The following is a 55,903-nucleotide window of genomic DNA, read 5'->3' as shown; positions in this document are numbered from 1 at the left end:
TCACGACCGCGCCGGCAGCGACGCGATAATCGCGGTGATCCTGACGCTGGTATCCCGCCGCGCCGCGTACCACGCCGTCGGCGTCGATGAGGAGCTCGAGCGCCGGTGAGTGGTCGAGGATCCGGACGCCTGCCCTCTTGATCCACGCCCGCATCCGGCGCATGTACTCGGGTCCCTGCAGTCCGGTGCGGATCTGCTGTCCCGTGTCGGGGTCGACGGGGAACGGGTACCTTCCCTCCTCGCCGAGAAGGTTCATGTTGACGTATGTCTGGTGCAGGACACGGTCCATCCACTGATGGTCGGCGAGGTGACCGCCAAGCGTCTCGCGGCTGGCCTTCGCCTTGGCGCGCTCGGCCGGGTCGGGCTGCACGTACCAGACCCCGGTTCCCGAGGGTGCCGTCCCACCACTCGTCCCGCAGTACCCCTTGTCGACGAGGACGACGTCGGCGCCGGACTGGGCGGCGCGCAGAGCCGCCCACGCACCGGCGGGCCCACCGCCGATGACGAGAACGTCGGTACTCAGGTCGAGAAGTTCGGTCATGAAGGACACTCCTGTCGGCGCGGACATCTGCCCCTCCACGCTTCACCACGACCGCGGCCGCCGCCATCGTCAGAATCAGCGTGAACCGAACAGGCGGCTCCGCCGCCCGTGCGCCTTTCTGGTAGCTGGAACAACCAAAAAGGCGCACGGGCGCGGAGCGCCTAGGGCCCCGGGTCGAGGAGTTCAGCGAGGTGCATCGACGACCTCGACGGTTCGAGTTGCCGGACCTGCATGTGGCAGCTGAATCCGTCGGTCAGGACCGTGGCCTCGTCGGGGGTTGCGCGTAGGGCCGGGGCGAGGGCTTGTTCGGCCACCTGCATGCTGACGTCGTAGTGCTCGTCCTCGAATCCGAAGTTCCCTGCGACGCCGCAACATCCGGTCGCTTCCCGCACCCGAGCCACACCTACTGCCTGGAGGGACTTGCGCTGGGTGGCCGCACCGAACACCGCGTACTCGTGGCAATGGGTCTGCACGGTGACGTCTTCCGGAAGCGCGGCGCTCGGTTGCCACCCCGCCGCGACGCGGTCGAGCACCGCACCGGCGAAGCTCTGGACCCTGGCCGCGACGCGTCGTGCGGCGTCGGTGTGGACGAGTTCGGGAAGATCTTTGCGCAGTGCCGCAGCACAACTGGGTTCGAGGACGACGATGGGACGATCTGTGCCGTCGTCGAGCAGCTCTGCCGCCTTGGTCAGGGTCTTCTTGGCACGATCGAGTTGGCCGGTCGAAATCCAGGTCAGGCCGCAGCATGCGTCGCTGCGACACTGGGAGCTGAGCCCCGCCTGCTCGAGCACCCGCGTGGCCGCGCCGACTACCTGCGGCCGGAAACCCCGTGTGAAGGTGTCGGCGAGCAGCACGACATCCGCGGTCGTGTTTCCCGACGTGCTCCCGACCTCGCGTCGAATCTGCTTGCGCGACGCGAACTCCGGAAGTTCTCGGTGGGGGGTGATACCGCCCAGGCGGGCAGCGATCTTCGCGAGCCGTCCGGTGGTGAGTTTGTTGACGACGGGCGCCGACCGTTCCGCGGCCCGCAGCCACACCGGCAACCAGCCGAGCGAGTAGTGCGACAGTGGACGGATGCGGCCACGATAGTGGTGGTCGAGGAATTCGGCTTTGTAGGTGGCCATGTCGACGCCCACCGGGCAGTCGGTGGAGCACGCCTTACAGGACAGGCACAGGTCCAAGGATTCCTTGACGTCCTCGGAGGCCCAGCCGTCGGCGATCGTCGGCGAGTTGCGCACCATCTCCTGGAGGGCACGCGCCCGGCCGCGGGTGGAGTCCTTCTCGTCGCCGGTCGCCCGGAAGCTGGGGCACATCACGCCGCCCGTCGACGCGCGGCACCGCCCCACGCCGATACAGCCCTGCACCGCGTGGACGAATGGGGCGACGGGCACTTCACTGGTGGGTGTGAGGTCGAAGGTGGTCTGCCAGGGTCGTGGGTCGACGCCGTCGAGCGCGAGACTTCCGAGCAGTGGTTCCGGATCGACGATGCTGCCCGGATTGAGCAGTGCGGCCGGATCCCAGAGCTGTTTGAACCGGGCGAACGCCGACATCACGGTCGGCGAGTACATGAGCGGTAGCAGCGACGAGCGTGCGCGTCCGTCGCCGTGCTCGCCCGACATCGAACCGCCGAAGCGGACACACAGTTCCGCCGCCCGGTGGATGAACCGCGACATGACGTCCCGGCCTTCCTCGGTGCGCTGATCGAAGTTGATGCGGATATGCATGCAGCCGGCACCGAAGTGGCCGTACATCACTCCGGTGAGGTGGAACTCGGCGAGAAGCGCCTTGATGTCCACCAGGTAGTCGGCGAGTTGCTCGGGAGCGACCGCGGAATCTTCCCAGCCGGTCCACGATTCACCGCCCTCGACGAGCCGCGCGGACAGCCCGGCGCCGTCCTCACGCACTCGCCACAGCGACGCGCGTTCGGCAGGATCCGCGACCACGCGGGCGTCGACGAGCCGTCCCGCCGCCCGCAGCTTGGACACCAGTTCGGTGCCGCGCCTCTCGACCTCGGCGGAATCGTCCCCGTCGAGATCGACGTACAGCCACGCCGAGCCTTCGGGAAGTCCCACGACGGAGTCGGCGCCGCGCAGGTGTCGCATGGTGTCGACGATCGCCGAGTCGATGCCCTCGATCGCCGCCGGTGCGTACGCGAGGAGCATCGCATTGTCTCGCGCCGCGTCCACCAGGTCGCGGTAGCCGAGGCACAACAGCATCGCCGCCGGGGGCACCGGCACCAGCGCCACGGTGGCGGCCACGATCACCGCACACGTTCCCTCGCTGCCGACGAGGGCGCGTGCGACGTCGAATCCGTTCTCCGGCAACAGGTTCGCGAGATTAAATCCGGACACCTGTCGCGGGATCCGACCGAGTTCGAGCCGGAACTCGCCGAGGTGACTGCCGGCCAGATCCCGCAGTCCCGTCCCGATCCGTTCCGCTTCGCCCACGGCGGACGCGTCGTCGGGGTCGGTGGCGCGGACACCGTTCCGGGTCGCGGTCAACCGATGTCCCCCGGCGGTGACGAGGTCGAGTGCGATGACGTGGTCCGATGTGCGCCCGTATCGCACGGAGTGGTTGCCGCAGGCATCGTTCCCGATCGCACCACCGACGGTGGCGCGGGACTTACTCGACGGGTCCGGGGCGAAGGTGAAGGCCCCGTCCGTCGCCAGCTGGACCTCTTTCTGCAGGTCCGTGAGCACGATCCCGGGTTCGACGACGGCTGTGCGCGCGGCGGCATCCACCGAGTGGACGGCGGCCATGTGCCGGGAGAAGTCGAGGACCACTCCCCTGCCGATGGCGTTGCCGGCGAGCGAGGTACCGCCGCCGCGACTGGTGATGGGTATCGCGCGCTCGGTGCATGCCCGGACTATCGACACCACATCGTCCACGGTGCGGGGAAACGCCACGGCCAGCGGCGGCACACGATAGTTGGAGGCGTCGAAGGAGTACTCGGCCCGCCTGCGCGACCCGGTGTCGAGGTCGATGCCCCGCGCCGCCAGGTCAGCGCGGAGGCCGGCGGCAACACCGGTCAGCTCAGCCACGCGTGTCCTGTCCCTCCGTCTCGAAGTCCCGTCCAGGAAGCGTAGTCGGCAAGGCCATGGCTACATGGTCGAGTCGCGCCCTGAGATTGTCAACAATCACACGATAGTGGATCGCGCGTCTATAGCGTGGGTCGAGGCCGCGCACCACGCGACGGTTCACAAGAGGTGAGCGTTCTGAACATCAGCTCAGCACACGATGCCCGTGCCGTGCGCGTAGGCGGCGCTGCGTGGGTACTGATTTCGCTGTACTTCGTCGCGGAGGTGGTCACCGCAGCAGCGTGGCCGAGACGGTACGAGGCGACTACCGACTCGATCAGCAAGCTCGGTGCCACGGGATGTGACGGATCCGCGTCCCAACTGGCGGTCGCCCGAATCTGCTCACCCCTCCACGCGCTGATGAACGGCGCTTTCGTCATGACCGGTGTGCTGATCATCGTCGGTGCCTTCGGATTGCGGGGATTCCTCCCCGCTGGGCGGCTGCGGGTGACCGCCCTGGCTCTACTCGGGCTGGCCGCACTGAGCGCGGCACTGACCGGACTGGTGCCCATCAACGTGGACGCCGACCTGCACCAGATCGTTGCCACCCCGACATTCGTGGCCCGCAACGCAGCACTCGCCTTCCTCGCTGTGGCGCTGCTCGAGCGGTGGCGAGGATTCGCCGTATGGACGGGGTCGTGCTGCCTCGCGGGAATGCTCGGCACCATCGCCATCGTCGTCCCCGGCACGTCGTTCGGCACCGCCGAACGGCTTGCGTTGTACCCCTTCACCCTCTGGGTGGTCAGCGCCGGAGTCGCAGCATTGGTGGTGAGCCGGGGCGTCGACTCGGGGCGTGTCGAGCCTTGACCGCCCGTTTTCGACCGAGAAGGGTTGTATCTACCGTGCAACGGCTCCGCCCGTGCGCCTTTCTGGTAGCTCTGGCAACCAAAAAGGCGCACGGGCCCGGAGCGCCTGAGGAAGTGAGAACAGCATGTCTCTGTTCGTCGTGGAATACACCTACAACCCGGAGACGTCGTCGCGGCGTGACGATCACCGGGGCGATCATCGCGGCTGGATCGCGGAAATGATCCGGCGGAAGGTGGTGCGTTCGACCGGTCCCCTCGCCGACGGCACGGGCGCCTTCATCATCGCCGATGGGCCCGACGAAGAAACGGTCACTCGACTGTTCCAGCAGGATCCGTTCGTTCAGGCGAAACTCGTGTCGAACATGCGAGTCAGCGAATGGCATCCGGTGATGGGCGAATTCAGCGAGTGACCCGATCGGCGTGGTCGGCGGTATCGGACCGGGCGCGGTAGCGTCGGCCACCGACCACCGTCGACCGCTGGAAGGGACCGCATGACCGAGCCACTATCGGCGCCGCAGCTGAAACGCCGACTGGGTGTGTTCGACTCGGTGATGATCGGCCTCGGGTCGATGATCGGGGCCGGTATCTTCGCGGCGCTCGCTCCGGCTGCTGCCGCGGCGGGCGGCGCGTTGCTCTTCGGGTTGGCGGTCGCGGCGGTGATCGCCTACTGCAACGCCAATTCCTCGGCCCGTCTGGCAGCGCTCTACCCCAAGTCCGGGGGGACTTACGTGTACGGCCGTGAACGGCTCGGCCCCTTCTTCGGATATCTGGCCGGCTGGGGTTTCGTGGTCGGGAAGACTGCTTCCTGTGCGGCCATGGCCCTGACCGTCGGCGCCTACGCCTGGCCGGGGTACGAGCACGTCATCGCGGTCGTCGCCGTCGCGGTGATCACCGCGGTCAACTATCTGGGTGTTCAGAAATCGGCGTGGGCCACCCGCGGAATCGTGTTCTTCGTCCTCGCCGTCCTGGCCTTGGTCGTGTTGCTGTGCCTCACCGCCACCGACACGGGTTTCGACGGCCCGGTACTGACCCGGGGATACGGCATCACCGGTGTTCTGCAAGCGGCCGGCTTGTTGTTCTTCGCCTTCGCCGGGTACGCCCGTATTGCGACTTTGGGTGAAGAGGTTCGGGACCCGCGCCGGACCATCTCCCGGGCTATCCCCCTTGCGCTCGCCGTCACCCTGCTCGTGTACCTGCTGGTCGCGGTCGCGGTGTTGACCGTCCTCGGTCCGGACCGGCTGGCCGCAGCGACCGACCCGCTGGCCGAGGCGGTCGCTGCGGCCGGATTCGCTGGTGCCGAGCCCGTGGTGCGGGTGGCCGCCGTGATCGCCGCACTCGGTTCGCTGCTCTCGCTGATCCTCGGCGTATCCCGCACCACGTTCGCGATGGCCCGCGACGGAAACCTGCCCCGGTTCCTCGACGCCGTCCACCCGCGGTACTCGGTACCGAACCGCGCCGAGCTGGCCGTGGGAACCGTCGTGGCTGTCCTCGCCGCGACAGCGGATCTGCGGGGCGTCATCGGGTTCTCGTCGTTCGCCGTGCTGGTCTACTACCTGATCGCGAACGCCTCTGCGTGGACGTTGTCTGGCCAGCTATGGCCCCGGCTAGTCGCGGCGACGGGTGCGGCCGGATGTCTGATCCTCGCCGCGTTCCTTCCCCTTCCCTCGGTGGTGTGGGGCACCGTCGTCCTCGGTGTCGGCGTCGCCGTGTACTGGTTACGGGCCCATCCCCCTCGAGGTTGAATGGTCTTGGCGGGATGCCTCGCAAAGCGCGCACGAAGTGGTGACCGAGGCGCCGAAGCCGACGGCACTGAAGTGAGGACGACCTCGTGACAACTGCGGTAGTGGTCGGCAGCGGGCCCAACGGGCTCGCTGCCGCCATCCACCTGGCCAGACAGGGGGTGTCGGTGCGGGTCCTCGAGGCCAAGGACACGATCGGTGGCGGCACCCGCTCCTCCGAACTCACCCTCCCGGGCCTCATCCACGACGATTGCTCGGCGTTCCACCCCACCGGGGTGGCTTCGCCCTTTCTGCAGTCGCTCGGTCTGGGCGACTACGGACTTCGGTGGCTGTGGCCGGAGATCGACCTGGTCCACCCCCTCGACTCGGGATCGGCCGGGGTGCTGTGGCGCGACATCGACCGCACCGCCGCGAACATGGGTGAGGACGGCAAGGCCTGGCAGCGGATGTTCGGCCGGCTGTCGACGTCGTTCGACGAGCTGACCGGTGACGTGTTCCGTCCGATCGCGCACTGGCCCGCCCATCCTGTGCAGCTCACCAAGTTCGGCGTCAACGCGCTCGCCCCGGCGGCGCTGACGGCCCGCCGGTGGAAGCGACCGGAGACACGAGCACTGTTCGGCGGGGTGGCGGCGCACGCGTTCAGTTCGCTGCACACCCCGATGAGCAGTTCCGTGGGTCTGATGCTCACCGCCGCCGGCCATGCGTACGGGTGGCCGGTCGCGGAGGGCGGTTCCCGGTCGATCACCGACGCGATGGCGTCGCTGCTCGGCAAGCTCGGCGGCACCATCGAGACCGGGGTGTACGTTGATTCGCTCGATTCGCTGGGCTCACCGGACCTCGTGATGCTCAACGTGGCGCCGCGTGCGGTGCTGCGAATAGCGGGTGATCGATTGCCGGGAAGGGTCGCCCGCGCCTACCGCCGGTACAAATACGGGCCGGCGGCATTCAAGGTCGACTTCGCCGTCGACGGCCATGTTCCGTGGACCAACGAGCACTGCCGCGCGGCGGGGACGCTGCATCTCGGCGGAACGTTCGAAGAGGTCGCCGAGGCCGAAGGACAGATCACGCGGGGTGTCATGCCCGCGAGGCCGACGGTGCTCGTCGGGCAACAGTACCTCGCGGACCCGTCCCGCTCTGCTGGGGATATCAACCCGATCTGGGCGTATGCGCACGTCCCCCATGGGTATTCGGGCGATGCCACGCAGGCGATCATCGACCAGATCGAGCGGTTCGCACCCGGGTTCCGGGATCGCATCGTGGGGCAGCACGTGCGCTCGGTGGCGCAGATAGAACAGTACAACGCCAACTACATCGGCGGCGACATCGGAGTGGGCGCCAACACCGCACTGCAGATTGCGATGCGGCCCCGCATCGGCCTCGACCCATATTCCACCGGAATCCCGGGGGTGTACCTGTGCTCCTCCGCGACCGCGCCGGGGGGCGGTGTCCACGGCATGTGCGGTTTCAACGCAGCCCAGTCGGCGCTGAAGCATCTCGAGAACTGATGGTCATAACCGCGGGCGAGCTTCCTCACCGGTGAGAATTACGTCCACACGGCCGAGCTGCTGACAGCGCACCGCAACACCGTCAAGTACCGGGTGGCCAAGGTGCTGCACGACCGCGGCACGATCCGTGACGATCGGTTCGACGTGGCACTCGCCCTGCAGGTGTGTCACCTGCTCGGGCCGAAGGTGCTGCACGCCGACCCCTGATCCTCGCGAGGCCGGAAACGCCGCGCGCCGCAGCATCGATCCCGCTACCGTCGGGGAATGCTGGTTTCGCGGATCGTGGACACGTCGCGTGCTGTGGGGGCCACCCGGTCCCGCAAGGTGAAGATCGAGGCGCTGCGCACACTGCTCGCCGACCTCGAACCCGAAGAGGTCGAGCCCGTGGTGGCCTGGCTCTCAGGGGAACTGCGGCAGGGCCGTATCGGCATCGGCTGGCGGACGCTCGCCGACCTCCCAGCCGCGCCCGCGGATCACTCCACCGTGACCGTCGCCGAAGTCGACGGTCTGCTCACCGAGGTGGCCAGGACTTCCGGATCGGGCTCGACGGAACGACGACGCAGTCTGCTCACCGACCTCTTCACCCGAACGACGCCGGACGAACGCGACTTTCTCGTTCGGCTGCTGACAGGAGATCTGCGACAGGGCGCACTCGAAGGAATCATGACCGACGCCATCGCCGCCGCGGCCGCTCTGCCCGTGGAACCGGTTCGGCGCGCCTTCATGCTGTCGGGGCGGCTGCCGGCCACTGCTACCGCGGCGCTCGCGGGCGGCGTCGAGGCACTCAGCGCGTTCCGGCTCGAGGTGGGTCGGCCGATCCGGCCGATGCTGGCCTCTCCCGCCGAATCCCTCGCGGACGCCTGGACGGAACTCGGCGGCGACGTCAGCGTCGAGTACAAGCTCGACGGCGCCCGAATCCAGGTGCACCGCAATGGCGACGAAGTCCACATCTTCACCCGCACGCTGCGTGAGATCACCGGCAGTGTCCCCGAACTGGTCGAACTCGTCACCGACCTCCCCTGCGAGTCCGCGGTATTCGACGGTGAGACACTGGCGTTGACCGACTCCGGTCGTCCCCGCCCCTTCCAGGAAACGATGAGCCGGTTCGGCGCGGAAAGTGCCCGCGAGCTACTGCTGCACCCGTACTTCTTCGACTGCCTGCATCTCGACGGGATCGACCTGCTGGACGCCCCACTCGAGCAGCGCCTCGACGCCCTCGAAACCGTGGCCCCGCAGCATCGCATCCCGGGGCTGCGCCGACCCGACGCCGATGCAGCGGCAACACATTTCGACGACGCCCTCGCCGCCGGGCACGAAGGGGTCATGGTGAAGTCACTGTCGGCCCCCTACGCGGCGGGGCGTCGCGGTCGGGCGTGGCAGAAGGTGAAACCGGAGCACACCCTGGACCTGGTGGTCCTGGGCGCCGAGTGGGGTTACGGCCGGCGTACCGGCTACCTCTCCAATCTGCATCTCGGTGCCCGCGACCCCGACGGCGGTGATCCGATCATGGTCGGCAAAACATTCAAGGGCCTCACCGACGCGTTGTTGCAGTGGCAGACGGACGAATTTCCCCGACACGAACGCGCCCGCGACTCCCACACCGTGTTCCTGCACCCGAGGATCGTCGTCGAAATCGAACTAGATGGCGTGCAGGTCAGCTCCCGCTACCCCGGCGGCGTCGCGCTCCGATTCGGCCGGGTCTTGCGGTACCGGCCCGACAAGGACCCCGCCGACGCCGACACCATCGAGGCCGTGCGCGCCCTACTCCCGGGGTGAACGAGAGACCGAGGTTGGCTCCCACCCGTGAACGCAGTATCGACATGGGTGCTCCCCTCCGGGGGCACCCTAAGTGAGGTCGGGAGCCCCGGTTTCACAGCGCCGACCTCCCGTTCGTCAGGCGCTGATACTCGGTTGCGAGCGCATCAGCCAACGAAGCCGTCTCGTAATGGATCTCGTCGATGCAGGAAATCCTCGTTATCTCCATCGCAGTTCCGCACAAGAACGCGCCGTCGAACGATCCGAGCTCCGTGTATGAAATATTGCGCTCCGTGACGGATACGCCCAGCCGCGGAGACAGATCGTCGATGATCACCTTCCTGGTAATTCCGGCGAGCGCTAATTCCGTCGTGGGTGTGAACAAGGCGTCCCCTTTGATGAAGAACACGTTCGAACCGCTCGACTCACACACCGTGTCGGTTGCCGAGAGGAAGATGACGTCGTCATAGCCATCGGCTTTCTGACGGTAGCTCAAAAAGCTCAACGCGTAAGTCGACGATGTTTTCGCCTGATAGGGGTGGCACGATGCCGGCGCACGCCTCCACGTTGCCGTCGCAAGCCGATAATTCGCTGGTGCAGAATTCGCAGGAAAGGGTAGCGCAAAAACGACTACCCGACTGGAGCATCCTTGCGCCCTGAAGCTGACATCCGAATCGTCGTAGAAAACGAGGCACTTCAGGTATGCATCGTTCAGCTCGTTCACTCTCAGCAACTCGTAGCACGCATCGGCCAGATCTGCATTCGAATACGGCACAGTATGCCCGAACACGTCAGCAGACCGCCGCAGCCGGTCCAGGTGATCGTCGAGCTTGAAGATGTTCCCGCCGTAGCTACGGATACCTTCGAACACCGAGGACCCATAGGACAATGAATGAGTCGCGGGTGAGACAGTCATCTCGTCGTATCGGACGAAGCTACCGTCCGCCCAGGATATTTCGCTGATCATATGGTTTCCTACCCTGATATCGCATAGTCGTGCATCGCTTGCCTCTGGCGTGTGTTGACCGGAATCAGCCAGTTGTCCAGGTCGACAATATGGTTTGCGCCAACCCGGACCTTGCTCTCGATTGCGCCGCGGCCCAGGCAGATGTCCTCGAAACCCAGCCGATCGGCGAACTGGTACAACTGGTAGTAGTCGGTGATATACAGGTTGAGCCCCCGCGGGATTCGATCACGGTCCAGCCCCTGGACGAGCATCGTGAACACACCGCGCTCGTCGTCGGCATAGCTCAGCGATCCGTTTACGGGGGCATTGGTCGACTTCTCGTAGTCCAGCTTCAGATAGTATTTTGTTCCTTCCGACGAACGTGCCAACATTCGCAGAACGTCGGCAGTATATAGATTCCTGGAGTGCCCATATTTCGCCACATTCAGGGCTTGCAGAACGGCGAAATCGTGCAGCGCACGGTCGCCGTCCGCCAGCTCTGACAGGCGGTGTATCTGGGTTTCACACGCCGCCTCGGCCTTCGCGGTGAGCTTTCTGATTGCCTTGTATTGCCGATCTCCGACGGTTGCTCGCAAAGTCGAATCCACACGTCCGGACGACCGAAAGTACGCTGCCTGCATAAACGGAACCGCGATGACGCGGGAATCGGGTAAGCGTTGGGATCTGAGAAGAGAGGGAATCAACAACCAGTCGGCGGCGGAAGCCAGCTCCAGCAACTCCGCCAGTCGCCCTTCGTCGGGCTTGTCGGACACCGGCATATAGAAGTATCCCGGGCCGACATAGGCGCGCTCTTGGTGCAGCGCGTAGTTCCCGATCTCCCTTCTCTGGAGGACTGCATCCCAGTGAGCGATGTCCATCAGTGGGAGGTGCGGCTGCGAAACATTATGGCTGTCACAGAATGCAATTCGCTGGGGTTGCCATTCCATCGACTTCCTCCTTGTCGGTCGAGCGTCGATCGATGGCTGTTGCGGGCGGCTCGCCCGAAATCTCGAGTAGACGTCTTTCATCGTTGAAATGGAAGATTCGGTTAGCGAGTCTCGCCAGCTCGCGATTGTGGGTGATGATGAAGAAGAGGGTGTCCGGAAGTGCAGAGGTCAGAGCACGCAATACGGAGAGTTCCGCTTCGGCACTCAACTCCGACGTGGCTTCGTCGAGAATCGCAATCGCGGGCGGATTGATCACCACGTCGAGCAGTGCCAGTCGTTGCAGTTCCGTCTTGCTCAGATTCAACAGACCACTACAGGGGACTATTTCGTCGAACCCGGAAGGTAGTCGTTCGACGACATCCTCAGCGTCGAGGTATCGGACCACGCGAGCCAGTTCCTGAGGTGAGGGGCTGTGGAAGTGCTCGGACAATCGTCCTGGCTTGAATATCGGGCTCGATGTCAGCAGGAGGACGTCTTGGTCGTGCGAATCCGACACGTATCCTGTCGTACGGCCCAACGTAGAGACGACACCCGTGGTCGGGCGCAACGTACCCACGACAAGCTTTGCGAAGGTCGACTTACCCACCCCACTGGCTCCCGTGATCACCACGATGTCACGGCGATAGAACAACTTCGTGTGGTTCTCGAGCAGCACTGCGCCGGTGTGCCTGGCGACGAATGCGACATCGGTGAAGGACACGAGTGCGTCGTCTTTCATCGCCGGACACGTTCGGTTCGGCGCGGCGGGGAGCGGAGGTGTGAGCAGACGATCCGCGCTGTCCAGCACCTGCCTGAGTTCGACCAGGCAACTACCCAACCGTGCGAAGAGTGCAATCAGGCTGTAGGAAAGACTCAGCGCCAGGACATTGACCAGGCCGAGGCCGCCCTGGGCGTAGACGAATTCCGTTGAACCCACGATGGCCGACAGGAACAGCACCCCCATCAGATCGAGCTTGTAGGTAAACCATCGCCGCGCCGCCGCATTGTTCATCGAAGCCAGGGCGCGATCCATCAGGCTGCTGTTCAGCCAACTCGCGAGAACCGCGTTGTCTCTCGCCAACTCGAATCTGCTCGAACTCCGTGTCGTTGCCTCGACCCGCGCGAACAAAGCCGACGTCGTTCCGATCTCGCACTCGTTGAAGTACCGCAGTCGCTTGCCTGATCGACGGGAAGTGTGCCAGTAGACGAGGCACATCACAGCACAAGGAAGCAGCGCAAAGATGTTCTTGCTCAGGACGAAACCGGTGGTTGTGATCAGAAGCGCCGCCGCACCCAACGTATGCAGCAGTATGGCGGGCAACACTTCGTCGACACGTCGTTGATCCCACGTGAGCTTGCTCTGCGAGTCTTGGTTGACCTGATCGACTGCCGAGCCATCGAGCGTCGGGCTCATGATCGACGAGAAGTACCGCACGCACTGTCGGGATGCCGCACCGATACTGCGCCGCACGGTCAGCAAGGCGCCGGAGATCGACAAGAGTGCACCGGCCGCCACCACGCAGACCAGGATCATCGACGACGCACCCACATTCGCGGTCGACAGTCCACTCGCAGCCACGTAGTCACCGACGATCGTCAGAACTTCTCGGCACACGAACAGGACACACGCAACGAATGCGATTCTCGCGATGCCGAACCTGATCAAGCTACGCCTGGACGGCGTCCGGACTTCGGCCACATCCGTGCGGCGGGAAGGGCGGCGAGGGAGCGGACGTTCGTCGGGAGTGCGCCACCCCGCGCTTTCGGGTAGAAGATTCGACTGCGTTGTCAGATTACGTATGACTTCGACCACTGCGCCGTCGGCCACCACCCAGATTTCCTCCGCCGAGTCGATCTCGTCGGGTTTGTCTGTTGCATAGACAACGGTGGTGTCGCTCCACGGCCCCCGGAGGAGTGAGCTCAGCAACCCTCTCCCCAGGTCGTCGTCCAGACCTGATGTGGGTTGATCAATGAGAACGCACGCCGGCTCGGCCAGCAATGCCCGCGCCAGTTCCAGCCGCTTTCCTTGCCCGCGGGATACGTCCCAGGCCTCGGTTCGAGGTGGCGACTTGCTCTCGAGGTACTCGGCATAGAAGGTGTCGGGCAGTCTGGACTGCGCCAGTGCTCGCGCGGCTTCGTCGTCCGGGAAGTCGCGTCGATAGAAACACAGATTCTCGTACAGTCCGCCCGGGTATATCCATGGTTCGTCCGGGACGAAGATCGTCGTCGTATCGAGTCGGTTGTTCCGCCCCGCGACGGCTTTCAGAATCGATGTTTTGCCACTACCCGCTGCGCCGACGACAGCAATGTGCTTTGCCCTTGTCGTCGGCAGCTGGACGGCGCTCGCATCGGCGTCTGACAGGCCGGTGCCGGACAGATATTTCGCAACGTTGGTGTGCCCGACTACGCCTTGGGAGATGCTCTGGGCAATTTCGGGCACATTGTTGGCGACCGATCTCAGACCCCCGATCAACGCCATTGCCGACAGCAGGCCCGCTGGATCTACATGACCGAGATAAGCCAGCTGGGTAAATGCTGCGGCGAGCATCCCTACGACCGGTGTCAGAGTAGATATGAGGTTGATCGCCGCGACAAGGCTCGCCGCCTTCTGGAGTGAGCGCTCTTCGCCATCACGCTTGTCGGCGTAGCGCCGTATCAGCTCGCCGTTCCAGTTCTTCAGCCACGCAAGCCCTCGGTTGTTGATCGAGAACATTCCGACGTCGATGCGTTCCGCCGAAATTGCTGATAGTTCTGTGTGGGCCTTGGTGAGTTGTGTGGCGATCCAGAATATCGCCATCGAACTGATGACAATGATCGCCAGCGCCGACAATGCACTCAGCCCCAGCGCCACGAAGAAGAACGCAGAAGTGAAAGTTAACGTGGCGAGCGCCAGAATCATGAATACCAGGCCGGACCACGCAGCTTCGACGCGCGCCGCCTCACGGTCCAGTAGTGTGACAACGCCGGAAGGTCGGTCGGAATTGCCACCGTCGCGCTTCTTCCGTAGCAGTCTTTGCTCGATGTAAGTTCGGGCTCCGATGCCTGCCAGTTCGGCTGACAGGAAGGTGTGATTGAGGGCCAACCACGCCGAGTACGTCAGCAGTATACAGGTGATCCCCAGCGTCAGGTTCACCATCGGCGGTGTGCCGGGTTGGATGAGGTGCTGGATCAGTGATCGCAGCGTGACAGCTGCGCCGAATGCGCAACCAGCGTTGAACGCTATGGCGAGGAGCGCAAGCAGAACATCGCGACGGAGCGCTCTGAGCACGGATCTGTGGAGTCGCTCGTCTTGGGGCGCGTTCAGGTCGTCTCGTTGCGCAGCATCGCACCAGCGCTGCCATCGCGAAAAGTGTGAAGCGTTGGTATGCCGGTCGAACAGGGTTCCAGAACGAGGAACCTCGAACCAGACGACTCTCTTCAGCACACTCAGCATGTGGACAGCGTGGCGTCTGCGGTGTCGTCTACGGCGATGGAAGCGATTCTGTCGCACAGTCGTGTGATCATGGTCCATCCCTCACCGAGCGCTTCCCGTAATTCGTGGATCTCCGTTGGGTTTGCTCGATCGAGAAGGTCGATCCCCATGCTCACATGGTGGCCGTCGTCTTCACCATGCTCTTCGAAGTGTGGAATGCCGGGAAACGCGCGCGCCGCTTCTCGGTGCCAGATTTCGCCACTACCTTCCAGCACCACGTGCATTAGCAATGTTCGCACCATGTCGCTCCTGCAGAGCATCTGCTGCCTGAACCAGTCCATTGTCGATACGAACGTCGCGTCGGAGACCGGCGAGTGCGACGAGTTCCGTTGCTGTCTGAGGTTGTTGTTGTGTCCCAGTTCTTCGACTAGATGATCGAGTGCGACATGCTTGTGTTGCGGGTCAGTAGTCATCGCCACACGCAGGTGCAGCAGATCTTGGAACACATCCGACCAGGTTTGCTGGCAGTCGAGTAGTCTTTCGCGAACGCCCGGGTCGGTCATCGAAGGGGTGTCGATCAACCGCAGCAGACTGCTGTTCCTGAATTGCTCCAGGTACTTCTCGTTGTCCTCGAGGAGCGCGGCCGCGGGATCGGACTCAGCGGCTGCGAACATGGCATTCGGGTTGTCGGTATCCTCGTACAGGGCCTTGCCGTTGAACTGGATCGACAGCGCCCAGAACCCGTTGCGAGTTCCCTCGAAGCCGTGCCATGAGTCGCCGGGTACGAGGATCATGTCTCCCGCAGCGACGTCCTGCTCTGCGCTACCCATTGTTCGTCCGGAACCCTCGCAGACCAGGATCAGGCTCGCTTCCGGATGTTTGTGCACAGAGAGCACCTGACCACATTCCAACCTGACCCAGCTGATCGCCAGATTGCTGGAAGCGGGAATGAACTGGGCCAGTTCGGGGTGTTGGGAGAAGATCTTGACGACACCCAGGTTGTGGACGTGACCGTCGACCACCACCTCATTGATCGTGTCGAGTGCGCTTCTGGCTATGATCTGCATCGATTTCTTCCCTTCTTGATGAGAGGATGCGGTTTTCATGATCGCGTCGATTTTCAGGAACAGTTGACGTCGAGATAGTCGATGGCTCGCTTGAATGACTCGCTCTCGTTGCAGGCGAAAACAATCCAACCGATCTTGTCGTCGTTTGTCCGGGGTCTGTCGAGTCGCGATGGTGCAGGCTCGATATGGAGCCTGATGATGTCGACGCCTCGGAGCGCGCTCCGAAGACACTCGGGGTCGATGGGTTCGTAGAATTGGTGCGACGCGGCGTACGCATACCGCGCCTGTTCCCGGCCGACGCCGGAGTTGTCGACTTCACTCCAGAAACGAAGCGTTTCTCTGAATTGGCTGACGCCGGTCGTGAGTTCGACCAGAAGTCCGATGTAGTCACCGCCGACCCGGTTGTTGATCTCGATCAGGCGAAGCCCGCCAGCCGTGATCTTCACTTCGATATGACACGGCCCGTGCTGGTAATTTATTCGGGTGAGCAGTCTTTCGCAGTAGGCACTGACAATGTGGAACATGTCGTCATCCACGGCATCCGGTGAGATGACGTGCTGTTCTTCTGCAAGGGAATTCCTGTGCAGCTTCTTGTTCGTCACAGCGAGAACTCGATGATTGCCGTCGATGGTCAGGGTCTCGACACTGATTTCGCGTCCGGGCAAGTACTCTTCGGCGAGCATCACGAAACCGTCCGCTGTCAGCTCGGCGAGCGCCGCGGTCAGCTCACGTTCGTCGCGGACGATGAACACGCCTTCGCTGCCCGACCCAGCCGGATCCTTGAGAACGACCCCCCGGGGGTGATGGAGGAGGAAGGCTCGTACCTCGGCCGGCGTGCGACATATCGTGTTCGCGACGGCGAACTCCGTGCTGTCGAGAAATGTCCGCATCAATTGCTTGTCGATACACAGCTCGCATGCGCTGAGGTCGAGACCCGGGACAGACAGGCGGTGGCTTGCAAGGGCCGCGGAAAGCAACCCGCCCTCGGTAAAGGAGAAAATGTGGTCGACCCGTTCGGATCTCATTATTCGTGTGATCTCAGCGAACACGGTGTCCGGTCCGAAATCAGCCACGGGACTGATGTGTTCGGTAAGGCCGCGGAGGTTCGGACCGATCGCGCCGTGCAGCTGTAGTACGGTGAACTCGAAGCCCAGCCCCGCGAAATGCGGGAACGTTTCATCATGCCCGCCGATCAGGACGATGTGTCGCCGGCGCTGCCCGTCGTCGGTGGTCAATTGCCCTCGCTATCCAAACCCTGGCTTCTCTCATACCCAATGGTCAGCGCGCGTCGGCCCGGCGAATAGGCACCCTAGGGGGCCCGAAGCTTCACCCCAGCAGCAGGGGTGGCCGATGCGGCTCCCTAGGGTGCCTATCGTTTCTGCCTGTCGGAACACAAGATTGCGGAATACCGCTGAGCAGAACGGATGAAAGGTACATCCCTTGTTGATTTTCGAAACGTTGCTCGAAGCTGAGGCCGAACTCGTCCACAGCGCCCCGATCGGTGTCGGCGGCACGTGCTTCCAGGCCGCTGACGCGTCACCCGATACCCGTTCCGGTCGCAAGGTACCGGAAGCGCTTCGGCAATGGGCCGCGGGACACACCGATTTTCCGTTCACGGCCGTCGTCGACCACTATCAGGTGGTCGGACGAAACGGTGTGCGGCCACACGTGGCGACCATGTTGCGCGATATCCACGGCAAATCCCGATCCGACCCGGTGCTCGCCGAATGGCTACCGATGACGTTCGACGACAACGATGCGTCCTATTCGTCGTATGTCGGACTCGATTACTTCGATCAGGTCGTCCGATCGGCCGACTGCCAGCGTGTCGACGCATTCGTAGCCGCGACAGCCATCGACCTCGCTCTGCTGGAGACAAGAGCGTTAGCGGCGGCGCCCCGACCTCCCCAATCGGTCAGGACGCGTGCGGCCGTCCGAGTCGTGTCGCAACTCTTCCGTCTTGCACCCGATTTCAAGCTCAATCCCAGGGTGGCTGCGGAGGGTGTCGCAGCGCTTGCCGAGACAGGCACTAACTACGACTCGTTTGGTTCTGCTGCGACGCTGGCGCTGAGAAGTGTTCCCGAAGACATCGGAGCCGCAGTTCGGCTGACTTTGCTGCCGACGACTCGTCTGCACGACGAGCAGATGTTCATCCGATGTATCCAAATATTCGAGGGACTGTACCGGCAGATTGCAACGGCGATATCGACGGCGATCACGGATCTCCTCGACGGAAACGCCGCTGATGCGAAGGATCGCCTCGATCGGGCGTCAGGTCGCCTCGAGGCGACACCTGCTCTCTTCCGGGTTCTGACGACGATGCCGGTTGACGCCTTCTCCATCATTCGCGGCTTCACCCATGGGCGGAGCGCTGTTCAGTCGCGCGCATTCCGCGACGTCGAGTTCGCGTGCGCGCCGCGTAGCCAACGCAGCACTGACCACGTTTCGAAGGTCCACGACGAGCAGCCGACTCTGGAGGCCGTATTTCTGGCGATGCGGCATGCACTCCCAGATGCAGTGCCTCTCGAGGAATCGATGCGCCGTCTCGACCGCGCGTGGGGTGCGATGAAGCGTGGCCACTGGGGCATCACCTTGAAGGTCATCGGCACAGTACCTGGAACCGGTGGCACGGCAGGCGCGTCGTATTTGCAGAGTGCCGCAAAGGTGTCACTCTTTCCCGGACTCCCCGAGGTGGCATGAGCATGAGCGACATCAACAACCGGGTCAGAAAGCAGATCATGGGATACATCGTGTCCCAGGCTATTGCTGCCGTATGCGAACTGGGGGTGCCCGACAAGCTGTCGAATGGATCCCGCTCGCTGCCCGATCTTGCAACCAGTGTCGGCGCCGACGCGGATGCTCTCGGTCGATTCATGCGGGTTCTCGTGGCAGAGGGACTATTCACGGAAGAGGCCGCGGGACGATTTGTGTTGACGGAGGCCGGCGAGCTCTTACGGGTCGATACTCCCGGTTCACTGCGTCACCTGGTCGGACTGATGTCGAAGGAGGCCTACACCGTGTGGGGACACTCGCTCCACTCTGTCCGAACCGGAAAAGAGTCGTTCACCGAGGCGTTCGGAAGGCCATACTTCGAGTGGTTGTCCGATAACCCGTCGGCTTCCGATGAATTCGACCGGTGCCAAGCAGGACTGGTCGAGGTGCGCTTGTTGCCGTTGCTCAACCGCGACTGGGCGAAAACAACGACCGTCGTCGACATCGGCGGCGGGGCCGGCACATTGATCGAAACCTTACTCGGGAGTCACCCCCACCTGCGGGGCACAGTGTTCGATTTGCCGCACGTCGTCGCGGAATCGGCATCGAAGTTCTGCTCGGCCGACATCGGTGACCGAACGACTGTTGTAGGCGGCAACTTCTTCGAAGAGGTCCCGCAGAATGGTGATGTATATGTGTTGTCCCAGATTCTGCACGACTGGGACGACGAATCCGCTGGCAAGATCCTCGGCAACTGTCGGCGAGCGATCTCGGGAAACGGCCGCCTGCTGATCGTCGAGCAAGTCTTGCCCGAAGTGGCTACAGCCCACCCCATGGCCCTACTGGACCTCCACATGCTGGTTCTGCTGGGTGGTCGGGAACGGACGGCCACCGAATGGCGCCGATTGTTGAGTGGTCACGGTTTCACGCTGGAATCAATCACACCCGGCCCCCGCTCCTCCGTCATCGAAGCGGTGCCCGCGTGAGATCGATCCACATCACATGAACGGCTAGCGACACGCGTCAGCCGTGGTGACGAGGGCGACGGCGTCCCACGACGGGTCGGCTTCGGCTGCGTCGCCGCAGCTCGGGGAGCTTCGGACTGCAGGATGGCCAGCCATACACATCGAGATTCAGAGTTGTCGAATCAGCCGCCCGGCCCGTCGCTGACGTCAGCCGGTCGCCGAGTCAGCTCGCGAATCGGCTGTAAATGTGATGCCAGTTACTTTCGAGCGATTCTTCTCCACCGTCGACCAGGGTGTCGATAGCATCGAGATCACACCGTTTCACTCCCTCGCGAGACGCGAAACTGTGTGCGGATAGCCCCGGACATCCGGGCGTATCCGGCCACCGATGTCGAGACTAGGCATCAACGCAACCTCCCCGCCTCGGCTGCGGAGGCGCCGTAGTGACTGAAGCAGTCGCTGCCCTCACGGACTCCTCCTCGGCATCGAAAGTGAAGCCGTGATGCGTTCGCGGAGTCGTGTCACAACACTCTTTGCGGACGCTGTTGTGCGGACCGGTCCGATTCTCTTCTCCCGAAGGAGGCCATACCTTCCACAGCCGCATCGATCCGCTGTGTACAAACCCGTCGGCGATTGGCCCAACCCCGCCATCCGCACTAGTGCGTGTCCGCTCTTGCCGGCGAATCGTGTGACCGTTCGACTCCGAAAGCGACTTATCCCGCAGTGCCTGATCATCCGCACCACCTCATCAACCTTGCCTGGCAAGGCCGCGCCTCCTGCCGCGGTGCCGACACCGAGATCTTTTTCTCCCCTGACGGTGAACGCGGCTCGACCCGGGCCCAACGTGAGCGCGCCGCCAAACAGATCTGCCAGGAGTGCCCCGTACTCGCCGACTGCCGCGCCCACGCCTTCACCGCCGCCGAGACTTACGGTATCTGGGGTGGCATGTCCGAGAATGAGCGCGCCCGCCATACCCGGCGCACCCGCCGAACGGCTCGGCACCGCGGGAACACACCCGCTACGGCAGCACCACAGCCGAGGGAACGCCACCGCGACCACTCGTCCGCGGTGAATCGGTACGGCGGCCGCCCCGCTCCGCCGCCGGAATCTCCCCTCCATCAATGCTTGGACGCTTCACGTCAATATCGTTGACATTCCCTCATAACTCGTCCGCGTTCACGTCAGCCAACCTGGCCTGGGTGTCGAGGACCGCGACCGTGATGTCCGCACCCGTGATCATCCGGGTGAGCGACAACTCGACCAGCACAGCCCTCGAGAGCATTCCGGTCTCATGGAAATCGGTCCGCGCAGAATCCGCCGGTTCGCGTACTTCACGAGGTCGTGGATCTTGTGCCTTGCGGGTTATGATCCACGCCATAACTCGCGTACGCACAGCGTTAGTTGCGCCCGCTATGCGTACATGCCCCACCGTCGGTAGGAGCGCGCCGCATGGCGAAAACAGAGGAGCCGTCCCGCCTCACGGACGTCGTGTCTCGATACCCGCGCTTCGAACGGCCGTCGTGGCCAGCCGCCGGCCCCCGCCGCGTCATCGCAGACTTCGGCGGAATCTACGCCGCGAACGGCCTGATCGGTCTTATCTTCTCCGCCACCGGGCCGGTCGCCGTGATCTTGGCGGCAGGGTCGGCCGGCGGTCTGTCACCTTCTCACATGGCGTCGTGGATCTTCGGGGTCTTCTTTCTCAACGGCCTGCTGACGGTGCTGTGCAGCTGGTTGTATCGCCTGCCACTCGCTTTCTTCTGGACCATTCCCGGGACGATCATCGTCGGCGCATCGCTGCCCCACCTCGCCTGGGCCGAGGTGCTGGGCGCGTTCCTCGTCACTGGCCTTCTCGTCCTCGCCCTCGGCCTGACCGGCCGGGTGCGACAGCTGATGTCCATGCTGCCGATGCCGATCGTCATGGCGATGGTGGCCGGCGTGTTCCTGAAGTTCGGCATCGATCTGGTCGTGGCACTGAAAAGCGATGCTGTCGTGGCAGTTCCGATGGTGATCGTGTTTCTCCTCCTCGGGTCGCGTGCCCGTTGGGGTCGGTGGATGCCACCCATCCTGGGAGCCTTACTCGTCGGCGCGGCCGCCGTGGCGGCGACCGGACGGTTCCGTCTCGACGACGCGGCGCAGGGGTGGATCGCGGAACCTGTCTGGCAGACACCACAGTTCACGTGGGCTGCGATTACCGAACTGGTAGTTCCGCTCGCCGTCACGGTCGTCGTGGTGCAGAACGGTCAGGGCGCTGCCGTTCTGAAAGCGGCCGGCCACACACCGCCTATGAACGTCGCCACCGTGGTCTGCGGCATCTGGTCTGTGGCGGCGTCCGCCGTCGGCGCAATATCCTCGTGTCTGACCGGCCCTACCAATGCGCTTCTGGTGGCATCTGGTGAGCGGTCCCGGCAGTACACCGCGGCCATCGTCTGCGGGATTCTCGCCGTGATGGTCGGCGCATTCGCGCCCGTGTTCGTCCAGCTCATGCTGGCCACTCCGGTCGCATTCGTCGCGACGCTGGGCGGACTTGCCATGTTGAAGGCACTCCAGGGATCGTTCATCACCGCGTTCAGTGGACGCTTCACCTTGGGTGCCCTCGTGACATTTCTGGTGACCGTCTCGAACGTGCAGTATCTCAACATCGGCGCGGCGTTCTGGGGACTGCTGGCCGGACTCCTGGTGTCCCGGCTGATGGAATCCGGCGATTTCGCGAGAGCCTGACCGGTCACCGTGCTACGTGGTGGTGACGTCGGGTGGGTCGGGAAGATCGACGTCGAGAACGAAGTCGAGCCAGATGATCGCGTCGGCCAGGGTGTCCGCCCGCTGGGTGGGGTCGAATTGTTCGGCGACGGCGAGTAACTGTTCCCCCGCCGCGACTTCTTCAGCCAGGAAGGCCGTTACCGTCTGCAGCACCCACCGCTCCGAGGCAGCCAAATCGTCGACGTCGACATGCGTCCCGTCCGTGAAGTGGAGATCAAGGACGAACGTCTCCCCTGGCCCCGCGGCGCCCAGTCGGGCGGTGATCACGCCGACGATGGCGTCGACAACCCAGGCCAGCACTTCGCCGTAGTCCGGCTGACCGTCGGTCGCCTGCGGTTCGGCGCACACTCGGGAGATTTCCCGCGAGAACAGGGCGGCGTCACGGTCACCGACCAGTTTCATCAGTCGACCACCCAAAGCTGCAGCCGACGGGCTGTGGGGACGACCTGCCTTCGATCCCATACCCAAGAGTGCCCGATCCCGGGCATCAACACCCAGTCGAGTCAGCGTGCGCGCCGAGTGGCCGAAACTTGGTCGTGCCCAGTCGGCTCACCGGTTCAGACAGCAAGTCGGGTCAGCCGCCAGCCACGGCGTGCGGCAATGAAACCCGACACGGCCCCGAGGAGTGCACTGAGAATCAGGCCTGCCGCGAGAAACGGCATGGGATCCACCGAGTCCATGTGCGCGGCGCTTCCCCCGGCGCCGACGGGTTCGTAGCTGCCCACGTAGAAGTGCACTGGGTACGACAGCCACCAGGAGAACAGGCCGATACACACCAGGCCCGCACCGAGACCGAGGGCCGTTCCGATCAATGTCAGTGTCCGCACACGTTCAACGTCGCAAACGCGGGCTGTGCTGTTACTCGGCCGCCCTCAGGGGATGACCTTCCGGGCCCGGAGGTCGCGGAAGATGTCGAGGAACATCTGGTCGGTCTCGACGTAACGGTGGAAACCCAGCCGGCGCGCCTTGGACCCGTCGGCGATGACGTCATAGTCCCAGCCGAAGACGAAGTCGCCGAACGCCCACGATGAGACATCCTCGTACGGTGTGGGTTTCAGTCCGTGCTTCGCGACGAGGTCGTTCCACACCGGCTCCTTGTCCGCCATGACGACGTCCATCGACATCGGCAGCGGCGGTGCGACGTCCAGTTCGAAGAAGTCCGCGATCTTCGGCAGCATCTCGTCCCAGCGGAACAGATCGCCGTTGTTGATGTTGAACGCCTGGTTGGCGCACTCGGGCGTGGTCGCGGCCCAGACGGTGGCCTCCGCCAGCAGTCCGGCGTCGGTCATCTCGATCAGACTCGTGTACGCGCCGGGTTTACCCGGAAACCGCAGCGGCACTCCGAGTTCCTTCGACATCGTGGCGTAAACCGCAATCACCAGAGCGAGGTTCATCGGGTTCCCGAGCGCGAATCCGCACACGACCGACGGGCGGATCGCGGACCACGTCCAGCGCTTGCCGCGCTGACGGTCCTCGAGGAACTGCTGCTGATCCACGTTGAACTCGGGCGGCATGTGCGGCGGGTCGCTCTCGCGCGCCGGCGTCTTGAACGGCCCGAGGTGGGCCCCGTAGACCTTGTAACCCTGCATCAAGCTGATGTGCTCGAGACCCGCGGCCACCGGTTCGAGCGCGTTCACCGTGTTGACCAGCATGGCGACGTTGGGCGCGACGAGCTCCGCCCACGAGGGGCGGTCCTGGTAGGCGGCGTAGAAGAGATGGGTCACGTCGCGCAGTTCGGCCAGCTTGTCGGCGGCGTCGCGCTCATCGAGCAGATCGACCGCGATGTGCCGCACCCGGTCGGTGTCGAGTCCGCCTCGGCGCGACAGTCCGACGACGTCCCACTCCCCTGTCGCCTCGAGGTGGTCGATCAGATTGCCGCCGATCACCCCGCGCGCACCGACGACCACTGCCACTCTGCGCTTCGTCATCACTTACTCCTATCGGTATATCGCGAAGTTGCGATATACCGAGTCAAGCACACATATCGGAAAATCGCGATATAGCGGTACGATGTATACCGTGAGTGAACTTCCGGACCCGACCGACCTGGCCTTGGTCTTCAAAGCGCTGTCGAACCCGACCCGCGTGCGCATCCTGCAGTGGCTGAAGGAGCCGGACACCTTCCCCCCGCAGCTCGAACCAGCCGAAGAGGTTGGCGTGTGCCTGAAACACATTCAGGCGCGGGCCGAAGTCTCCCAGTCGACGGCCTCGCAGTACATGGCCGCCCTGCAGAGCGCCGGACTGGTCACCAGCCATCGGATCGGCCAGTGGACCCATTACCGCCGTGACGAGGAGACGATCGCCCGGCTGGCCGACCACATCCGCACCGAACTCTGAATGCGGCCTTCACGTCGATTCCGACCCTAGAAGGGAATGAGGTCAACTTCGGTCCTCGCTCGCCGAGACGGAGTCGGGCGCGAGGGTGGCCGCAGGTGCTGGGTAGTGTCCGGAGCATGCCCCGATACACGACGACCTTGCACAACCGCGCGGCCCCCGACGCGCCGGCGTCCATCAGCCGGCATGTGCCGTTCCACGTCGCGCACGAGGCGGCCGCCGCAGCGTGGGTTCGAGCGCTCGGTGAGGCGTGCGGCGACCTCCTCGATCCGGCCACGCAGATGGCCGCCGTCAACGTCGTCAGCAACTTCCGCCGCGAACTGTTTACGGAGGAGGCGTACGTCGACCTCACCGTGACCCGGATCGGCACCACGTCGGTCACCCTGCAGATCGGCATCGAGCAGGACGGCACACAGGCCGCCGAGGTGACCGCCACACTCGTTCAACTCGATTCGAGCCGTCGTGGTTCGGCTCCCTGGTCACCGGCTCAGGTTGCAGCTCTGGAGACGCTGAGCACCGCACCGGTCGTACCCTCGCGGTGACGTCGGTTTCACGTCCGCTGCGTTTCGAGAGCGCCTGAACTGGGCATTTCTGCACCATGAGTATCGAAGACGGCCCCGGCGAGACGCTGAGTCCCAGCGAAAGCCTCGACTCCGACGATGTGCGCAACAACGACGGAGACGATGTGGTCGATCCTCCCGACGGCTGGAGTGAGGCCGACAAATTCGGTACCACGGCGCGGGAGGAGCGCGAGGGCGAGTCGCTGGACGAGAAGCTGGCCGAGGAGGAGCCCGACATCGCATTCGAGGAGCAACTCGACATCCCGATCGCCGAGCTGCCCGACGATCAGCTGTCCGAGGACGTCGACCGCATCATCGACGGGGAGGACGACATCGTGATCCCGGTGCTGGGCACCAAGCATGCCGATGTGGTGGAGGGTGTCATCGTCGAGGATTCGCGCACAGACCGGGGACAGATCGACGGCGCCGCGGAGGATGGCGACTCGTTCTTCACCGTCGTCGACTGATTCAGCGAATCCGGCCGTATCGGAGGTACAGGAAGTCGTCGTGGGTCAGAACGTGCTGGAGTGACAGCGTGCGCGGCGCCCCCAGGGTGGGGCCGGCGGTCGCCTGCTGGGGTTGCGGTCCGGCCAGTCTCGGCGCCACGGTGAGGCACATTTCGTCGACGAGGTCGTGGGTGACGAGGTCGTCCAGCAGCGTGGGACCTCCTTCGCACAGAATCCGGCGGAGCCTGCGGTCCCGGAGTGCGGCGATCAGGGTGGGCATCTCGACGGTGTCTTCGCCCGCGACCACGATGTCTGCGGCCTCTTCGAGTGCTGAGCCGCGCTCGGTCGCAGTTCTCTGCGTGGTGATGACGAGCGGCCGCACGTCCCCGGTGAACATCGGCGTGTCGAGCGGAATGTTGCCGGTGCGGGTCACGACGGCGATCGGCGGTGGTGAATCCAAGCCCCACTGCTCGAGGCGATAGCGCGACTGCTCCTCGGTGAGCACCGGCGGCCCGTAGCGTTCTGCCCGGATGGTGCCGGCTCCGACGAGAACCACGTCGGCGTAGGTGCGCAGGGCGCGCAGAAGTTGGTGATCCACCGCGTCCGACAGCGGCCGGACCCGGCCGTCGAAAGCAGCGGCGCCGTCCAGGCTGGCCACCATGTTCACCCGGACGCCGTCGGGCGGGTCGCGGTAGAACTCCTCGGCCGACACCTCGTCCGTGCCCATGTTCAACTTGCGCATGGTCGGCATCATGCCTCATGTCCGGGTTCGAGGTCCCGCACGTCCGAGAAGGTGATCAATTCACCCAGATCATCCGGCGCCGAACCGCTTTCGGGTGCGAGGAGGAACGCGACATGATCGCCGAGTTCAAGGCGTTCGAGGATTCGGCCGCTGAACCAGGCTGCGGAGTCGTCGAGGATCGGCAGCCCGTGGGGGCCGGTGCGCCACTCGCACTGCGCGAACTTGTCGATCTCGTCACCGGTCTGTTCACCGAAGAGAGTCGCCAGCGGGAGGTGCTCCCGCGTCAGCAGATGGACCGCGAGGTGTTCGGCGTTCACCGCGACCCCGTAGGTGTGGTTCTTGTTCGACAACCCCACCAAGAATCGCGGTGGGTTGATGCTGACCTGCGACGCAAACCCGACCAGGCACCCCGACCGCTGCTCTTCCCAGCTGGTGGTGACCACGAACATCGGATAGTTCAGCAACGCGACGACATCCTCGAACGCCTGTCCGGCGTCGGGCTGCGTCGTATCGGAATTCCCGTTATGCGGCATTTACCCTGTCTAACAGACTAGGGCGAAGCTTCGCAGGGCGCCGTCCTTCGGAACGCCGGCCCAGGGCATAGAATAGGCCTCGCCGCACTCGCAGCCGTCACCTGAAAGGCCCCCAAGATTACACATTCTTCTGCTCCGCACGATGTTTACCTGGTTCCACCCGAGCAGGAGAGCGGCGACGCCGTCGCTCACGCTTCCGCCGCGGCACAGTCCAGGTTGGAACACCGACCCGATGTGGTGCGGGTCAAGGGTCGCTTCGCGCTGACCATCACCACCACGACGCCGCACGAGGCGATAGTGGAGGATCTGCTGTTCATCCGCGATGTGCTGGACGGCGCGGGCATCGACTATCTGCTGGTGCGGGGCAACGACGAACGTCCGGTGATCGCGATCGACTGGGCTCTACGCAAGCAGTTGCGCACCGCCCTCGTGGCCGCGTGCCGCAACCGCCCGTTCTACTCGAAACCCGTCGACGCGAAGCGTGATTCGGCCGTTCTCGTCGCCGACGGCGCCCTCTCCGCGAACTCGAAGGCGCGAATCTTCCGGCTGTTCCGGCCGCGGGTGCACGTGGCGAGCGGCCTGAGCTACGGGGCGTCGACGGGTGTGCAGATCGAACTGTGGAAGTTCGCCGACGACGAGATCGTGCTGCCCATCGAGAACTCGCTGACCCGGCGGGTCGTGCGGCCGGAAGAAGCCGTCCGCGGCACCGTCGAGCGGTTCGGCCGGATGTGGCCGACGATCGAGAACATGTTCGCCGACCACGCCTCCGACATCAACTTCGACATCGATCTGGTGTTCTCGTGGGTGGACGGATCGTCCAAAGAGTTTCAGGCGCAACGCGCCAAGCGGATGCAGAACTATGTGGTGGGCGAGGGCGACGACTCCGAGGCCCGATTCCGGCAGATCAACGAACTGAAGTATGCGCTGCGTTCGGTGCACATGTATGCGCCGTGGATTCGCCGCATCTTCGTCGCCACCGACTCCGATCGTCCGGCGTGGCTGGCCGACGACCCCCGCGTCACCTTCGTGCCCAGCGAGGAATTCTTCGCCGACCCGTCGGTGCTGCCCACCCACAACTCGCAGGCGGTGGAGTGCCAGCTGCACCACATCCCCGACCTGTCGGAGCACTTCCTGTACTCCAACGACGACATGTTCTTCGGCCGTCCCGTCGGTCCGGAGATGTTCTTCTCCCCCGGCGGCATCAGCATGTTCATCGAGGCGACCACCCGAATCGGGCTGGGCCACAACGACGAACAGCGTAGCGGTTTCGAGAATGCAGCACGCGTCAACCGACGGTTGCTGCAGAACCGCTTCGGGGTGACCACCACCCGGCACCTCGAACATGCCGCCACCCCGCTCCGCCGGAGCGTACTCGAGGAGATGGAGAAGGAGTTCCCCGACGAGTTCGCCGCCACCGCGGCCAGCACCTTCCGCGCCAGCTCCAACATCTCGGTGACCAACTCGCTGTATCACTACTACGCGTTGATGAGCGGGCGCGCGGTGGTGCAGACGTCGGCGCGCGTGAAGTACGTTGACACCACCGTCAAGGCGGGACTGCGCGACATGGACTCGCTGCTCGCCAAGCGGGCCATGGATTTCTTCTGCCTCAACGACGGCAGCGCACCGGAGATCGACCTCGAACTGCGCACCAAGAGGGTCACCGATTTCCTGGAAAGCTACTTCCCCATCCCGGCGCCGTGGGAGACCGGGGCCTGAGCGACCGCCCCCGGGGAGGCTCCGTCAGACCGCGGGAATCGAGTCTCCTGGCCGCTCGCCCTCGTCGTAGACGGTGGCGGGTGGGCCGATGATCTGCGGGTCGGGTGTGCCCACCACTTTCTCGTCCTTGCCGGTGTAGTCGAACTTGTGGAGCACCCACCGGATCGCCTCGATGCGGGCCCGCTTCTTATCGTTCGACTTCACCACGGTCCACGGCGCGTGCGGGGTGTCGGTGTAGAAGAGCATGGCCTCTTTGGCCTCGGTGTAGGCGTCCCATTTGTCGAGGCTGGCGAGGTCGGTGGGTGAGAGCTTCCACTGCTTGACGGGGTCGGTGCTGCGGGCGACGAACCGGGCGTGCTGCTCCTCCCTGCCCACCGAGAACCAGAATTTCACGACGCGGATGCCCGACTGCACCAGCATCCGCTCGAACTCGGGGGCAGACCGGGTGAATTCCAGATACTCGTTGGGGCTGCAGTACCCCATGACCCGTTCGACGCCGGCGCGGTTGTACCAGGACCGGTCCATCAGGACGATCTCCCCGCCCGCCGGGAGGTGCTGGACGTACCGCTGGAAGTACCACTGGGTGCGCTCGCGTTCGGTGGGCTTCTCGAGCGCCACCACCCGCGCACCACGGGGGTTGAGGTGTTCGGTGAACCGTTTGATCGCGCCGCCCTTGCCCGCCGCGTCCCGGCCCTCGAAGATGATGACCACCTTCTCGCCGTTCTCCTTCACCCAGGCCTGCAGCTTGAGCAGTTCGATCTGCAGCTTGCGTTTGCGGGCCTCGTATTGGCGGCGGGTCATCTTCTCGTCGTACGGGTATCCGTGCTTCCACGGCTGGTCCACCTCGGCGATGCCCCGTTTGCGGCCGGACTTGCGCAGCAGCTCACCGATCTCGTCGATTTCCGGCGTCACATCGATGTCGTTGTCGCCGGCGGCTTCGAATCGGTCGGAAGCGTGCAGCTCGTCCACATTGAAAGGCTACCGCCGCGACGGTCCGTCTGCGGGTGTCATGAGATCGTGAAATGTCCGTCCCCCGGCAGGAAGCGTCCAGCATGAGCATCGACCACATCGTTCCGCGCTCGACGCCGAGACTGTCACGGAGCTCCGGTCGGTCCTCGCCGCTCTGTCCGGCGCTGCCCCTCCGACGGTGACCGTCGACCGCGTCGAACTTCCCGCCCCCGTCCGCGACGCCGTCGTCCAACTGCTCGCGCTGCTCGGTGAGGGTCAGAGCCTGGCACTCGGTACGGTGGCGGATCTGCTCACCACCTCACAGGCGGCGGAGGTTCTCGGTGTCTCGGACACGTATGTGCGCCGGCTCGCCGATTCGGGGGCGTTGCCCATCGAGATGCGCGGCACCCACCGCCGGTTCCGGCTCTCCGATGTGTTGGCGCATCGGGAGCAGTTTCCGCGTCGAAGCTGACTACACCCGAACGGTCGGCCGCGAAACGACGTCTTCCCCGGCATCCGGGATGCGCACACCCTTGTCGGCGAGCCGGCGCGCGGTCTCGTCGGCGGTGACGTATTCGCCGACGGTGTCGTAGGAGCCCAGCGGGACCACGGAGTGGACGATGGTTTCGGGGTAGACGTGCACCAGGTTGAAGCCCTGCGCGCCGTCCTGCCCGCGCAGCGCTCCCGCCGGGACGTTGAGGTCCTGGGTGTAGCAGGTGGCGGAGGCGACGGAGACGGGGATGCCCGCGAAGGTGGCCGTCGTCGAGTAGTGCAGGTGCCCGGCGAGGATGGACCGCACGTCGCTGTCGCGGAGCACGTCGGCGAGTCGCGGCTGGTCACGCAGCTCCACCAGGACCGACAGGTCGAGGACGCACGGAACCGGCGGGTGATGCAGAGCCAGGATGGTGCCGTGCGGCGCGGGAACGGCCAGCTCCGCCGCCAGCCAGTCCAGCTGGTCCTGCTCGATCTCACCGTGGTGGTGCCCGAGGACGGTGGTGTCGAGGGTGATGATGCGCAGCCCGTCGACGTCGTAGGAGTGGTCGATCGGCGCGTACGACGGCTCCTCCCGCAGCAGTGCGGTCCGGAAATGGCCGCGGTCGTCGTGGTTGCCCATCGCCCAGATCACCTGCGCACCGAGCGACTCCGCGACGGGTTCGACGATGTCGCGCAGCTTCTCGTAGGCGCCCGGCTCCCCCTTGTCGGTGAGGTCGCCGGTGAACACCAGAGCGTCCGGCGCGGCGTGGGATGCCTCCACCTCGGCGAAGATCTGGCGCAGTTTGGCTTCGCTGTCGACAGCCCCGTAGAGCAGGGTTTCGTCGACCAGATGCGTGTCGCTGAGATGGAGCACGAAGTGCGACGGCCGTGGATACTCGGCCGTACGTAGGTCGGCTGCCTCGGTACCGTTGATCGGTCTCTCGCTTCCGCTCGCCCGGAGGGACAGGAGCCAGGCGGACTCCCGCTGGGTATCCACACTAGACAAGTGCGTGCAGGCAACGTCCAGGGGCACGCCGGACGGATGCCGGGTGAACGTGGCACGACGATCCCGCGTACCGATTGGCGCAGACGGAATCCGGCCGATCGACCGCCCGCCCACGGGCACCGAGAAAACGTTCTCTATCGTGATCGACGTCATATTAATTGCATCGATTTCGAGGAGACCGGATGCCGATCACCGCCACACTGGAACTGAAGTTCAAGCCCGAATCCGTGGACGCTGCCCGTGACATCTTCACGCGCGAGCTGAAGGCCACCCGCGCGTTCGACGGCTGCGTGGGCGTCGAGGTGCTCGTCGACGCCGCCGATCCCGCCCGTTGGCTGCTGATCGAGAAGTGGGAGTCGGAGGAGCACGACGCCGCCTACCGCACCTTCCGCGCGGGACCGGGCGCCATCACCGACCTCGGACCTCTGCTGGCCGGCGCACCGGTCCTCACGAAGTACACGGTCGACGACAGCGTCTAGATCCCGATCCCGCGGGTCGTCGAACTGGAGTGCCAGATCAGGCAGCGGTCTCCAGGTCGACGATCAGTGTGGGGCCCGTCGCGGCCTGCACGTCGTCGACGCTCACCCCGGGCGCGAGTTCACGCAGGGCCAGGGTGCCGTCGCCGAGTACGTCGATCACCGCCAGGTTGGTGATGATCCGGTTCACGACTCCCTGACCGGTGAGCGGCAGGGTGCACGCGTCGACGATCTTGGGGTTGCCGTCGCGGTCGGTGTGTTCCATCACGACGATGACCCGTTCGGCGCCGTGCACCAGGTCCATCGCCCCGCCCATTCCCTTGACCATCTTGCCGGGGACCATCCAGTTGGCGAGGTCACCGGTGCGTGACACCTGCATGCCGCCGAGTACGGCCGTGTCGATGTGGCCGCCGCGGATCATGCCGAATGACAACGCCGAATCGAAGAAGGCTGCACCGGAATTGACGGTCACGGTTTCCTTGCCGGCGTTGATCAGGTTGGCGTCGACGGCCTCCTCGGTGGGGTACGGGCCGGTGCCGAGGATCCCGTTCTCCGAGTGCAGGATCACCCGCACGTCGTCGTTGAGGTAGCCGGGGATGAGGGTCGGCAGCCCGATGCCGAGGTTGACGTATTCGCCGTCGATCATGTCGGCGGCGGCGCGCTGCGCCATCTGATCGCGGGTCCAGCCGGTGGCAGCAAGTGTGGTCACGAGGGGCGTCCTTCCGCGCGCACGGTGCGCTTTTCGATTCGCTTGTTCTGGGGTCCGGTGTGCACGATCCGCTGGACGAACACTCCCGGCAGGTGCACGTGCGCCGGGTCGATCTCGCCGGGTTCGACGAGGGTCTCCACCTGGGCGATGGTCACCTTGCCCGCCATCGCGGCGAGGGGGTTGAAGTTCATGGCCGTCTTGTCGAAGACGAGGTTGCCGTCGGTGTCACCGATCGCGGCGTGGACCAGCGCGTAGTCGGCGTTGATCGCCTCTTCCAGCACGTACCGCTTGGTCCCGAAGACGCGGGTCTCCTTGGGCGGTGACGCGATGGCGACGGAACCGTCGTGGCCGTACCGCCAGGGCATCCCGCCGTCCGAAATGGGGGTGCCGACACCGGCCGGGGTGAAGAAGGCGGGAACGCCGGCGCCGCCGGCCCGCAGCCGCTCGGCGAGCGTGCCCTGCGGGGTCAACTCCACTTCGAGTTCCCCGGCCAGGTACTGACGGGCGAACTCCTTGTTCTCCCCCACGTACGACGCGGTGACGCGGCGAATCCGTCCCGCCGACAGGAGGATTCCGAGCCCGTGGTCGTCCACTCCGCAGTTGTTGGAGAACACCTCGAGCTCGTCGACGCCCGCTTCTTCGAGGGCGGCGATGAGTGCATCGGGGATGCCGCAGAGCCCGAACCCTCCGACCGCCAGTGACGAGCCGCTGGTGATGCCCGCGACCGCCGCTGCCGCGGACTCGGAAACCTTTCCTGTCATTGTGTCTCCCTTCGCTACCGCTCGACCTCCGAGCCGGTGTTCACTTCCATGCGTTCATCCAGCAGACGCTGATTTCACGCCTGGCGGGCTTCACTGACCGCCGGTGGTGAACGCGTAAGCCCTAGTAGAACGTGCTCCTTCTCACGTTTCAAGGAGTTCGGCGAGGTTGTTCACAGCCTGGACACCGACGCGCTGAGCGTTCACTGAGTGAACGCTATGATGGCGTCATGACGGAGGAGACACGCGGACCGCACGTGGTCGGACGGGTGGGTGCGCTGTTGCGTGCGGTCGGAGCACACGAGCCGGCCGGCGCGTCCACCACAGTGCTCGGGCGCGCCGCCGGGCTGGCCCGTCCCACCGCGCACCGCTTGCTGTCTTCGCTGGCCGACGAGGGCCTCCTCGACCGCGACGCGAAGACGGGCCGGTGGACACTCGGCCCGGAGCTGTATTTGCTGGGCGCGGCGGCCGCCACCCGCTACGACATCACCCGGCACGCCCGCGGCGTCCTCGACCGACTGGCCCGCGATACCGGGGAGAGCGCCTTCCTCTCGGCCCGGCGCGGCGACGAGACGGTGTGCATCGCCGCCGAGGACGGCAGCTTCCCCCTCCGCTCCCACGTCCTCCACGAGGGCATCCGCTTTCCGCTCGGCGTCGCCTCCGCGGGACTGGTGATTCTGGCGCATCTCCCCGACCGCGACATCGACGAGTACCTGGCGCGCACCGACCTCTCCGAACGCTGGGGCGAGAACCACAGCACGGACGCACTCCGCGAACGCATCGCCCGCACCCGCCACACCGGGTACGCGGTCAACCCGGGTCTGATCGTCGAGGGAAGCTGGGGCATGGGTGCGGCGGTGTTCGACCGCGACGGCCGGCCGGCGTGGGCGCTGAGCCTCACCGGCGTCGAGACCCGCTTCCGCCCCGAACGCCACCCCGAACTCGGCACCCTGCTCCTCGAGCAGGCGCACGTCCTCTCGCAGCTGCTGCAGTCGCGGGCGTGAATTCACCTGCGCGAGTCCAGTTTCCCAGCGGGGCAGGTTCCGCGGGCCCAGCCGGTTCGCCCGCGTGTGTCGCAGCGTCAGGTGATGGTGTAGCCGAGCTGATAGGCCGCGCTGTCGATCGGTCCGGACAACCCGGGATGCGACAACGGCAGCGACAACGCCGGTAGCGCAGGAAACGCGTCGGTGGCCCGTTCGGTGACCGCGATGCAGACACTGCCGGCGAACCGGCCGCGGTAGACGATCCCGTCGAGATCATCGTGGGCGCGGTGAATGGTGCGGGCCCAGTGTTGGCTTCGGCCGTGCGCGGCGGAGTCGAGAGCATGGTTGCCGCCGACCCGGGTCGCCCACGCCCCCTCGCCGATGCCGGACACATCGAGCAGTCTGAGCGGCCGGGTGAATCGCAGCCCGGTGAGATACGGGTCACCGCGGTGGCGGTCGATTACGCGGGCGCTTTGAAACGCCTCGGCCAAGGCGCCGCGGGGACTGGAGGCGCCGTACCAGATGCCGTAGCCGGGATGCTCGGCCCGCGGGGGCGGGTGGTGGTCGAACCGCAGGATCGGCCCGAACGTGCGCATTCCATTCCACGGCAGCACATGGGTTCCGGTGGTGCGATGCACTCGCCACACCACCTCTGCCGGTTGCCAGTCGAACACTTCCTCAGGGCGCACGCCCGCGTCACGAAGGTTGGCGGTGGTCGGGGGTGCGGGCAGCATCGACCCCATCTATGCCGATTCCCATTCGGCGGCGGTGATCACATCAATGACCTGTTCGATGTCGGCGGCGGTTCCGGCGCTGCCGGTCAGCCACGCCACGATCGACACCGGCCGGCCCTCCACGGTCAGGGACGGTTGTGGGAGGGTCAGCAACGCCTGCACGGTCAGCGGGTGCAGGTCCTTCGCCAACAGCGGCATCACCTGGTCGATGTGCGGCACCGCACCGGTGTCGGTGAACTGGGCGGGCGGCAACAATCGGTTCCGGCCCGACTGGAACGCCCACAGGGTGCCCTCGCCGAGGCGTTGCCGGATCCGGGCCGCGGTCACGCCGAGACGGTCCGCGGCCTCCGTGATCGACAGGGAGCTGCGGACCAGTTCCTGCATGCGAATGTCGCGGTTCACCCGTGCGGCCGTCGCCGCGGCGGGGTCGTCGACGAACCCGGCCTGGTCGAGCAGGGCTGCGTCGTGGTCGGACAGCGGCGGTGCCGCCGGGTTCCGGTCGGCCAGGCCGTGCAGGATGTGGGCGAAGAACTGGCGTCCGACGTCGGTGCCGGTCACCTCCCGCAGGGCATCCTCGAAACCGAGATCACCTCGCAGGTAGCGGGCTTCGGTGCTGGCATCGGTGGCCTCGTTCACCACACCCAACCCCTCACTTGCACGGATTATCGGGCACAAATTCATGATAGCGGGAATTGGTCGGGTTCGGTACCGCGCCCCAGCGGCTGGGTGCGTTATCACTCCAGTGTGGCCAGATCTCGGACGCGCTCCGAGGGCGCAATCTGATCGACAAGGCTTGGAGGGCAAGCCTCCGGGCGGGATCGACCACGTGGTCGTTGTGACGCACCGGCCGGAGCCCGAGGGCTGGGAGTCCGTGGCGCCGTTTCACTTCGTCGACGGCATTGACGCAGCCGTGACCAGGGCGCAGGGACCGACGCAGTTGCCCAAGCTCAATTGCGCAGCGGATGCGCTACAGGTTCCGGTCGCGTCATGGCCCGCATCGGGTCGACGTCGGGTCTGGCCTCGAGTTGTGACGGTTCGTCGGGCCGATCCTTGTCCTGCCCGTTGGCAGTCGGGGGCGTGAGGAACGGGCGGACCAGGTCGAGTGGCAGCGGGAAGACGATGGTCGAGTTGTTGTCTCCGCCCATCTCCCCCAGCGTCTGCAGGTAGCGCAGCTGCAGGGTGGTGGGGTTGCGGCTGATGACGTCGGCGGCCTCGGCGAGTTTGGCGGACGCCTGGAATTCGGCCTCGGCGTTGATCACCTTGGCGCGGCGTTCGCGCTCGGCCTCGGCCTGCCGGGCGATGGCCCGTTGCATGTTGGTGGGGATTTCGACGTCCTTGATTTCGACGGTGGTGACCTTCACGCCCCACGGTTCGGTCTGCTGGTCGATCACCTGCTGCAGGTCTTCGTTGAGGCGTTCACGCTCGGACAGCAGGGCGTCGAGGTCGGCCTTGCCGAGGATCGAGCGGAGGGTGGTCTGCGCGATCTGTGAAGTGGCAGAGAGGAAGTCCTCCACTTCGACGATGGCGCGGTCTGCGTCGATCACCCGGAAGTAGGTGACGGCGGTGACCTTGGCAGGCACATTGTCGCGGGTGATCACTTCCTGCACCGGAATCTTGAGGGTGACGGTCCGCAGGCTGACGCGTTCCATGCGGTCGATGGCCGGGATCAGCAGCACCAGGCCCGGACCCTTGAGGTCGATCAGCCGGCCCAGCCGGAACACGACGCCCCGCTCGTATTCGCGGAGCACCCGGATGGAGCTGCTCGCCAGCATGGCGAGCAGGATGATGACGACGCACAGGATGACGATGAGTTCGGTCATAACAGCTCCCACGGTTCGCGGCGGCGCACGGTGAGGGTGAGGCCGCGGATCTGTTCGACGATGACGGCGTCACCGGCGGTCGGTTCCTCGTCGTCGCCGAACTGGGTCTGCGCCTTCCACAGTCCCCCGGCCGTTTCCACCTGTCCTTGCCGCCCAGCCCAGCTGCGGACCGTGGCGTCGGCGCCGATCAGCGATTGCGGGCCCGAGCGGATCGGAATACGCCGGGCTGACAATGCCTTTCGGCCGATCACGGCCGCGCTGCCGAGTCCGACCACCGCGACTCCCGCGGCCGCCGGGACGGCGATCATCTGCGCGGTGTCGCTGGACGTGAACAGCAGCCACACCCCGGCCGCGGAGGCCAGGGCACCGAGCCCGCCGAGCACACCCGCGGTCGGTGCGTGTGCCTCGATCACGATCAGCAGCACACCGAGTATCAGTGCCAGCACACCCAACGCGGCCATTTCGCATCACCCACGATCACGCTTCGCGAGGGCCCGACCGCATCGCATAGCCACCTGGCGATCGGGCCCTCGGTATCCACGGTATGCGAGCGCGCGGGGTCACGCCACCAGCAATTTCCGGCTCGGATGGCACACTCCTTCTCATGCATACGAGCCCTGTTGTCGTCACCGTCGCCGGCCACGGTGAGGCCACGTTTGCGCCCGAGCGGTGCACTGTGACGATCGTCGTCCGCATCGAGTCGGGCGACGTGGAACGGTCGGTGAAGGCGGCCTCGGCCACCGTCAGCCGGCTCACCGAGCTGATCAACGCGCAGTTCGACAGCCACCACGGTCCGATCAACTGGTGGTCGCTCGATCAGGTACGACATTCGCGGCACCGCCCGTACAACAAGGACGGTCTCCAGCTGCCGTATGTGTACCGGGCGGAGGCCGCGTTGGAAGTGAAGTTCAGCCAGTTGGGCGCTGTCGGCGGTTTCGTCGATTCGGTGTCGACGCTCGAAGGCGTGAACGTCGGAAACTTCGACTGGGCGCTCACCAGCAAGAGTCGGGCGGCCCGCATCGTGCAGGTGCGGGAACTCGCCATCCGCGACGCGCAGTCGAAGGCCGAAACCTACGCCCGCAGTCTGGGCCGCAACACCGTTCACCCCGTCGCGATCGCCGACCCCGGCATGCTCGGAGTCGACGCCGGGTCGTCCTATGTGGGGGCCCGCGCCTTCGCCGCCGGCGGGTCGAACGAGGCCATCGCGCTCAAGCCGGAGAACATCACCCTCAGCGCCGACGTCCACGCGCGGTTCGAGGCATGGTGAGCGAAGATTCGACGCGGGCGTACCGTTCGGGAATGACCAACTTAGATCACGGAGATCCGGGCGACGCCCCCACTGTGCCGCCGCCGCTGGCAGAGGTCGTCAATCCGGCCCGCCCCTCCGCGGCCGAGGAAGCCCGGACGGTGGCCGCCTCGACCAACATCGGCACCCTCGCGAGCCTCACCGCCAACGGTGATCCCTGGGCGTCGTTCGTGACCTACGGTCTGCTGGGCGGCTCCCCCGTGCTGTGCGTGTCGCACATGGCCGAGCACGGCCGCAACCTCGCGCACGATCCGCGGGCCAGCATCGCGATCGTCGCACCCAACCCACCGGCTGATCCGTTGGCCAGCACCCGCATCACTCTCGCCGGGTTTGTCGAACGACCTGAGGGCGACGAGCTCGCCGCCGCACGCGAGGCGCATTTGGCAGCCATCCCGGCCGCGCACGTCTACATCGACTTCAGCGACTTCGCCCTCTGGGTGCTGCGCGTCCAGCGCGTGCGGTGGGTCGGCGGATACGGGCGGATGGACTCGGCCACCGCCGAGGCGTACGTGAACGCATCCCCGGACCCGGTCACCCCGCACGCCGGCCGCGCGGTCGAACACCTCAACGCCGACCACGCCGACGCGCTGCTGTCGATGGCCCAGGCGCTCGGTGGTTTCCCGGACGCCACCACCGCCACGTGTGAGGGCGCCGATCGGTATGGATTGGACCTGCGCGTCGTCACCCCGCGCGGCGCCGCCATGACACGAGTCGGGTACGCGGAGCCACTCGAATCCCCCGACCAGTTGCGGGTGGCGACAGTGGCGTTGACTCGTCAAGCGGCGGGCGTCGATACGTCCGGCCGCTGACGAGCCGAATTTTTCCCGAACGTCGCGTCCAGTCCGGCGCGACGACGTTGTACGACTGCACTCCCTCCGAGTCGCGCAGTTTCCTTGGGCATCTGGGCGGGCCGTCGTTGGGAGACCTCGATGTGAAGAACCTGACGGAATCGGCCGACGGGAGGGTGGCAGCACTGCAGCTGGCGTCGCTGTCGATGAGCGCGTCGACGACCCGCCGCAGTGGGTTCGGTTCGTCGACCAGATCCCGATCCGAGCCTATCGCCCCCAGGAGGCGTTCAACGCCTCCCCTTCCGCCCCGCATCACCCGCGCCGGGATGCCGCGGAACGCGCGAGCGCATCACGAACCCGTGGTCTGCTACCGATTGTCGATCTCGGGCTCCGGTATTCGGTCTGCACACTCGCGGTCCTGCGTGTCCGTTTCGCCCCATGTTCGTTCCCACTGTCCAACCGCCGCGCGTTCACGGCGTTCGATGTGCTGTGGTCCACGGTCCACCGCGAGGGTGTGGTACAGGTCGTAGCGGGTGACGGCCGGCGATTCCTCGCTGACCTCCCGGCCGTTTAGCTCACTAACGGACCTGCCGTGGAGCGGTTTGCCGTCGGGCAGCCGATTTTCCGTGAACAGACGATCGACGGCCGAGTTTGGAAGCCACCGCCCACCCATCCGCGCCGCCGGGTCGTCCTTTGACGCGTGCAGAGCGGCAGTGAAGCCCTGCTGCCATCGGTGCACGATCCGGGCGGTAGCAATCTCCCGGAGGCTTCGACGTCGGCGATGTGGATTGTGTAGCGCTCGCGCTCGAGGCGGGACACCAGCTCGGTCGCCAACGGCTTCCAGGCCATTGTGCCGTCGATGATCACGTTCTCCCCCACCGACAACGAGCGCAACAGCTGTTTCGAGCAGCAGGTTCGATTCGATGTGCACGAGTGCGGACAGCTCGTTCGGGTAGAACCGGCTCGGCTGCCCCGGCGCCGCGCGAAACTCCTCGGGCAGCAACTGCTGCAGTGAGCCATCGGCGTCAGCCGCCGCGAGGAGGCGGAGTTTGAACTCGTCCGCATCCAGATGCCGCCACGCCAGCGGGTGCTCCCCCCAGATGAACTCGTGCGGTGGATTTCCCGGCGCCGGGCGGACCGGCCATGAGAATCCCCACCCGGTCGCGGCGCACCTGTGTGCGCGATGCACGCCAGTCCGCGAGGATCCGCTCATGCAGACGCAACCGTGCCCGAGTGGGGATCGGTTCGCCGTCGATCCGGCGGAAGTACCAGCGGTCATTGACCGTGGCGTGGGGGGCATCGATCGTCAGCGGGCACCCGGGGTGGACAGCGAGGCGAGCAAGGCACGGCGATCCTCGAATTCGCGGGTCGGCACAGGTCAGTCGGCCAGTGCGTCGAGGATCAGGTCGTAGTCCTCGTCGGTGAGGAATCCGTGGGTCAGCGCGCGACCGACCTGGTGATTGAAGCCACCCTCCGTGTGGGGGCGGACGTCGTCGACGTCCGGGTAACCGGTCGAAGCTAGGGGCTTGTCGTACTCCCAGCCGATCAGCTCGGCGCGCATCGTCGCCGGATCGATCTCACCGGCCGCGCACCGCGCGGCGACCTCGTAGGCGGTGCCGCCGTGGGTGCCCGGACGGACATCCGGGGCCTCGATTCGGGCGCGCTGGAGCATCTGGCTGATCGCGGGCTGGCTGACGCCGTTGACCTCCGCCAACCGTGTCTGGGTGACTCCACCCTCGTACAGTTGCCGCAGGTTACGGAGGAATCCGATATGCGCGACCACCTCACGCGCGCGGTTCTCGGCCATGCTGGAGAACAACCGGTCCCGGTCGATCATGATCGTCATAACCCGCACCTCTTCTATAAGCAATCTTATAGATGCCGCTCCAGGCAGTAAAGGGCCGCCACAACAGCACAGCGAAAGCCCTGGCATGCCAGTCGAGCTCTATGCTCTGCCCCGTCATAGAGTTCGTCGTCCTGCATACGTTGATCGACGTTGCCACGATGCTCAACCCGGAGGACAGGCGCTCCCTGGGTACGCTCCGTGCCCGACCCGGTTGTGGTGAGAGTGGACTGACGCTCCTGCAAGCACGAATGGGTGGCGCGAAGCGGTGTGGTCGACCCGTTTAGATGTTCCTGCACAAACCCTTACCGCCGGGACCCGTTGTTGCCGTTACCTTGGAAGAAGGTGGCCTAGAGGTGCCGCCATCTCATGCGTTAGATAGGAGGGCGAACGCGGCATTCGGAAGGTATTGCTCCATCCAACGTGCTACCGCAATGGGAGTCCGTTCTTGTCCTTCGGTTCGCCGGCCAGGAGCACGATGCCGTCGATGAGCGGCCAAACCCACGCGACGAAGAGCCACATCCCGAGGGAGACGATTGTGAGCACGATGTTCACAATCAGCATCGCGAATCCGAGGCCCGTGTGTCCGGCGTAGAAGCGTCCCGCACCGAAGTAGCCGAAGAAGAGACTTAGGAGTCCGGCGGCGAGCTTCGTTTTGTGCGAATACGGCAATCCCGTTACCGGGTGATAACCGTATGCCGCGGGCTGTTGCAGCCCTGACCCCTGGCCGAAGTTTTGGGCTGGATGGGCGAACGGCTGCTGCCCATAATGCTGCTGCGTTTGGTCACCATAGGGGTTCGGAGGCTGAGTCATGGGGTTCCTTCGGCGACGTGGATGAAATAGAAAGTGATGGTGCGACCAACGAGTGGACTAATCGAACCTGCCCCGATTTCGATCGAACGCGCGACAGTTCGTTTACCACTCACGTTGATAACACGCGCGAGGCTGTCGCGGTATCGGTCGTGTGACCGTATCTTTCAGATACAAGCAGCCACAGCGGGAGGATGGCTGAGGTCGACCAACCAAGATTCATTGCACCTCGTGGGCGTAACGTGATCCGAGTGACACAGCTCGACCCGGTCGACGTAGCCGGACGTGTAGTGCAGCTTCTCGAGTCCGGACGCCGCGAATCGACGTACAAACTGGCGACGCTTCTCGCACTCGTCGACATTTGCGTCGAGAACACAGCCGCACCGGACGGCAGCCTCATGGTTCCGATCGACGAGATTACCCACCGGATGGTCGCGTATTACTGGCCACAGGTTCGCGTCTTCCACAATGGTGGCCGGCTGTCTCAAACCAAGAGCGGACGATCGGTGCCGGACCGTATAGCCGACGTCCGCACGCAGCTTGCGGCCTCCGGTCTGAGGACCGCCGAAGCTGCTCGGGAAGCCGAGCATCCGGAGTACGTGAAACTTATCCGTTCACTGAGACTCACAGTCGCGCAGCAACCGCTCACGCATCTGCAAACGATCCCACATGTGCGCGCCCGACACACCCGTGACGACTTCCTCTTCGAGGCTTCGGATTTCCACAAAAAGATGACCGTCGATGAAGTCGATCAGATCGGCACGATCACGCTGCGACCGGGTATACCCGTGGGGCTGCGTCGTACGTCGTCGCTTCTCCGCGCCTTCATCCGTACCGCCTGGGCCCGGGACGTCGTGGCGTTCAATCGCACGGAGCTCGACGCGGAAGATTTGGACGGGTTTCTGTTCGGCACGGACCGCAATGCGTTGCGCCCCCTGGCGGAGCCGTTACGCGATCATCAGGACGACCTCTGCTTCTATTGCCGCAGACCGATGGCCGGCGACCTCCACATCGATCACGTGGTGGCGTGGTCGATGATCCCGATAGACGGTGTGGCCAACCTGGTCGCGGCCGATAGCCAATGCAATCTCGACAAGTCGGCCAGTATCCCGATCCGCGAGCACGTCGATCGAGCCTTGGAACGACCGAATCTTTCAGACATCGCAGACTCGGCGGGAGTGCCCCTGCTGCTGAGACGGACGTCCGCGGCAGCGAACGGCGTATTCGCCGCGCTGCCGTCCGGTGCCCTTCTCTGGCGGGGTGTTCGACGATACGAACCGCACCATGCTTAACGTACGACTTTGCGCGGTGCCCAGAACAAGGTGGCTCGGTGCACCTACCGCCCGCCAATGCCAGGATTCGGGAGAACCGGCAACTCACTCGCTCGACGCTTCGCGTCGGCTCGCGCCGCCTTGAGATGCGGGTAGAACGCATTGCGTGAGTTGCCGTGCAGGTTGAGCGGAAGGTCTAAGGTCGCGATCAACTTGTCCTCGAGTTCCCACGGTGCATCGCGTGCGATCCACGAAACGAGCGCGTTCTCGGCCATCCACTGCGAGAGAGCCGGTTCTCCGGTGTGAAACGTGCACCTGTTTCCGGAACCGACGCGTCGCAGCTCGATGCCGATCTCTTCTGCCACTAGAGAGCCGAGGGTCAGTCGAAGAGTCGACCCAGCAGCGTTTCCTGTGCAGTGAGTGTTGATCCGCTTGCGGATGTTTTGGGTACTTGGCGGCTTACCGTTGGTAGGCGGCTTGCTCGGACTTATTCCTGTGTACAACAACGTGAGCCCGCCTTTCGTCGCACATCTAGACGTCTCGATGTCGGCGGGCAACTTACGGAACCACCAGCCGTAGACGCCGGCACTCGCCGGCACCGGGCAGGGACGCATCAGTACCTGTTCGCGGGTGTGCGGCGGCGCAGCAAGATAGAGGGCGGCTTCATCGCTCGCGTCGAAATGTGCGGCACTCATAGAGAGGATCATGTCACTGCACGGCGACCACCGTTCCAGTCCAGTACCCCAACCCTCCTCATCGGGAGGGTTACGAGTGGCACAGGTCTCGCCACTGGTGCCCTACACCGCGCATCGGGGAGGTTCCGCGTGTGCACCGAGCCACGTCCGGAGTGCGTGATAAGACTGCGGCATGGGAATCGAAGACCTCCAGGCACTAGTGTCGAACTTCTCGGAGCGCCGAGACTGGTCCCAGTTTCACACGCCAAAGAACCTCGTAATGGCGCTCAGCGGCGAAGTCGGCGAGCTAACCGAGATCTTTCAGTGGCTGACTCCCGAGCAAAGCGCAACAGTCGGGGAGGATGCGCAGGCGCGCGCGCATGTCGAGGAAGAGGTCGCCGATGTCTTCATCTACCTGCTGCGCCTCGCTGAGGTCCTGGACATCGACCTCGCCGAAGTCGTGAGGAAGAAGGTCGAGTTGAACGACAAGAAGTATCCCGAAGCGGAGTCGCGGGGCAAGGCCACGAAGTACACACAGCTGGGAACCTGAAATTGGCGTGGTGCTGCAACGTGCTGGCCGCAAGCAACGGCAAGAGCGTACGAGCACAGCCGTAATTCAGTATCGCGTGCTGCTTGCGTCGGCTTGACCCGTCCCGCATGTTAACGGTCTCGGCGGTGGTCTCGCACTGGGCGCGCGCGTACGTCAAGGCCTTAAGTAGCGGCAGACTTCCATCCATTCGTCGTGCTTTTGTTCCGGCGAGGACAGCCCCGACAACCCGAATGAGGCCGATGTGTCGGAGAATATTCGGCCGACGTCGGTGCGGACGGTTGACTTCCTTGTTCAGTCGCATACCTGCCGGGCCAACTCGGGGCTCGTGACGCTCAATAAAGATGCGTCCAGATAATGAGCACGCCTCGTGCTTTGCGGCCCGGACTTAACTCCGTTAGCAATTACATTCACGAAGTGTCGATCTATATCCTAGGGCTGCGAGCGGGAAAGGCCGAGGCCTTTCCACCAATAAGGCGAACATCACGTGTTGGCCATTCGGAAGAAGCTGCCACGGCTTGCACTCGCGGGCATTCGGCTGGCGAGACACCGCTGCACCAGCAGCAGATGCAACTCAGCTAATCTGTGTGTTGCGGCCCGACGGACTTCCGCTGTGACTCACAGCCACGGACATGCCCCCACCCGCACGAACTGATTCGTGCTGCCCGGGGGACCTCACTGTGACCTTGCTTCGTACCTCTGCCGACAGAATCGTCGGCATGGCTCATCCCGAGTCCTTGGCTGAACAGCTTCTCGAGCAGATGCTGTTTCGGACCGGTCACCGGGCGAGCGACGCTGAGCAGAAGTCCTGGAGACGCAGTCTCCCAGTTTTAGCCCGCGACTTAGCCGACGCAGGGTTAGGCGGTGTGGAGATGCTCGTCGAATATCACCTTCCACTGACTTCACAGCGGGCCGATGTCGTGCTCGCCGGCACTCACCCAAAAACGGGGGCGCCCTCGTATGTGGTCGTTGAACTCAAACAGTGGTCAGCGGCCCACCGTTATGAGGACAGCGTGGAACTCGTAGAAGTACCAGGTATGCCTGGAGGGCCGAAGCTGCACCCCGTCGCTCAGGTGAAGGGATACTGTGACTATCTCTCCGACTTCGCAAAAGCGCTCGCAGATCAGCCTGACGCGCTCGCAGGAATCGCGTACCTTCACAACGCCACAGATCCTGGCGCAGTCGCCGATCTACGCGCTTTCCCCGTAACTACGACCGCACGACTATATACAGCCGCGGATCGGGGCGACATGATCGCGTTCCTCAAATCGCGTTTGTCCGCCGCCACAGGTCACACGGCGGGTGACACCCTCATCCGCTCAGCGGTGGCTCCCTCTCAGCAGCTTCTCAAGGTTGCCGCTGCGGAAGTTCAAGAGCGGCCACAGTTCCACCTCCTCGGCGAGCAACAGCTCGCCGTCGACCTGGTGCTGCATTCCGTCGAGCAGGCGCGCGCCAACGATGGCAAACGCATCATCGTCGTCACGGGCGGGCCGGGCAGTGGCAAGAGCGTGATTGCGCTGTCTCTCGTCGGCGAGCTTGCCCGCCGTGGCCGGACGGTCCTGCACGCGACCGGATCCCGATCCTTCACGCAGACGCTCCGGAAGGTCGCGGGGGCACGTGCCCCGCGAGTGCAGAAGATGTTCAAGTACTTTAACCAGTTCATGACCGCAGATCGCAATGGTCTCGACGTGCTCGTTCTCGACGAGGCCCACCGTATCCGTGAAACGTCCGTTGACCGGTATACCAAGGCGGAACTGCGAACCGACCGACCTCAAATCGACGAGCTGATCGCCGCTGCTCGCGTTCCGGTATTCCTCCTGGATGAGCACCAGGTGGTTCGTCCCGGTGAAATGGGTTCCCTCGAACAAATCCAGCGTCACGCGAAGTCCATCGGCCTCGAGACACAGCACGTCCATCTTGGCGAGCAATTTCGCTGCGGGGGCAGTGAGGAGTACGTGCTCTGGGTGAAGCGCCTCCTCGGGTTAGTAGAGGGTGGGCCGTACGCTTGGAGGGGCGATCCGCAGTTCGCGGTTCGCGTTGCCGATACACCGCAAGAACTAGAACATCTCCTCTTGCAGCAGCAAGAGCGCGGCTACACCGCACGAATGACAGCCGGATACTGCTGGCCATGGAGCGACGCAAACAAGGATGGCTCGCTACCTGCCGACGTTCAGATTGGTAACTGGTCACGGCCGTGGAACAGCAAGAGCGACAGACGCATCGGAGATGCACCCCCAGCACCGTTGTGGGCCACCGAGGACGGTGGCTTCAATCAAGTCGGATGCATTTACACCGCGCAGGGATTCGAATACGACTGGAATGGCGTAATCCTCGGGCCCGATCTCGTGTGGCGCGATGACCACTTCAAGACTGTCCGCTCAGCTAACCGCGACCCCGACATGCGGAACGTGAGGAAGGTCGGCGATGTGCGATTCAACGAATTGGTGCGAAATGTCTACAAGGTGCTCCTCACCCGCGGAATGGTGGGCACAATCATTTACTCGACGGACGAAGAGACACGAGACGCTCTTCACGCACTGGTGAGCGAAACCAACTGAGCCACAGCGTTACCGAAGAGAATACTGCACACGAGCACGGCCCGACAGGCTTCCGCTTCAGGACATGCCTCCACCCGGTGCGATACCGGATAGGCGCATGAGCGTTGAATGCATGGGTATTGGTTATTTCTAAGGAGTATCCAGATCACTGGGACCTCGCACAGAAAGATGGCTTTTGGGATACTCGACCCCGCACCAAGATCGAACCGGCTGATGACATCTTCTTCTGGATGGCGGGCACAGGTCTCATCGGATGGGCACGCGCGACATCCGCAACCTTCGAATTGAATTCGTCCCATCCACCTGCGCATTGGCACGATGTGGCCACCGGCGGATACCGGTGGCGCTTCACATTAGAGCCGCAGAGCTCCACACCGGTACGACAGCCACGGTGGAAGGAGATGGCCGCGTCTGCCGGAATCACGGTGCCGGCAAGCAATGGCCGCATCGAGGTGAAGGATCCGAAGGGACGGGCGTATTTGCGCGATCTGTTCAAGAAGAAGCCCGCATTTGATGAGGCTTTTCCGGACGGACTCGCTGTCTATGCGCCCGGTGACGATCTGCGCAAGCGCGCGCAGAGAGACATCGCAGTGCGTCAAGGGCAGGGGCAATTCCGCGACTCCTTGGTCAATTCTTACGGCAGCACCTGCGCAGTTACTGGATCAACGGTTCTCGCCGTATTGGAGGCCGCGCACATCGACCGCTACTACGGGGTCCACACAAATCATGTGACCAACGGGCTATTACTTCGCGCCGATATTCACACCCTGTTCGACCTCCAACGTATAACCATTGACCAGGACCTGCGGATACGGGTCGGACCCGACCTCATTCATACCGAGTACGGAAATCACGAGGGCAAGCTCTTAAGACTGCCCGAGAACCGAAACCATCATCCGGACCGCGACGCTCTACGCCGCCATAGGGAAAGTTGCGACTGGGCAACCATTCCTCAGAGTCCGTAGACTCTCGGGTCCGCAGCCCCCTCGATTATGCCGCCCAGACGTCGGATCAGAAAGCATCCCCTTCCGTTTCGATGGGTCTAGCGACGCGGTCAGACGTGCGAACCTGGATCCGACAGATTTGAGCCGAATCGGTACCGGTCACCCCGCCGATCTGAACTTTTGGTAGCTGGCCTCTAGCAATTCTCTATCTGGCCGCTCGGCCCGCACAGATGGAATTACCATGAGCTTCTGACCATGACGTTCCTTCAACCCATATTCGAGCATCGGTCCGTCAATCTCTATCAGCAGATCCTGACGAATTTCGACAACATGGTCCGGTCGGATACCCAGAATGTGTGCATCGAAAGCTGCATGGTGGATCTTGCACATAGCAAGACCATTTCGGACGGAGGCGATCCCATCTTCGTCAGAGTCTGGAACGATATGTGCCGCATCGAGAAGCTCGCTGTGCCCGAGCGCGCAAACTGCACAACGGGTGTCATAGGCACGCATCACCGTGGACCGGAAGACAGGCTGATGCAATCGCCGCTTGGTCTCCGCCACGATGTAGCGGCGAAGATGCTCCTCCACAGGCGATGCTGTCCGGTGCAAATCGCGCGCCACTTCCGTTGCGACAACGAATTGATGCGCCTCAGCTTCTTCGGCGACAATGAATACCGGGTAGATCGGCTGAAACCGGCTCGGACCGACGCCATAGAACCAGATGAGCGGAACCTTCAGCTCCATCGCCGCACGAAGACCCCGGTTATCCATGTTCTCGGGGTCCTTTCCCGACCACTTGTAGCGAAGGAGCCCATCTGCACCGACGGTATCCTCATACGGTCGTTCTTCACCAGCGCGACGATACGTGGTACTGATCGACAACGCGGAGGCAAGCTGACGTGGCTTTCGAATGCCGCGAGTGGGATCCATTAGTCGGAACATCTCACCGTCGATAGAAAAGTCAAGCAATTCCTGCCTGCTGATCGAATCGAGACCGTCATTCGTGCGGACTGCGAGAAATCTCATCGCCTCGCGGCGCAAGCGTGTGTCAAAATCCGGTGCGACGTCGGTACCCAAAGCGATATTCGCCATAAACCGTTCCTCCACGTACTCAGTTCCGCCGCAACAGACTGACAGTAGCGGACTGTTAGGAAGAGTATCGATCCTGGACTGCACGCCGGCCAGCGGATTGACGATCCGGCGTCCGTCACTCGAAATCGGTAAAGTACGGACGGATTGGACGGACCGGATTATCGCATGGAGTCGTCGATTATCTGCAAGAGATACCTCATTCATTGCTTCGAACAACATCGTTCAGTCCATGATCGAACGCACTCGCCAGAAGAAGCATCTCTTCTAAAGTCATGGCACTCTACGACGCGCTCAGCACGGATGGACGGTAGATACACGAAGAAGCCGGATGCCTCCAGAGGCACCTGTTCGAGACACCCCAGTAGTAGCTTTGCGGCTATGAGCACTCCATGGCAGAACCCTGACGCCGTTTCGTCGATGCTCGACGACTGGGAGACGTGGGCGATAGTTGGACTCTCCGGCAATCCGGACCGGACGGCGTACCGCATCGCTCAGTTGCTACAGGAACGCGGCAAACGCATCGTCCCAATCCACCCGTCCGCCCCGACGGTGCTGGGCGAGCAGGGTTACCCCACTCTCGCGGACGTGCCGTTTCCCATCGATGTGGTGGACGTGTTCCGTCAGTCCGACGCTGCGGGGGAATTCGCCGACCAAGCCGTCCAGGTGGGGGCTAAAGGCGTGTGGTTCCAGCTCGGCGTCATCGACGAAGATGCGTTCCGACGCACGACCGAAAAGGGACTGGCCATGGTGATGGATACGTGCCCGGCAATCGAGTGGAACAAGCGGAGCTGACTGGCCGATCCCGGTGTAGGTCGAGTCCGGCAGTTTCGAACGTATGACTACCCTGGACCGAAACCGTGCAAATCGGACAGCGATCCGGCACGGCGCCCGGTCGTCAAACGGAAGGTTTACCCATGGCCATCGACTACACCCGTCGCCCCTCCACTCCGGCCACACCGCAGGGCGGGGTGAGTCTTAGCAAGGTGACGTTGTCGAAGGCAGCACCGTCGGTCAGCCTCACCAAGTCGGGTGAGCGGCAGGGCGCGATGCGGGTCAACCTCAACTGGTCGACTGGCGTGGCGCCGCAACCGAAGAAGACCGGCTTCTTCGCGAAGCTCGCGGCAGCTGCGGGCGGAAGCACCGGCATCGACCTGGACCTCGGCTGCCTCTACGAACTCGCCGACGGATCGAAGGGCGTGGTCCAGGCACTCGGCAACACCTTCGGATCGCTGCAGGACGCCCCGTACATCAAGCTCGACGCAGACGACCGCACCGGAACCGTGACCGGCGGCGAGAACATGCACATCAACCTCGATCGCCCGGAGATGTTCAAGCGCATCCTCATCTTCGCGATGATCTACGACGGCGCACCCAACTGGGCAGCCGTGGACGGTGTCGTCACCCTCTTCCCCACCAGCGGACCCGAGGTGGAAGTTCGACTCGACTCGTCGAACAGCTCCGCTCGCATATGTGCCATCGCGATGCTGCAGAACACCGGACAAGGCATCACCGTCACGCGCGAAGTGAAGTACATCGAAGGCAGCCAGGCCGACCTCGACAAGGCCTACAGCTGGGGCATGAAGTGGGCGGCCGGCCGCAAGTAGCAGCGCGGGCCGTTCCGCTTCGAATCGAATGTCGCCGGCACCCGCGCTAACGTCGGATCCATGTTCAGTACAGAGATCGAGGTGCGCACCGGCGCTGAGCCGGTGGTGCACGACCTGACCCGCGAGATCGAGAAGTTCCTCGCCTCGGCCGGTGCCGGCGATGGTCTGCTGCATGTGTGGGTGCCGCACGCCACGGCGGGGCTCGTCGTCATCGAAACCGGCGCGGGCAGCGACGACGACCTCCTACGGGCAATCGACGACGTGCTGCCCCGCGACGACCGCTGGAGGCACAGCCACGGCAGCCACGGACACGGCCGCGACCACGTGCTGCCGGCGTTCCTGCCGCCCTACGCGTCGGTGCCCGTCATCGACGGCGCGGTCGCAACTGGCACCTGGCAATCCGTGTGCCTCGTCGACACCAACGTCGACAACCCGGTGCGCCGCGTTCGCTTCAGCTTCCTCGCCGGGTGAGCTGAGGCGGGGACGAACTCGCAATCACGTGTACGCGAGTGTCCGTGCCAGGGAATAGGTTTCGGGCAGATTCGCCGCCTCATCGGTGGAGGAACGGTCCACCCACGTTTCCAGTGCGGCTCGAAGTACTGCGATCGACACATCGACTGCCAGTCGAATCTGCAGTTCGGGACAGTCGAATCTCTTCGACACGGCATCGACCAGAGTCGCGTTCCGCGCCACGCTCGCCCGCGCCAGCACCGCACGCAGCGTCGGCTCCTTCTTGATGATCCTGTTCACCCGCAACAATCGCTGGCAGGCGATCGACGAACTGTCCGAGTACACCGTGAGGGCCGCAGCGAAGGACGCCTCCAGCGCGAGCCTCGGTGAGACGTCGGAATCGAGCCGATCGAGCCCCGCGCCGAGGATCGCCTCGAAGGCCCAGTGATCCCGGAGCGCGGCCTCTTCCTTGGTGGCGAAGTATCGGAAGAAGGTTCGCTGAGACACTCCCGCCGCCTGCGCGATCTCACCGACCGTCGTGGCCTCGACACCCTTGCTCTCGAACAGGGTGAGTGCGGCCTCGCTGATCTCCACGCTCGTCTGCACACGCCGCCGCTCACGCAGCCCGAGCGGGCCTGCAGGCAGGTCAGGCGACACGGGGAGGGTTCCAAGTCTGGTCATCAACGGCCCTCGCAATCAGTAGGGGCACTCACCGGTCATCGTTCCCATCTGGTCACCGGTTGTCAATATGGCAGCGTGTGCCATAATGACAGGGAAGGGTGGTAGTCAATGAATCTCAATATCGGTGAAATCTTCCTGTACCCGCACCATGGGTCCGTGACGGTAACGAAGCTCACGACCCGGATGTTCAACGATCTACCCACTGCATACGTGCAGTTCGAAGTCGCCCAGAATGGGCTGTCGATCGAGATCCCGGTGGCGAAAGCCGAGGCGATCGGTGTGCGCAACGCGATCAATCACGACGAAGTCGGCCGCGTCTTCGAGATCCTGCAGGGTCCGACGATCGACGACCCGTCCAACTGGTCCAGGCGCTTCAAGGCCAACCAGGAGAAGATCACCGTCGGTGGCATCTTCACGGTGAGTGAAGTGATCCGCGACCTGATGACGCGTGCGCAGGCCAAGCCGCTCTCGGCCGGAGAGAAGCGCCAGCTCGAGCACGCAATGCAGCTCGTCATCTCCGAGCTCGTCCTCGCCATGAAGACGACCCCCGAGGCGACGAGACGCCGTATCGAATCGATCTACGAAACCACCGCCGTCGCTGTCTAGTTCGGCGGTTCGTGTTTTGTAATCACCCAGCGGTTTTCCAACGGCAGCAGCCCGGACAAAAGTCCGGGCTGCTGCCGTTGTCATTGAGCCGCAGTCACTTCCGCCCGCTGCGAGGGCGGAACTACCGCGACGGTGGTCGTTCAGCTACTACCGAACAAGCCGCCCAGCGACCCGGTTCCCGAGCCGGCCCCGTAGGTGATCACCACGGACGAGACGGCGTCGACACCGGCCGCACCGATGGTCCCGTCGGGCGCGTAGGACGAACCGCCTCCGCCTCCGCCACCACCGAAGTTCTCGGCGCCGCCGCCACCGCCGAACCAGCCGCCGCCTCCCCCGCCACCGGTCTCGGACCCAGCTCCGCCGACGCCGACGAGGCCCGCAGCTCCGTCGGGATTGTCACCACCGTTGCCGCCGACACCACCCGCATCGGCCTGACCCCCACCACCGGCTCCTCCCCCGCCACCGGCCTGGCCTGCGGGCGCGTTGGGAGCGAGGTTGCCGCCGCCACCGATGTAGGTGTCTCCGGCACCGCCGCCGCCCGAGGCGACAATCTGCCGATCGGCCAGCTCACCCGTTCCCGTCCGAACGTCGGAAGCACCGCCACCGCCGCCCGCACCCGTGCCACCGACGCCGCCGCCGTTGAACCCGGCCGCACCCGTGCCGTCACCACCGTTGCCGCCGACGAGCACATACAGGGCGTCGCCGGGTGTGACGGGAAGTGTGCGCGTTGCGACAGCGCCGACCCCGCCGAGAATGGAACCGGCGTTTCCACCGCGAGCACCCGTAGCGGTCACGTCCAGACTGGTAATGCCCTCCGGAACCGTGAAGGACTGGGCACCTCCGGTGAACGCGAAGGTGCACGTCACCGCACTACCCGACCCCTGCACGCAACCCGCCGGCAGCGCCGGGGCGGCCACGGCGACACTGGGCGCGAGCAGCGCGGATGCGCCGACCACGGCCGCGCCGCACACCCCGCTCGTGTACCAGCGGCGTCGTGTTTTCGTGTGCTGATCTGTCATGTCAGTCGTCCCCCGTCGCAGGCTGATCTCGATCGAGCGTCTCGGTTGGGAGCATCCCACAGCGTTTGCCGGTCCGCGGCGCATCGAGCGATCGAGAAAAGTCTGAACGCCCGCTAAACGGGACCCGGCTGTTCGCGACCGGTCCGCAGCGGCTATGAAGGAGTGATAGACCGATTTGGTTTCGGAACCCAAGAGCAGTTTCTAGTGCGAGGTAAAGCAGATGAATGGTGCGGCGGCCATCGGTGATGGCATCTTCCAGATACCTGTCCCTATTACGGACAACCCCCTCGGTCACACACTGGTCTACGCGATGGAATCCCCGGGTGGGCTGATCCTCGTCGACGCCGGTTGGGACGACGACAACGCCTGGGCCGGGCTCACCTCCGGGCTAGAGGAGATCGGCCACTCCGTGAAGGATGTGGAGGGCGTTGTCCTCACCCACTTCCATCCCGACCACACGGGGCTGTGCGGACGGGTGCGGGAGGCGTCGGGTGCGTGGATCGCGATGCACGAGTCCGACCACGAATTGTTCGCGCACATGTCTTCGGGTCGCAGCGACGAGTGGCTGGAGTTTCAGCGCCTCAACATGGTCCGCGCCGGCGCCGGCGCGGACGAGGTAGCGGCGTTCGAGCAGGCGGCGACCACCGAGCCGCCCACGGGCCCGAGTTCGGCTCCCGACCGCGTTCTCGTCGACGACGAACTGATCGCCCTCACCGGCCGCGGGCTGCGCGCCGTCTACACCCCCGGCCACACACCCGGGCACGTCTGCTTCTATCTCGAAGACGCCGACGTCATGTTCACCGGTGACCACGTGCTGCAGAAGACGACCCCGCATGTCGGCAACTTCGTCTACCCGCTCGAGGAGCGCGATGCCCTCGCCGAGTTCTTCGACTCGCTGCGCCGCGTGCAGAAGATGGAGATCACCCGCGGTCTCGGCGCCCACGGCATCCCGATCGACGATGTTGCGGGTCGCGCCGGCGAGCTGATCGAACACCACGAGGAACGACTCGACCACCTCCACCACGCGTTCGGCGACGACCAGCTCAGCGTGTGGGATGTGGCCGCACGGATGAAGTGGTACAAGCCGTGGGCCGACATCTCACCGATGGGCAAGCACATGGCGCTGTCCGAGGGCGCGGCCCATCTGCGGCACCTGGTCGCCCGCGGCCTCGTCGCGCAGGTTCCGGGCAGCGATCCCGCCCTGTTCGTGCGCGTCTGATCCGGAGACGCAAGCGCAGGCGGATTGGCTCGCCCATCGTGTCGGGCGAGCCAATCGATGCTCCAAAGTGCGTTCTCCGTTCCGGTCCTCGACTCGTCCACGAGCGCCCATACCCGGCGACGACCACGGTGCCTAATCGGTGACCTTCGGCCCTGGAATAAGGCCCGCCGCTATCGGACCGTAGTCATGGAAGCCGACACACCTATCGGCGCGAAGCGGAGAGGACATCGTGGGACAGCATCGCGAGAGCTCATTTACCGGTGAGCACCGCCAGGAGGGCGACGATCTTCGATACCTGCACCCGGCCGGGATGGCGCTTGCGGTGCTGTGCGGCGCGACTGTGGCAGGGTTGGTCGCTTTTCTCGGTGTCTGGCTCGCGACGCCTCTCGTCGGTGTGGGTGCAGCAGCGATTCTTGTCGGAATCCTGTGCCTTGCGGCAGCAATGTTGATGCCCCGCCGGCCACGCAGGGGACACACCGGGACGCTCGGACCCCCACTGCGGTGACCATCGGCCCTCCCGCGGAGGCCAGGCGAGGACGAGGATGGGTACGGAAGGGCGTTGCGCCGATTCCGTCGGGGTGTCGGCGAGCGTGTGGGTGAGGAGCAGACCATGAATGTCGATATTCCCGGTGTTGATGTGGTGCGGCACGCGGTCGACTTGGCCTGCCGAGCGCCGTCGGTCCACAACAGCCAGCCATGGCACTGGACGCTGACCGACGATCGCCTCGAACTTCATACCGATCCGGAAAGACTCCTGAAAACAGCGGACCCCATCGGTCGGCAAATGGTGATCAGCTGCGGAGCGGCCCTCCATCATCTGCAGGTCGCTCTCACTGCGGTGCGATGGACAGCCGAGATCGTTCGTCTCCCCGAAGGCCCTCGCTCACCCCATCTCGCGACCATTCGCTTCCAGCATGATGCTCGCCCCCAATCGCACGACTTCGACCTCGCGGCCGCGATGAGGCATCGCTACTCGGACCGACGGGCGTTCGACCCCCTGAAGACCTGGGGTCCGGGCACCCTGTCCGACATGGTTCGCGGACGTGGCGCACGCTTGACCGTGCTCCCCGCCGACGCGCGTCGTACGCTGGCAGAAGCGACGGAACTTACGGCGGCTGCGCGACGCTACGACGCGATGTATCACACCGAATTGCATTGGTGGGCGGGTCATTCGATTCCTGCGGGAGGAATCCCACCGACCGCGCTGGCCACCGCCGAGGAGCGGGCACGCGTCGGCATCGGCCGCAACTTCCCCTCCGGCACCGACACACACGGAGCCGACTCGACGCAGATCGATCAGTCGACCGTGGTGGTGCTGAGCACCGGAACCGACACTCGGATGGACTGGTTGCGATGTGGCGAAGCGCTTTCCGCCGTACTACTCGACGCAACGGTGAACAAAGTCGCCACCTGTCCGCTCACCCACGTGACCGAGGTCCCGCAGAGCCGGGCGATGATCGGAAACCTTCTCCCCGAGCCCTCTTATGCCCAGGCATTGGTTCGCCTGGGCACGGTCGGGGTCCGCGCTCCCCGGCAGACTCCCCGGCGTGAGGTGGATACCGTGCTCTCGGTGAACAGGTCTCGGCGAGAAAACAGTCGCTGAGAGATTCTGGTCAGAGACCGGTCACACTGGCAGGAGCCACCATGCGAGTAGACATTCCCATCGTCGTCGGCGTCGACGGCTCCGCCCATGCACTCGACGCGGTGCGTTGGGCGGCACACGATGCGGTGGTTCGCGGCGCTCCGTTGCTGCTGGCTTCATCCCTTGTGGTGCGGCGCGGAACCTACGGTGACGGCATCAACCTCTCGGCAGGTGCCTTCACGGATCTCGAGGACGTCGGGAAGCAGCGTCTGGACAGGGCAGCGGAACTGGCAACCAAGGCGGTCGGCGACTCACCGCTCACGGTGCACACCACTATCCGGGAGGGCAGCCCAGCCGCTGTCCTTCTGGACTTGGCGAAATCGGCCCGCATGCTCGTCGTGGGATCGCGGGGGCTGGGCAGTGTCGCCGGGGGTCTGCGCGGGTCGGTGAGCACGGCGG

General features: G+C 64.5%; 58 protein-coding genes and 2 pseudogenes (1 of these 60 cut by a window edge). 32 read left to right on the top strand and 28 right to left on the bottom strand.

Annotation, left to right across the window (positions count from 1 at the left end):
- Window positions 1-541: the 5' portion of an FAD-binding protein gene (locus ACH49N_RS21330; protein WP_358276711.1), read on the bottom strand. 1,055 nt of this gene lie to the left of the window's left edge; 541 of the gene's 1,596 nt are visible here — the first part of the coding sequence; the start codon lies at window positions 539-541; the stop codon falls past the left edge of the window.
- Between the two features lie 161 nt (window positions 542-702).
- Window positions 703-3,582, bottom strand: coding sequence for an FAD-binding and (Fe-S)-binding domain-containing protein (locus ACH49N_RS21325; protein WP_358276712.1), 2,880 nt, complete (start codon window positions 3,580-3,582; stop codon window positions 703-705).
- A 165-nt stretch (window positions 3,583-3,747) separates the two neighbouring features.
- Here ACH49N_RS21325 and ACH49N_RS21320 point away from each other — a divergent pair, with 165 nt between their 5' ends.
- The 6 genes and pseudogenes from ACH49N_RS21320 to ACH49N_RS21295 all read left to right on the top strand — a co-directional run bounded on the left by ACH49N_RS21320 (window position 3,748) and on the right by ACH49N_RS21295 (window position 9,444).
- A complete protein-coding gene (locus tag ACH49N_RS21320) occupies window positions 3,748-4,425 on the top strand; it encodes a DUF998 domain-containing protein (protein WP_358276713.1) in 678 nt (225 codons plus the stop codon).
- Window positions 4,426-4,549: 124 nt separating this feature from the next.
- Window positions 4,550-4,834, top strand: a complete 285-nt coding sequence (locus tag ACH49N_RS21315; protein ID WP_159921020.1) for a YciI family protein — start codon at window positions 4,550-4,552, stop codon at window positions 4,832-4,834.
- A gap of 81 nt (window positions 4,835-4,915) precedes the next feature.
- On the top strand, window positions 4,916-6,166 hold the full coding sequence (locus ACH49N_RS21310) for an amino acid permease (protein ID WP_358276714.1): 1,251 nt from the start codon (window positions 4,916-4,918) through the stop codon (window positions 6,164-6,166).
- An 86-nt stretch (window positions 6,167-6,252) separates the two neighbouring features.
- The gene (locus tag ACH49N_RS21305) at window positions 6,253-7,668 is read left to right on the top strand and encodes an NAD(P)/FAD-dependent oxidoreductase (RefSeq protein ID WP_358276715.1); all 1,416 of its coding nucleotides are present in this window, start codon (window positions 6,253-6,255) and stop codon (window positions 7,666-7,668) included.
- A gap of 24 nt (window positions 7,669-7,692) precedes the next feature.
- Window positions 7,693-7,875, top strand: a pseudogene (locus ACH49N_RS21300) (CdaR family transcriptional regulator); the annotation flags it as partial.
- Between the two features lie 57 nt (window positions 7,876-7,932).
- Window positions 7,933-9,444 (top strand): ATP-dependent DNA ligase, encoded by a 1,512-nt coding sequence (locus ACH49N_RS21295; protein ID WP_358276716.1) that lies wholly within the window; start codon window positions 7,933-7,935, stop codon window positions 9,442-9,444.
- 94 nt (window positions 9,445-9,538) lie between these two features.
- Here the strand turns inward: ACH49N_RS21295 and ACH49N_RS21290 are convergent, their stop codons facing one another.
- The 5 genes from ACH49N_RS21290 to ACH49N_RS21270 all read right to left on the bottom strand — a co-directional run bounded on the left by ACH49N_RS21290 (window position 9,539) and on the right by ACH49N_RS21270 (window position 17,009).
- On the bottom strand, window positions 9,539-10,294 hold the full coding sequence (locus ACH49N_RS21290; RefSeq protein ID WP_358276717.1) for an aminotransferase class IV: 756 nt from the start codon (window positions 10,292-10,294) through the stop codon (window positions 9,539-9,541).
- A gap of 104 nt (window positions 10,295-10,398) precedes the next feature.
- On the bottom strand, window positions 10,399-11,316 hold the full coding sequence (locus ACH49N_RS21285; protein ID WP_358276718.1) for a hypothetical protein: 918 nt from the start codon (window positions 11,314-11,316) through the stop codon (window positions 10,399-10,401).
- Window positions 11,282-14,563, bottom strand: coding sequence for an ATP-binding cassette domain-containing protein (locus tag ACH49N_RS21280; protein WP_358276719.1), 3,282 nt, complete (start codon window positions 14,561-14,563; stop codon window positions 11,282-11,284). Before ACH49N_RS21280 ends, ACH49N_RS21285 begins: the two co-directional genes overlap by 35 nt.
- A 158-nt stretch (window positions 14,564-14,721) precedes the next feature.
- Window positions 14,722-15,774: a cupin domain-containing protein gene (locus ACH49N_RS21275; RefSeq protein ID WP_397504767.1), complete on the bottom strand. Its 1,053-nt coding sequence runs from the start codon at window positions 15,772-15,774 to the stop codon at window positions 14,722-14,724.
- A 53-nt stretch (window positions 15,775-15,827) separates the two neighbouring features.
- Entirely contained in the window at window positions 15,828-17,009 is a 1,182-nt protein-coding gene (locus tag ACH49N_RS21270; protein ID WP_358276720.1) for an ATP-grasp domain-containing protein, read from the bottom strand.
- A 205-nt stretch (window positions 17,010-17,214) separates the two neighbouring features.
- On the opposite strand from ACH49N_RS21270, the gene ACH49N_RS21265 reads away from it, so the two are divergent.
- From ACH49N_RS21265 to ACH49N_RS21255, 3 genes are all read left to right on the top strand, one after another.
- Complete coding sequence (locus tag ACH49N_RS21265) at window positions 17,215-18,474, top strand: hypothetical protein (protein ID WP_358276721.1); 1,260 nt, start codon at window positions 17,215-17,217, stop codon at window positions 18,472-18,474.
- Window positions 18,475-18,476: 2 nt separating this feature from the next.
- Window positions 18,477-19,472: a methyltransferase gene (locus ACH49N_RS21260; RefSeq protein ID WP_358276722.1), complete on the top strand. Its 996-nt coding sequence runs from the start codon at window positions 18,477-18,479 to the stop codon at window positions 19,470-19,472.
- A 702-nt stretch (window positions 19,473-20,174) separates the two neighbouring features.
- Complete coding sequence (locus ACH49N_RS21255; RefSeq protein ID WP_358276723.1) at window positions 20,175-20,603, top strand: WhiB family transcriptional regulator; 429 nt, start codon at window positions 20,175-20,177, stop codon at window positions 20,601-20,603.
- A 7-nt stretch (window positions 20,604-20,610) separates the two neighbouring features.
- On the opposite strand, the gene ACH49N_RS21250 is transcribed toward ACH49N_RS21255, so the two are convergent.
- Entirely contained in the window at window positions 20,611-20,733 is a 123-nt protein-coding gene (locus ACH49N_RS21250) for a hypothetical protein (RefSeq protein WP_358276724.1), read from the bottom strand.
- 167 nt (window positions 20,734-20,900) lie between these two features.
- Between ACH49N_RS21250 and ACH49N_RS21245 the strand changes: the two genes are divergently transcribed.
- Window positions 20,901-22,169, top strand: coding sequence for a benzoate/H(+) symporter BenE family transporter (locus ACH49N_RS21245; RefSeq protein ID WP_358276725.1), 1,269 nt, complete (start codon window positions 20,901-20,903; stop codon window positions 22,167-22,169).
- Between the two features lie 12 nt (window positions 22,170-22,181).
- Here the strand turns inward: ACH49N_RS21245 and ACH49N_RS21240 are convergent, their stop codons facing one another.
- From ACH49N_RS21240 to ACH49N_RS21230, 3 genes are all read right to left on the bottom strand, one after another.
- Entirely contained in the window at window positions 22,182-22,610 is a 429-nt protein-coding gene (locus tag ACH49N_RS21240) for a hypothetical protein (RefSeq protein WP_397504762.1), read from the bottom strand.
- A gap of 155 nt (window positions 22,611-22,765) precedes the next feature.
- Window positions 22,766-23,035, bottom strand: a complete 270-nt coding sequence (locus ACH49N_RS21235; protein WP_159920992.1) for a hypothetical protein — start codon at window positions 23,033-23,035, stop codon at window positions 22,766-22,768.
- 45 nt (window positions 23,036-23,080) lie between these two features.
- Window positions 23,081-24,136 carry an SDR family oxidoreductase gene (locus tag ACH49N_RS21230; RefSeq protein ID WP_397504761.1) on the bottom strand — a complete coding sequence of 352 codons (1,056 nt, stop codon included), beginning with the start codon at window positions 24,134-24,136 and terminating at the stop codon, window positions 23,081-23,083.
- A gap of 91 nt (window positions 24,137-24,227) precedes the next feature.
- Here ACH49N_RS21230 and ACH49N_RS21225 point away from each other — a divergent pair, with 91 nt between their 5' ends.
- The 3 genes from ACH49N_RS21225 (at window position 24,228) to ACH49N_RS21215 (ending at window position 25,569) form a co-directional block, all read left to right on the top strand.
- A complete protein-coding gene (locus ACH49N_RS21225) occupies window positions 24,228-24,545 on the top strand; it encodes a helix-turn-helix transcriptional regulator (RefSeq protein ID WP_109334973.1) in 318 nt (105 codons plus the stop codon).
- Window positions 24,546-24,661: 116 nt separating this feature from the next.
- Window positions 24,662-25,084 (top strand): hotdog domain-containing protein, encoded by a 423-nt coding sequence (locus ACH49N_RS21220; RefSeq protein ID WP_358276728.1) that lies wholly within the window; start codon window positions 24,662-24,664, stop codon window positions 25,082-25,084.
- Between the two features lie 56 nt (window positions 25,085-25,140).
- Entirely contained in the window at window positions 25,141-25,569 is a 429-nt protein-coding gene (locus tag ACH49N_RS21215; protein ID WP_109328481.1) for a hypothetical protein, read from the top strand.
- 1 nt (window position 25,570) lies between these two features.
- Here ACH49N_RS21215 and ACH49N_RS21210 read toward each other — a convergent pair whose 3' ends face one another.
- Together ACH49N_RS21210 and ACH49N_RS21205 are read right to left on the bottom strand one after the other, a co-directional pair.
- Window positions 25,571-26,299 carry a pyrimidine reductase family protein gene (locus ACH49N_RS21210; protein ID WP_358276757.1) on the bottom strand — a complete coding sequence of 243 codons (729 nt, stop codon included), beginning with the start codon at window positions 26,297-26,299 and terminating at the stop codon, window positions 25,571-25,573.
- Entirely contained in the window at window positions 26,299-26,823 is a 525-nt protein-coding gene (locus tag ACH49N_RS21205) for a flavin reductase family protein (RefSeq protein WP_358276729.1), read from the bottom strand. Before ACH49N_RS21205 ends, ACH49N_RS21210 begins: the two co-directional genes overlap by 1 nt.
- A gap of 216 nt (window positions 26,824-27,039) precedes the next feature.
- Here ACH49N_RS21205 and ACH49N_RS21200 point away from each other — a divergent pair, with 216 nt between their 5' ends.
- Window positions 27,040-28,539, top strand: coding sequence for a stealth family protein (locus ACH49N_RS21200; RefSeq protein WP_358276730.1), 1,500 nt, complete (start codon window positions 27,040-27,042; stop codon window positions 28,537-28,539).
- 24 nt (window positions 28,540-28,563) lie between these two features.
- Here the strand turns inward: ACH49N_RS21200 and ppk2 are convergent, their stop codons facing one another.
- The gene (gene ppk2 / locus ACH49N_RS21195) at window positions 28,564-29,508 is read right to left on the bottom strand and encodes a polyphosphate kinase 2 (RefSeq protein WP_358276731.1); all 945 of its coding nucleotides are present in this window, start codon (window positions 29,506-29,508) and stop codon (window positions 28,564-28,566) included.
- Window positions 29,509-29,686: 178 nt separating this feature from the next.
- Between ppk2 and ACH49N_RS21190 the strand changes: the two genes are divergently transcribed.
- Window positions 29,687-29,959 carry an excisionase family DNA-binding protein gene (locus ACH49N_RS21190; protein ID WP_397504760.1) on the top strand — a complete coding sequence of 91 codons (273 nt, stop codon included), beginning with the start codon at window positions 29,687-29,689 and terminating at the stop codon, window positions 29,957-29,959.
- Here ACH49N_RS21190 and ACH49N_RS21185 read toward each other — a convergent pair whose 3' ends face one another.
- Entirely contained in the window at window positions 29,960-30,895 is a 936-nt protein-coding gene (locus ACH49N_RS21185) for a phosphodiesterase (protein ID WP_358276758.1), read from the bottom strand.
- 254 nt (window positions 30,896-31,149) lie between these two features.
- On the opposite strand from ACH49N_RS21185, the gene ACH49N_RS21180 reads away from it, so the two are divergent.
- Window positions 31,150-31,446, top strand: coding sequence for a putative quinol monooxygenase (locus ACH49N_RS21180; RefSeq protein WP_358276732.1), 297 nt, complete (start codon window positions 31,150-31,152; stop codon window positions 31,444-31,446).
- Window positions 31,447-31,483: 37 nt separating this feature from the next.
- Here the strand turns inward: ACH49N_RS21180 and ACH49N_RS21175 are convergent, their stop codons facing one another.
- Together ACH49N_RS21175 and ACH49N_RS21170 are read right to left on the bottom strand one after the other, a co-directional pair.
- Complete coding sequence (locus ACH49N_RS21175) at window positions 31,484-32,152, bottom strand: 3-oxoacid CoA-transferase subunit B (RefSeq protein ID WP_268962577.1); 669 nt, start codon at window positions 32,150-32,152, stop codon at window positions 31,484-31,486.
- Window positions 32,149-32,913 carry a CoA transferase subunit A gene (locus ACH49N_RS21170; protein WP_109328468.1) on the bottom strand — a complete coding sequence of 255 codons (765 nt, stop codon included), beginning with the start codon at window positions 32,911-32,913 and terminating at the stop codon, window positions 32,149-32,151. The genes ACH49N_RS21175 and ACH49N_RS21170 overlap by 4 nt, the downstream gene beginning before the upstream one ends.
- A 227-nt stretch (window positions 32,914-33,140) precedes the next feature.
- Here ACH49N_RS21170 and ACH49N_RS21165 point away from each other — a divergent pair, with 227 nt between their 5' ends.
- Window positions 33,141-33,914 carry an IclR family transcriptional regulator gene (locus ACH49N_RS21165; RefSeq protein WP_358276733.1) on the top strand — a complete coding sequence of 258 codons (774 nt, stop codon included), beginning with the start codon at window positions 33,141-33,143 and terminating at the stop codon, window positions 33,912-33,914.
- Window positions 33,915-33,991: 77 nt separating this feature from the next.
- Here ACH49N_RS21165 and ACH49N_RS21160 read toward each other — a convergent pair whose 3' ends face one another.
- Together ACH49N_RS21160 and ACH49N_RS21155 are read right to left on the bottom strand one after the other, a co-directional pair.
- The gene (locus ACH49N_RS21160; RefSeq protein ID WP_397504759.1) at window positions 33,992-34,636 is read right to left on the bottom strand and encodes an RES family NAD+ phosphorylase; all 645 of its coding nucleotides are present in this window, start codon (window positions 34,634-34,636) and stop codon (window positions 33,992-33,994) included.
- On the bottom strand, window positions 34,637-35,266 hold the full coding sequence (locus tag ACH49N_RS21155; RefSeq protein ID WP_358276735.1) for a hypothetical protein: 630 nt from the start codon (window positions 35,264-35,266) through the stop codon (window positions 34,637-34,639).
- A gap of 151 nt (window positions 35,267-35,417) precedes the next feature.
- Here ACH49N_RS21155 and ACH49N_RS21150 point away from each other — a divergent pair.
- Window positions 35,418-35,552, top strand: a pseudogene (locus tag ACH49N_RS21150) (dihydrofolate reductase); the annotation flags it as partial.
- A 22-nt stretch (window positions 35,553-35,574) separates the two neighbouring features.
- On the opposite strand, the gene ACH49N_RS21145 reads toward ACH49N_RS21150, so the two are convergent.
- Both ACH49N_RS21145 and ACH49N_RS21140 read right to left on the bottom strand, forming a co-directional pair.
- Window positions 35,575-36,447 carry a slipin family protein gene (locus ACH49N_RS21145; RefSeq protein ID WP_358276736.1) on the bottom strand — a complete coding sequence of 291 codons (873 nt, stop codon included), beginning with the start codon at window positions 36,445-36,447 and terminating at the stop codon, window positions 35,575-35,577.
- Window positions 36,444-36,908, bottom strand: coding sequence for an NfeD family protein (locus ACH49N_RS21140; RefSeq protein WP_358276737.1), 465 nt, complete (start codon window positions 36,906-36,908; stop codon window positions 36,444-36,446). Before ACH49N_RS21140 ends, ACH49N_RS21145 begins: the two co-directional genes overlap by 4 nt.
- Window positions 36,909-37,051: 143 nt before the next feature.
- On the opposite strand from ACH49N_RS21140, the gene ACH49N_RS21135 reads away from it, so the two are divergent.
- Window positions 37,052-37,714, top strand: coding sequence for an SIMPL domain-containing protein (locus ACH49N_RS21135; protein ID WP_358276738.1), 663 nt, complete (start codon window positions 37,052-37,054; stop codon window positions 37,712-37,714).
- 32 nt (window positions 37,715-37,746) lie between these two features.
- Window positions 37,747-38,562 carry a DUF2470 domain-containing protein gene (locus ACH49N_RS21130; RefSeq protein WP_358276739.1) on the top strand — a complete coding sequence of 272 codons (816 nt, stop codon included), beginning with the start codon at window positions 37,747-37,749 and terminating at the stop codon, window positions 38,560-38,562.
- 346 nt (window positions 38,563-38,908) lie between these two features.
- Here ACH49N_RS21130 and ACH49N_RS21125 read toward each other — a convergent pair whose 3' ends face one another.
- The 3 genes from ACH49N_RS21125 to ACH49N_RS21115 form a co-directional block, all read right to left on the bottom strand.
- Entirely contained in the window at window positions 38,909-39,754 is an 846-nt protein-coding gene (locus tag ACH49N_RS21125) for a hypothetical protein (protein ID WP_358276740.1), read from the bottom strand.
- A 165-nt stretch (window positions 39,755-39,919) separates the two neighbouring features.
- Window positions 39,920-40,387: a hypothetical protein gene (locus tag ACH49N_RS21120; protein WP_358276741.1), complete on the bottom strand. Its 468-nt coding sequence runs from the start codon at window positions 40,385-40,387 to the stop codon at window positions 39,920-39,922.
- Between the two features lie 423 nt (window positions 40,388-40,810).
- Window positions 40,811-41,197, bottom strand: coding sequence for a TM2 domain-containing protein (locus ACH49N_RS21115; RefSeq protein WP_358276742.1), 387 nt, complete (start codon window positions 41,195-41,197; stop codon window positions 40,811-40,813).
- 248 nt (window positions 41,198-41,445) lie between these two features.
- On the opposite strand from ACH49N_RS21115, the gene ACH49N_RS21110 reads away from it, so the two are divergent.
- Window positions 41,446-42,486 (top strand): HNH endonuclease, encoded by a 1,041-nt coding sequence (locus tag ACH49N_RS21110; protein ID WP_358276743.1) that lies wholly within the window; start codon window positions 41,446-41,448, stop codon window positions 42,484-42,486.
- 44 nt (window positions 42,487-42,530) lie between these two features.
- Here ACH49N_RS21110 and ACH49N_RS21105 read toward each other — a convergent pair whose 3' ends face one another.
- Complete coding sequence (locus ACH49N_RS21105) at window positions 42,531-43,160, bottom strand: GIY-YIG nuclease family protein (protein ID WP_358276744.1); 630 nt, start codon at window positions 43,158-43,160, stop codon at window positions 42,531-42,533.
- A gap of 172 nt (window positions 43,161-43,332) precedes the next feature.
- Between ACH49N_RS21105 and ACH49N_RS21100 the strand changes: the two genes are divergently transcribed.
- The 3 genes from ACH49N_RS21100 (at window position 43,333) to ACH49N_RS21090 (ending at window position 47,209) form a co-directional block, all read left to right on the top strand.
- The gene (locus tag ACH49N_RS21100) at window positions 43,333-43,689 is read left to right on the top strand and encodes a nucleotide pyrophosphohydrolase (RefSeq protein ID WP_358276745.1); all 357 of its coding nucleotides are present in this window, start codon (window positions 43,333-43,335) and stop codon (window positions 43,687-43,689) included.
- Window positions 43,690-44,366: 677 nt separating this feature from the next.
- Window positions 44,367-46,244, top strand: coding sequence for a DUF2075 domain-containing protein (locus tag ACH49N_RS21095; RefSeq protein ID WP_358276746.1), 1,878 nt, complete (start codon window positions 44,367-44,369; stop codon window positions 46,242-46,244).
- Between the two features lie 104 nt (window positions 46,245-46,348).
- Window positions 46,349-47,209 carry an HNH endonuclease gene (locus ACH49N_RS21090; protein ID WP_358276747.1) on the top strand — a complete coding sequence of 287 codons (861 nt, stop codon included), beginning with the start codon at window positions 46,349-46,351 and terminating at the stop codon, window positions 47,207-47,209.
- A gap of 138 nt (window positions 47,210-47,347) precedes the next feature.
- Here the strand turns inward: ACH49N_RS21090 and ACH49N_RS21085 are convergent, their stop codons facing one another.
- On the bottom strand, window positions 47,348-48,283 hold the full coding sequence (locus ACH49N_RS21085) for an HNH endonuclease (RefSeq protein ID WP_236603429.1): 936 nt from the start codon (window positions 48,281-48,283) through the stop codon (window positions 47,348-47,350).
- Window positions 48,284-48,661: 378 nt separating this feature from the next.
- On the opposite strand from ACH49N_RS21085, the gene ACH49N_RS21080 reads away from it, so the two are divergent.
- From ACH49N_RS21080 to ACH49N_RS21070, 3 genes are all read left to right on the top strand, one after another.
- The gene (locus tag ACH49N_RS21080; protein ID WP_358276748.1) at window positions 48,662-49,075 is read left to right on the top strand and encodes a CoA-binding protein; all 414 of its coding nucleotides are present in this window, start codon (window positions 48,662-48,664) and stop codon (window positions 49,073-49,075) included.
- 122 nt (window positions 49,076-49,197) lie between these two features.
- Window positions 49,198-49,887, top strand: coding sequence for a tellurium resistance protein (locus ACH49N_RS21075; RefSeq protein ID WP_358276749.1), 690 nt, complete (start codon window positions 49,198-49,200; stop codon window positions 49,885-49,887).
- 60 nt (window positions 49,888-49,947) lie between these two features.
- Window positions 49,948-50,358, top strand: a complete 411-nt coding sequence (locus ACH49N_RS21070; protein WP_358276750.1) for a secondary thiamine-phosphate synthase enzyme YjbQ — start codon at window positions 49,948-49,950, stop codon at window positions 50,356-50,358.
- 24 nt (window positions 50,359-50,382) lie between these two features.
- Here ACH49N_RS21070 and ACH49N_RS21065 read toward each other — a convergent pair whose 3' ends face one another.
- Window positions 50,383-51,018: a TetR family transcriptional regulator gene (locus ACH49N_RS21065; RefSeq protein ID WP_358276751.1), complete on the bottom strand. Its 636-nt coding sequence runs from the start codon at window positions 51,016-51,018 to the stop codon at window positions 50,383-50,385.
- A gap of 108 nt (window positions 51,019-51,126) precedes the next feature.
- Here ACH49N_RS21065 and ACH49N_RS21060 point away from each other — a divergent pair, with 108 nt between their 5' ends.
- Window positions 51,127-51,624 carry a CarD family transcriptional regulator gene (locus ACH49N_RS21060; protein WP_109328434.1) on the top strand — a complete coding sequence of 166 codons (498 nt, stop codon included), beginning with the start codon at window positions 51,127-51,129 and terminating at the stop codon, window positions 51,622-51,624.
- A gap of 140 nt (window positions 51,625-51,764) precedes the next feature.
- Here ACH49N_RS21060 and ACH49N_RS21055 read toward each other — a convergent pair whose 3' ends face one another.
- Window positions 51,765-52,643, bottom strand: coding sequence for a glycine-rich protein (locus ACH49N_RS21055; RefSeq protein WP_358276752.1), 879 nt, complete (start codon window positions 52,641-52,643; stop codon window positions 51,765-51,767).
- Window positions 52,644-52,863: 220 nt separating this feature from the next.
- Here ACH49N_RS21055 and ACH49N_RS21050 point away from each other — a divergent pair, with 220 nt between their 5' ends.
- From ACH49N_RS21050 to ACH49N_RS21035, 4 genes are all read left to right on the top strand, one after another.
- On the top strand, window positions 52,864-53,862 hold the full coding sequence (locus tag ACH49N_RS21050) for an MBL fold metallo-hydrolase (RefSeq protein WP_159920930.1): 999 nt from the start codon (window positions 52,864-52,866) through the stop codon (window positions 53,860-53,862).
- Window positions 53,863-54,091: 229 nt separating this feature from the next.
- Complete coding sequence (locus tag ACH49N_RS21045) at window positions 54,092-54,367, top strand: hypothetical protein (protein ID WP_397504758.1); 276 nt, start codon at window positions 54,092-54,094, stop codon at window positions 54,365-54,367.
- A 105-nt stretch (window positions 54,368-54,472) separates the two neighbouring features.
- Window positions 54,473-55,465 carry an Acg family FMN-binding oxidoreductase gene (locus ACH49N_RS21040; protein ID WP_358276753.1) on the top strand — a complete coding sequence of 331 codons (993 nt, stop codon included), beginning with the start codon at window positions 54,473-54,475 and terminating at the stop codon, window positions 55,463-55,465.
- 41 nt (window positions 55,466-55,506) lie between these two features.
- Window positions 55,507-55,903, top strand: a 397-nt coding sequence (locus ACH49N_RS21035; RefSeq protein WP_358276754.1) for a universal stress protein, incomplete at its 3' end; no start/stop codon positions are given.

This window comes from Rhodococcus sp. NPDC019647 (genome assembly GCF_044389235.1).
In the GTDB taxonomy this organism is placed as follows: Bacteria; Actinomycetota; Actinomycetes; order Mycobacteriales; family Mycobacteriaceae; genus Rhodococcus_F; species Rhodococcus_F oxybenzonivorans.
This window is presented reverse-complemented; position numbering and strand designations above follow the sequence as displayed.

What these genes read in the sequence shown, in the direction of transcription:
- ACH49N_RS21315 (WP_159921020.1), top strand. Translation starts at nt 4,550, where the DNA reads ATGTCTCTGTTCGTCGTGGAATACACCTACAACCCGGAGACGTCGTCG.
- ACH49N_RS21310 (WP_358276714.1), top strand. Translation starts at nt 4,916, where the DNA reads ATGACCGAGCCACTATCGGCGCCGCAGCTGAAACGCCGACTGGGTGTG.
- ACH49N_RS21295 (WP_358276716.1), top strand. Translation starts at nt 7,933, where the DNA reads ATGCTGGTTTCGCGGATCGTGGACACGTCGCGTGCTGTGGGGGCCACC.
- ACH49N_RS21285 (WP_358276718.1), bottom strand. Translation starts at nt 11,316, where the DNA reads ATGGAATGGCAACCCCAGCGAATTGCATTCTGTGACAGCCATAATGTT.
- ACH49N_RS21275 (WP_397504767.1), bottom strand. Translation starts at nt 15,774, where the DNA reads ATGCAGATCATAGCCAGAAGCGCACTCGACACGATCAATGAGGTGGTG.
- ACH49N_RS21260 (WP_358276722.1), top strand. Translation starts at nt 18,477, where the DNA reads ATGAGCGACATCAACAACCGGGTCAGAAAGCAGATCATGGGATACATC.
- ACH49N_RS21250 (WP_358276724.1), bottom strand. Translation starts at nt 20,733, where the DNA reads ATGCTCTCGAGGGCTGTGCTGGTCGAGTTGTCGCTCACCCGGATGATC.
- ACH49N_RS21245 (WP_358276725.1), top strand. Translation starts at nt 20,901, where the DNA reads ATGGCGAAAACAGAGGAGCCGTCCCGCCTCACGGACGTCGTGTCTCGA.
- ACH49N_RS21240 (WP_397504762.1), bottom strand. Translation starts at nt 22,610, where the DNA reads ATGAAACTGGTCGGTGACCGTGACGCCGCCCTGTTCTCGCGGGAAATC.
- ACH49N_RS21230 (WP_397504761.1), bottom strand. Translation starts at nt 24,136, where the DNA reads ATGACGAAGCGCAGAGTGGCAGTGGTCGTCGGTGCGCGCGGGGTGATC.
- ACH49N_RS21220 (WP_358276728.1), top strand. Translation starts at nt 24,662, where the DNA reads ATGCCCCGATACACGACGACCTTGCACAACCGCGCGGCCCCCGACGCG.
- ACH49N_RS21215 (WP_109328481.1), top strand. Translation starts at nt 25,141, where the DNA reads ATGAGTATCGAAGACGGCCCCGGCGAGACGCTGAGTCCCAGCGAAAGC.
- ACH49N_RS21210 (WP_358276757.1), bottom strand. Translation starts at nt 26,299, where the DNA reads ATGCCGACCATGCGCAAGTTGAACATGGGCACGGACGAGGTGTCGGCC.
- ACH49N_RS21205 (WP_358276729.1), bottom strand. Translation starts at nt 26,823, where the DNA reads ATGCCGCATAACGGGAATTCCGATACGACGCAGCCCGACGCCGGACAG.
- ACH49N_RS21180 (WP_358276732.1), top strand. Translation starts at nt 31,150, where the DNA reads ATGCCGATCACCGCCACACTGGAACTGAAGTTCAAGCCCGAATCCGTG.
- ACH49N_RS21170 (WP_109328468.1), bottom strand. Translation starts at nt 32,913, where the DNA reads ATGACAGGAAAGGTTTCCGAGTCCGCGGCAGCGGCGGTCGCGGGCATC.
- ACH49N_RS21165 (WP_358276733.1), top strand. Translation starts at nt 33,141, where the DNA reads ATGACGGAGGAGACACGCGGACCGCACGTGGTCGGACGGGTGGGTGCG.
- ACH49N_RS21160 (WP_397504759.1), bottom strand. Translation starts at nt 34,636, where the DNA reads ATGGGGTCGATGCTGCCCGCACCCCCGACCACCGCCAACCTTCGTGAC.
- ACH49N_RS21145 (WP_358276736.1), bottom strand. Translation starts at nt 36,447, where the DNA reads ATGACCGAACTCATCGTCATCCTGTGCGTCGTCATCATCCTGCTCGCC.
- ACH49N_RS21140 (WP_358276737.1), bottom strand. Translation starts at nt 36,908, where the DNA reads ATGGCCGCGTTGGGTGTGCTGGCACTGATACTCGGTGTGCTGCTGATC.
- ACH49N_RS21135 (WP_358276738.1), top strand. Translation starts at nt 37,052, where the DNA reads ATGCATACGAGCCCTGTTGTCGTCACCGTCGCCGGCCACGGTGAGGCC.
- ACH49N_RS21130 (WP_358276739.1), top strand. Translation starts at nt 37,747, where the DNA reads ATGACCAACTTAGATCACGGAGATCCGGGCGACGCCCCCACTGTGCCG.
- ACH49N_RS21125 (WP_358276740.1), bottom strand. Translation starts at nt 39,754, where the DNA reads ATGAGCGGATCCTCGCGGACTGGCGTGCATCGCGCACACAGGTGCGCC.
- ACH49N_RS21120 (WP_358276741.1), bottom strand. Translation starts at nt 40,387, where the DNA reads ATGACGATCATGATCGACCGGGACCGGTTGTTCTCCAGCATGGCCGAG.
- ACH49N_RS21115 (WP_358276742.1), bottom strand. Translation starts at nt 41,197, where the DNA reads ATGACTCAGCCTCCGAACCCCTATGGTGACCAAACGCAGCAGCATTAT.
- ACH49N_RS21105 (WP_358276744.1), bottom strand. Translation starts at nt 43,160, where the DNA reads ATGAGTGCCGCACATTTCGACGCGAGCGATGAAGCCGCCCTCTATCTT.
- ACH49N_RS21100 (WP_358276745.1), top strand. Translation starts at nt 43,333, where the DNA reads ATGGGAATCGAAGACCTCCAGGCACTAGTGTCGAACTTCTCGGAGCGC.
- ACH49N_RS21085 (WP_236603429.1), bottom strand. Translation starts at nt 48,283, where the DNA reads ATGGCGAATATCGCTTTGGGTACCGACGTCGCACCGGATTTTGACACA.
- ACH49N_RS21080 (WP_358276748.1), top strand. Translation starts at nt 48,662, where the DNA reads ATGAGCACTCCATGGCAGAACCCTGACGCCGTTTCGTCGATGCTCGAC.
- ACH49N_RS21075 (WP_358276749.1), top strand. Translation starts at nt 49,198, where the DNA reads ATGGCCATCGACTACACCCGTCGCCCCTCCACTCCGGCCACACCGCAG.
- ACH49N_RS21070 (WP_358276750.1), top strand. Translation starts at nt 49,948, where the DNA reads ATGTTCAGTACAGAGATCGAGGTGCGCACCGGCGCTGAGCCGGTGGTG.
- ACH49N_RS21065 (WP_358276751.1), bottom strand. Translation starts at nt 51,018, where the DNA reads ATGACCAGACTTGGAACCCTCCCCGTGTCGCCTGACCTGCCTGCAGGC.
- ACH49N_RS21060 (WP_109328434.1), top strand. Translation starts at nt 51,127, where the DNA reads ATGAATCTCAATATCGGTGAAATCTTCCTGTACCCGCACCATGGGTCC.
- ACH49N_RS21055 (WP_358276752.1), bottom strand. Translation starts at nt 52,643, where the DNA reads ATGACAGATCAGCACACGAAAACACGACGCCGCTGGTACACGAGCGGG.
- ACH49N_RS21050 (WP_159920930.1), top strand. Translation starts at nt 52,864, where the DNA reads ATGAATGGTGCGGCGGCCATCGGTGATGGCATCTTCCAGATACCTGTC.
- ACH49N_RS21040 (WP_358276753.1), top strand. Translation starts at nt 54,473, where the DNA reads ATGAATGTCGATATTCCCGGTGTTGATGTGGTGCGGCACGCGGTCGAC.